Source organism: Brevundimonas sp. UBA6550 (assembly GCF_002434505.1).
GTDB lineage: Bacteria > Pseudomonadota > Alphaproteobacteria > Caulobacterales > Caulobacteraceae > Brevundimonas.
Genome location: NZ_DJKE01000006.1, coordinates 171,130 through 216,950 on the forward strand (window position 1 = coordinate 171,130; position 45,821 = coordinate 216,950).

At 68.9% G+C, this 45,821-nt stretch carries 51 protein-coding genes (1 of these 51 running past the window's edge); 22 read left to right on the top strand and 29 right to left on the bottom strand.

All coding sequences use genetic code 11. The annotated features are described in order from the left end of the window. Together B3Z70_RS06820 and htpX are read right to left on the bottom strand one after the other, a co-directional pair. Positions 1–1,229, bottom strand: partial view of a M20/M25/M40 family metallo-hydrolase gene (locus B3Z70_RS06820; protein WP_292045165.1) — the 5' portion only. The gene continues 376 nt to the left of window position 1, outside the view; 1,229 of the gene's 1,605 nt are visible here — the first part of the coding sequence; the start codon lies at positions 1,227–1,229; the stop codon falls past the left edge of the window. A 194-nt stretch (positions 1,230–1,423) separates the two neighbouring features. Continuing rightward, positions 1,424–2,383, bottom strand: a complete 960-nt coding sequence (gene htpX / locus B3Z70_RS06825; RefSeq protein ID WP_312124331.1) for a zinc metalloprotease HtpX — start codon at positions 2,381–2,383, stop codon at positions 1,424–1,426. 95 nt (positions 2,384–2,478) lie between these two features. Here htpX and B3Z70_RS06830 point away from each other — a divergent pair, with 95 nt between their 5' ends. Further along, positions 2,479–2,751 (top strand): DUF1674 domain-containing protein, encoded by a 273-nt coding sequence (locus B3Z70_RS06830; protein ID WP_409514370.1) that lies wholly within the window; start codon positions 2,479–2,481, stop codon positions 2,749–2,751. A 98-nt stretch (positions 2,752–2,849) separates the two neighbouring features. Further along, positions 2,850–4,010, top strand: a complete 1,161-nt coding sequence (locus B3Z70_RS06835; protein ID WP_292045166.1) for a hypothetical protein — start codon at positions 2,850–2,852, stop codon at positions 4,008–4,010. Positions 4,011–4,049: 39 nt separating this feature from the next. Here the strand turns inward: B3Z70_RS06835 and pyrF are convergent, their stop codons facing one another. Continuing rightward, positions 4,050–4,769, bottom strand: a complete 720-nt coding sequence (gene pyrF, locus B3Z70_RS06840) for an orotidine-5'-phosphate decarboxylase (protein WP_292045167.1) — start codon at positions 4,767–4,769, stop codon at positions 4,050–4,052. A gap of 86 nt (positions 4,770–4,855) precedes the next feature. Here pyrF and B3Z70_RS06845 point away from each other — a divergent pair, with 86 nt between their 5' ends. After that, positions 4,856–5,551, top strand: coding sequence for a MarC family protein (locus tag B3Z70_RS06845; RefSeq protein WP_292022681.1), 696 nt, complete (start codon positions 4,856–4,858; stop codon positions 5,549–5,551). 4 nt (positions 5,552–5,555) lie between these two features. Here the strand turns inward: B3Z70_RS06845 and B3Z70_RS06850 are convergent, their stop codons facing one another. Next, the gene (locus B3Z70_RS06850; protein WP_292022683.1) at positions 5,556–5,969 is read right to left on the bottom strand and encodes a metallopeptidase family protein; all 414 of its coding nucleotides are present in this window, start codon (positions 5,967–5,969) and stop codon (positions 5,556–5,558) included. Positions 5,970–6,097: 128 nt separating this feature from the next. On the opposite strand from B3Z70_RS06850, the gene B3Z70_RS06855 reads away from it, so the two are divergent. Then, on the top strand, positions 6,098–8,419 hold the full coding sequence (locus tag B3Z70_RS06855; protein ID WP_292045169.1) for a sensor histidine kinase: 2,322 nt from the start codon (positions 6,098–6,100) through the stop codon (positions 8,417–8,419). Here the strand turns inward: B3Z70_RS06855 and B3Z70_RS06860 are convergent. Then, entirely contained in the window at positions 8,416–10,059 is a 1,644-nt protein-coding gene (locus tag B3Z70_RS06860; protein ID WP_292045170.1) for a M28 family metallopeptidase, read from the bottom strand. The two genes, B3Z70_RS06855 and B3Z70_RS06860, sit on opposite strands and share 4 nt — an antisense overlap. 37 nt (positions 10,060–10,096) lie before the next feature. Then, positions 10,097–11,302: an NAD(P)/FAD-dependent oxidoreductase gene (locus B3Z70_RS06865; RefSeq protein WP_292045171.1), complete on the bottom strand. Its 1,206-nt coding sequence runs from the start codon at positions 11,300–11,302 to the stop codon at positions 10,097–10,099. A 64-nt stretch (positions 11,303–11,366) separates the two neighbouring features. Here B3Z70_RS06865 and greA point away from each other — a divergent pair, with 64 nt between their 5' ends. After that, positions 11,367–11,846, top strand: a complete 480-nt coding sequence (gene greA / locus B3Z70_RS06870) for a transcription elongation factor GreA (RefSeq protein WP_292021644.1) — start codon at positions 11,367–11,369, stop codon at positions 11,844–11,846. Positions 11,847–11,849: 3 nt separating this feature from the next. On the opposite strand, the gene B3Z70_RS06875 is transcribed toward greA, so the two are convergent. From B3Z70_RS06875 to B3Z70_RS06930, 12 genes are read right to left on the bottom strand one after another with little or no spacing between them, the layout of a single operon-like run. Beyond that, on the bottom strand, positions 11,850–12,263 hold the full coding sequence (locus B3Z70_RS06875) for a helix-turn-helix domain-containing protein (RefSeq protein ID WP_292045172.1): 414 nt from the start codon (positions 12,261–12,263) through the stop codon (positions 11,850–11,852). A 13-nt stretch (positions 12,264–12,276) separates the two neighbouring features. Further along, complete coding sequence (gene lnt, locus B3Z70_RS06880) at positions 12,277–13,866, bottom strand: apolipoprotein N-acyltransferase (protein WP_292045294.1); 1,590 nt, start codon at positions 13,864–13,866, stop codon at positions 12,277–12,279. A gap of 51 nt (positions 13,867–13,917) precedes the next feature. After that, positions 13,918–14,364 (bottom strand): rRNA maturation RNase YbeY, encoded by a 447-nt coding sequence (gene ybeY, locus B3Z70_RS06885; protein WP_292045173.1) that lies wholly within the window; start codon positions 14,362–14,364, stop codon positions 13,918–13,920. After that, entirely contained in the window at positions 14,361–15,347 is a 987-nt protein-coding gene (locus tag B3Z70_RS06890) for a PhoH family protein (RefSeq protein ID WP_292045176.1), read from the bottom strand. Before B3Z70_RS06890 ends, ybeY begins: the two co-directional genes overlap by 4 nt. Beyond that, positions 15,347–16,738: a tRNA (N6-isopentenyl adenosine(37)-C2)-methylthiotransferase MiaB gene (gene miaB, locus B3Z70_RS06895; RefSeq protein WP_292045179.1), complete on the bottom strand. Its 1,392-nt coding sequence runs from the start codon at positions 16,736–16,738 to the stop codon at positions 15,347–15,349. Before miaB ends, B3Z70_RS06890 begins: the two co-directional genes overlap by 1 nt. Before the next feature lie 44 nt (positions 16,739–16,782). Further along, positions 16,783–17,268: a Fur family transcriptional regulator gene (locus B3Z70_RS06900; RefSeq protein ID WP_159847368.1), complete on the bottom strand. Its 486-nt coding sequence runs from the start codon at positions 17,266–17,268 to the stop codon at positions 16,783–16,785. Positions 17,269–17,295: 27 nt separating this feature from the next. Further along, on the bottom strand, positions 17,296–17,736 hold the full coding sequence (gene rimI, locus B3Z70_RS06905; RefSeq protein ID WP_292045182.1) for a ribosomal protein S18-alanine N-acetyltransferase: 441 nt from the start codon (positions 17,734–17,736) through the stop codon (positions 17,296–17,298). Further along, positions 17,733–18,413, bottom strand: coding sequence for a tRNA (adenosine(37)-N6)-threonylcarbamoyltransferase complex dimerization subunit type 1 TsaB (gene tsaB / locus B3Z70_RS06910; protein ID WP_292045184.1), 681 nt, complete (start codon positions 18,411–18,413; stop codon positions 17,733–17,735). The genes rimI and tsaB overlap by 4 nt, the downstream gene beginning before the upstream one ends. A 9-nt stretch (positions 18,414–18,422) precedes the next feature. Then, on the bottom strand, positions 18,423–18,824 hold the full coding sequence (locus tag B3Z70_RS06915; protein ID WP_292045186.1) for a helix-turn-helix domain-containing protein: 402 nt from the start codon (positions 18,822–18,824) through the stop codon (positions 18,423–18,425). Positions 18,825–18,869: 45 nt separating this feature from the next. Continuing rightward, complete coding sequence (locus tag B3Z70_RS06920) at positions 18,870–19,469, bottom strand: helix-turn-helix domain-containing protein (RefSeq protein ID WP_292045187.1); 600 nt, start codon at positions 19,467–19,469, stop codon at positions 18,870–18,872. A gap of 56 nt (positions 19,470–19,525) precedes the next feature. Next, positions 19,526–20,086 carry a NifU family protein gene (locus B3Z70_RS06925; protein ID WP_292045188.1) on the bottom strand — a complete coding sequence of 187 codons (561 nt, stop codon included), beginning with the start codon at positions 20,084–20,086 and terminating at the stop codon, positions 19,526–19,528. Between the two features lie 50 nt (positions 20,087–20,136). Then, the gene (locus B3Z70_RS06930; RefSeq protein WP_292045189.1) at positions 20,137–21,699 is read right to left on the bottom strand and encodes a helicase HerA-like domain-containing protein; all 1,563 of its coding nucleotides are present in this window, start codon (positions 21,697–21,699) and stop codon (positions 20,137–20,139) included. A gap of 98 nt (positions 21,700–21,797) precedes the next feature. On the opposite strand from B3Z70_RS06930, the gene B3Z70_RS06935 reads away from it, so the two are divergent. Beyond that, a complete protein-coding gene (locus tag B3Z70_RS06935; RefSeq protein ID WP_292045191.1) occupies positions 21,798–22,931 on the top strand; it encodes an AI-2E family transporter in 1,134 nt (377 codons plus the stop codon). Here the strand turns inward: B3Z70_RS06935 and obgE are convergent, their stop codons facing one another. The 7 genes from obgE to B3Z70_RS06970 all read right to left on the bottom strand — a co-directional run bounded on the left by obgE (position 22,932) and on the right by B3Z70_RS06970 (position 28,745). After that, entirely contained in the window at positions 22,932–23,978 is a 1,047-nt protein-coding gene (gene obgE / locus B3Z70_RS06940) for a GTPase ObgE (protein WP_292045192.1), read from the bottom strand. Positions 23,979–24,029: 51 nt separating this feature from the next. After that, the gene (locus B3Z70_RS06945; RefSeq protein ID WP_292045193.1) at positions 24,030–24,338 is read right to left on the bottom strand and encodes a TonB family protein; all 309 of its coding nucleotides are present in this window, start codon (positions 24,336–24,338) and stop codon (positions 24,030–24,032) included. A 54-nt stretch (positions 24,339–24,392) separates the two neighbouring features. Beyond that, positions 24,393–25,853, bottom strand: coding sequence for an NAD-dependent succinate-semialdehyde dehydrogenase (locus B3Z70_RS06950; RefSeq protein ID WP_292045194.1), 1,461 nt, complete (start codon positions 25,851–25,853; stop codon positions 24,393–24,395). Between the two features lie 91 nt (positions 25,854–25,944). Beyond that, entirely contained in the window at positions 25,945–26,082 is a 138-nt protein-coding gene (locus B3Z70_RS06955; RefSeq protein ID WP_017505506.1) for an entericidin A/B family lipoprotein, read from the bottom strand. Between the two features lie 48 nt (positions 26,083–26,130). Then, entirely contained in the window at positions 26,131–27,840 is a 1,710-nt protein-coding gene (locus B3Z70_RS06960; RefSeq protein ID WP_292045296.1) for a sensor histidine kinase, read from the bottom strand. A 93-nt stretch (positions 27,841–27,933) separates the two neighbouring features. After that, complete coding sequence (locus B3Z70_RS06965; protein WP_292045196.1) at positions 27,934–28,545, bottom strand: sigma-70 family RNA polymerase sigma factor; 612 nt, start codon at positions 28,543–28,545, stop codon at positions 27,934–27,936. Then, positions 28,542–28,745 carry a NepR family anti-sigma factor gene (locus tag B3Z70_RS06970; RefSeq protein ID WP_292022784.1) on the bottom strand — a complete coding sequence of 68 codons (204 nt, stop codon included), beginning with the start codon at positions 28,743–28,745 and terminating at the stop codon, positions 28,542–28,544. The genes B3Z70_RS06965 and B3Z70_RS06970 overlap by 4 nt, the downstream gene beginning before the upstream one ends. Positions 28,746–28,944: 199 nt before the next feature. On the opposite strand from B3Z70_RS06970, the gene B3Z70_RS06975 reads away from it, so the two are divergent. The 3 genes from B3Z70_RS06975 (at position 28,945) to B3Z70_RS06985 (ending at position 31,530) form a co-directional block, all read left to right on the top strand. After that, the gene (locus tag B3Z70_RS06975) at positions 28,945–29,742 is read left to right on the top strand and encodes a response regulator (RefSeq protein ID WP_292045197.1); all 798 of its coding nucleotides are present in this window, start codon (positions 28,945–28,947) and stop codon (positions 29,740–29,742) included. A gap of 326 nt (positions 29,743–30,068) precedes the next feature. Beyond that, positions 30,069–31,100, top strand: coding sequence for an NADP-dependent oxidoreductase (locus B3Z70_RS06980; RefSeq protein ID WP_292045199.1), 1,032 nt, complete (start codon positions 30,069–30,071; stop codon positions 31,098–31,100). Between the two features lie 22 nt (positions 31,101–31,122). After that, the gene (locus B3Z70_RS06985; RefSeq protein ID WP_292045200.1) at positions 31,123–31,530 is read left to right on the top strand and encodes an acyl dehydratase; all 408 of its coding nucleotides are present in this window, start codon (positions 31,123–31,125) and stop codon (positions 31,528–31,530) included. A 62-nt stretch (positions 31,531–31,592) separates the two neighbouring features. On the opposite strand, the gene B3Z70_RS06990 is transcribed toward B3Z70_RS06985, so the two are convergent. Further along, positions 31,593–32,372, bottom strand: coding sequence for a SapC family protein (locus tag B3Z70_RS06990; RefSeq protein ID WP_248119389.1), 780 nt, complete (start codon positions 32,370–32,372; stop codon positions 31,593–31,595). Between the two features lie 120 nt (positions 32,373–32,492). On the opposite strand from B3Z70_RS06990, the gene B3Z70_RS06995 reads away from it, so the two are divergent. From B3Z70_RS06995 to B3Z70_RS07030, 8 genes are all read left to right on the top strand, one after another. Then, the gene (locus B3Z70_RS06995; RefSeq protein WP_292045201.1) at positions 32,493–32,984 is read left to right on the top strand and encodes a Fur family transcriptional regulator; all 492 of its coding nucleotides are present in this window, start codon (positions 32,493–32,495) and stop codon (positions 32,982–32,984) included. Between the two features lie 2 nt (positions 32,985–32,986). After that, positions 32,987–33,883, top strand: coding sequence for an alpha/beta fold hydrolase (locus B3Z70_RS07000; RefSeq protein WP_409514374.1), 897 nt, complete (start codon positions 32,987–32,989; stop codon positions 33,881–33,883). Between the two features lie 91 nt (positions 33,884–33,974). Next, complete coding sequence (locus B3Z70_RS07005; protein WP_292045203.1) at positions 33,975–34,349, top strand: VOC family protein; 375 nt, start codon at positions 33,975–33,977, stop codon at positions 34,347–34,349. A 168-nt stretch (positions 34,350–34,517) separates the two neighbouring features. Beyond that, on the top strand, positions 34,518–35,231 hold the full coding sequence (locus B3Z70_RS07010) for a nicotinate-nucleotide adenylyltransferase (protein WP_292045204.1): 714 nt from the start codon (positions 34,518–34,520) through the stop codon (positions 35,229–35,231). Positions 35,232–35,364: 133 nt separating this feature from the next. Continuing rightward, positions 35,365–35,790, top strand: coding sequence for a ribosome silencing factor (gene rsfS / locus B3Z70_RS07015; protein WP_292022552.1), 426 nt, complete (start codon positions 35,365–35,367; stop codon positions 35,788–35,790). A 4-nt stretch (positions 35,791–35,794) separates the two neighbouring features. After that, a complete protein-coding gene (gene rlmH, locus B3Z70_RS07020; RefSeq protein WP_292045205.1) occupies positions 35,795–36,259 on the top strand; it encodes a 23S rRNA (pseudouridine(1915)-N(3))-methyltransferase RlmH in 465 nt (154 codons plus the stop codon). 1 nt (position 36,260) lies between these two features. Continuing rightward, positions 36,261–37,340 (top strand): murein hydrolase activator EnvC family protein, encoded by a 1,080-nt coding sequence (locus B3Z70_RS07025; protein WP_292045206.1) that lies wholly within the window; start codon positions 36,261–36,263, stop codon positions 37,338–37,340. Between the two features lie 139 nt (positions 37,341–37,479). Next, positions 37,480–38,856 carry a S41 family peptidase gene (locus tag B3Z70_RS07030; protein WP_292045207.1) on the top strand — a complete coding sequence of 459 codons (1,377 nt, stop codon included), beginning with the start codon at positions 37,480–37,482 and terminating at the stop codon, positions 38,854–38,856. Positions 38,857–38,895: 39 nt separating this feature from the next. On the opposite strand, the gene B3Z70_RS07035 is transcribed toward B3Z70_RS07030, so the two are convergent. Together B3Z70_RS07035 and B3Z70_RS07040 are read right to left on the bottom strand one after the other, a co-directional pair. Then, complete coding sequence (locus B3Z70_RS07035; RefSeq protein ID WP_292045208.1) at positions 38,896–40,068, bottom strand: carboxynorspermidine decarboxylase; 1,173 nt, start codon at positions 40,066–40,068, stop codon at positions 38,896–38,898. A gap of 13 nt (positions 40,069–40,081) precedes the next feature. Beyond that, positions 40,082–41,287: a saccharopine dehydrogenase family protein gene (locus B3Z70_RS07040; protein ID WP_292022508.1), complete on the bottom strand. Its 1,206-nt coding sequence runs from the start codon at positions 41,285–41,287 to the stop codon at positions 40,082–40,084. A gap of 314 nt (positions 41,288–41,601) precedes the next feature. Between B3Z70_RS07040 and ffh the strand changes: the two genes are divergently transcribed. From ffh to rimM, 3 genes are all read left to right on the top strand, one after another. After that, positions 41,602–43,146 carry a signal recognition particle protein gene (gene ffh, locus B3Z70_RS07045; protein ID WP_292045209.1) on the top strand — a complete coding sequence of 515 codons (1,545 nt, stop codon included), beginning with the start codon at positions 41,602–41,604 and terminating at the stop codon, positions 43,144–43,146. Between the two features lie 24 nt (positions 43,147–43,170). Beyond that, positions 43,171–43,710, top strand: a complete 540-nt coding sequence (rpsP, locus tag B3Z70_RS07050; RefSeq protein ID WP_292022511.1) for a 30S ribosomal protein S16 — start codon at positions 43,171–43,173, stop codon at positions 43,708–43,710. A gap of 69 nt (positions 43,711–43,779) precedes the next feature. Continuing rightward, positions 43,780–44,307 carry a ribosome maturation factor RimM gene (gene rimM / locus B3Z70_RS07055; RefSeq protein ID WP_292045210.1) on the top strand — a complete coding sequence of 176 codons (528 nt, stop codon included), beginning with the start codon at positions 43,780–43,782 and terminating at the stop codon, positions 44,305–44,307. Here rimM and B3Z70_RS07060 read toward each other — a convergent pair. Further along, positions 44,304–44,477, bottom strand: coding sequence for a YegP family protein (locus B3Z70_RS07060; protein ID WP_087120843.1), 174 nt, complete (start codon positions 44,475–44,477; stop codon positions 44,304–44,306). The two genes, rimM and B3Z70_RS07060, sit on opposite strands and share 4 nt — an antisense overlap. Positions 44,478–44,639: 162 nt before the next feature. On the opposite strand from B3Z70_RS07060, the gene B3Z70_RS07065 reads away from it, so the two are divergent. Both B3Z70_RS07065 and B3Z70_RS07070 read left to right on the top strand, forming a co-directional pair. Continuing rightward, complete coding sequence (locus B3Z70_RS07065) at positions 44,640–45,341, top strand: glutathione S-transferase N-terminal domain-containing protein (RefSeq protein ID WP_292045211.1); 702 nt, start codon at positions 44,640–44,642, stop codon at positions 45,339–45,341. Between the two features lie 51 nt (positions 45,342–45,392). Next, positions 45,393–45,779 (top strand): DUF3597 family protein, encoded by a 387-nt coding sequence (locus tag B3Z70_RS07070; RefSeq protein WP_292045212.1) that lies wholly within the window; start codon positions 45,393–45,395, stop codon positions 45,777–45,779. The last annotated feature ends 42 nt before the right edge of the window (positions 45,780–45,821 follow it).

Sequence of the window (45,821 nt, forward strand, 5' to 3'; positions counted from 1 at the left end):
GAGCCGTTGTCCAGGTTGAAATAGGCGACCAGATCGCGATAGCCGGCGCGCGGCTCAACGGGCCAGCGGCTGCGCCAGGTGCGGTTGTTGGCCAGGCCCGCCAACGCCGGGTCGTTGGACGGCGCGCGGGTCGCCAGGTGTCGGTCGACATAGGCCAGCGACCCCAGGATGCCCTGCTCCTCGCCGTTCCACAGGGCGAAGCGGATGGTGCGTTTGGGCCGCACGTTCAGGCTTTTCAGAATGCGCGCCGCCTCCATGACGACCGCGCTGCCCGCCGCATTGTCCTGGGCGCCGTCCGAGGCGACCCAGCTGTCCAGATGGGCGCCGGCCATGACGTATTCCGTGCCGCGCGCCGTGCCGGGTATGTCGGCCAGGATGTTGTAGGCGTTGACGTCTTCGTCATGAAACCGAACCTCGCTGTTAAGCTCCAGCGTCGGCGGGGCGTCGGTCAAAGCGAGGCGCGCCAGCCGGCGATAGTCCTCGGCCGCCAGCTCCATCCCCGCCAGTTTCGGCGTGGCGCCGACCTGATAGGTGTAGCCCGTGCCGTGCAGCAGGCCGCCGTCGCGCTGGGAAATCCGCACCCAGGCCAGGGCGCCCTGTTCGACCAGGAAGGCGTCCAGTTTGAAGGCGAAATCGGCGGTCTCCAGCGACTTGCGGATGGCGGCGGGCGAATACTGCGGCTGGTTATAGGTGTTGCGCTCGGCCAATTCGGCGCTGGTCCAGCGGCGGAAGGCCGGCTCGGTCGGTTCCGACCCCGTGCCGGGCTGAGAGATCATGACGATCTTGCCCGACAGCTTGCCGCGCCATTTGTCGAAATCTTCGACCTTGGACAGGGGCGCCACGATCACGCCCGCGCTGATCGTTCCATTGGTGCCGGGCGTCCAGGCCACGGGAATGGCGCGCAGGTCCAGAGGGCGCGGCGCGGTCATGCGGGCGCTGGCGCGGACGATGGACCAGCCGCGTCCGAACTCGAACCCTTCGGCTCGCACGTCGGACAGGCCGTAGTCGCGGAACTGCTGCTGCGCCCAGCGTTCGGCCTCGCGCATCTGGGGCGAGTTGGTCATCCGCCCGCCGATCCGGTCGGTCAGATAGGCGGCGGTCTGCATCACCTGGCTGTGGTTCAGCCCCTGGTCGATGATGCCGTTGATGGCCACCCGGTCAACGGACTGGGCCATGACGGGCGTGGCCAGAAGAGCGGCGGCGGAGACAAAGGCGAGCAGACGCGACATTCAACAAACAGCCCCATGATTCAGATGGGCGGCATCTGACGCGATGACGTCGATTTACGCAAATCCGACGGGGTGTGACGAACCGCCCCGGTCGGAGGTGAATCTATTGGGATCAGCGCCAGGCGCCTGGGTTCCGGGTTCGTCCTTCGGACGCCCCGGAATGACGATCTTGGGTGTGCCCCGAGCGTGCGGCCTCAGCCCCACGGACCTCTTGACGGCGGGGGCGTGGTGGGCACGCCGGTCGTGCTGGCGGTGAAGCCGGCGGCGGGGCGGGGCTGGGTCGGTTCCGGCGGCTGCATTCCCATCTTGGCGCCCAGCTCCAACAGGGCGCGCACGCGGTTGCCGGTCGCCGGGTGGGTGGAGAACAGATTGTCCGCACCGCGGCCCGCCAGCGGATTGATGATGAACAGCTGGCCCGAGGCCGGATTGCGCTCGGCCGTCGTATTGTGGATGCGCTTGGCGTAGGCTTCGATCTTCTGCAGGGCGCTGGCCAAGGCCTGGGGGTCGCCGGCGATCTCGGCGCCGACGCGGTCGGCCTCGTATTCGCGGCCCCGGCTGATGGCCATCTGCACCAGGCCCGCCGCCATGGGCGCCAGCAGCATCAGGGCCAGCGTGCCGATGACGCCGCCGGGACGCTCGCGGTCGTTGCCGCCGAAGAACAGGGCGAAGTTGGCCAGGGCCGCGATGGCGCCGGCGATGGTCGCCGTCACCGTCATGATCAGAGTGTCGCGGTTCTTCACATGGGCCAGTTCGTGCGCCATCACGCCACGCACCTCCTCGCGGGTCAGCATGTCGAGCAGGCCGGTGGTGGCGCAGACGGCGGCGTTCTCGGGGTTGCGGCCGGTGGCGAAGGCGTTGGGCTGGTCGTTCGGAATGATGGCGACCTGGGGTTGGGGCAGGCCGGCGTCCTGGGCCATCTGGCGCACGTCGGCGACATAGTTCCTGACCACGGCGTTGGGGTGCTGCTCGTCGACCGGCTGGGCGCGATACATCTTCAGCACGATCTTGTCGGCGTTCCAGTAGCTGAACAGATTCATCCCGCCCGCGAACAGCAGGGCGACGGCCATGCCCGTCGCGCCGCCGATCAGATAACCCAGGCCCATGAAAAGGGCGGTCATCGCGGCGAGCAGGGCGAAGGTCTTCAGATGGTTCATCGCGGTTCCAGGCCCGATCCGGCCGCAGCGTCTGGCGTCACGGGTTCGATCGTCTATTTGAGGAAAGGCGCACCAAGCCTCAAGGGAGCCGCCCTGTGACCGAACATCCCACCCCCGCGCCTGTCGGCGACGACCAGACGCCGCCGACAGGCCCCGTCTTCAACGCCGAGGTGCCCCACGCCACGCCCGAGCGGCCATTGAGCGAGGCCGCCCGCCGCGCGTTGCAGGAGGCGGCGGATCGCCGCGCGCAGCAGGAGGCGGCCCAGGCGGCGGGCGGCCAGGCCGATCCCGAGCATGGCGGACCCAGGGGGCCGGAGCCGACCCGGTTCGGCGATTGGGAGAAGAAGGGCATCGCCGTGGACTTCTGACGCAGCGGCCGCGGCGCCCCAGCCTGTGTCGTTAACCTTCGCTTAAGAAACAGGCGCCGGTTTTGCCGATGTCGGGACAACTCAGAGGAGTCTGTCTCGTGACGATACAGTCGATGATCACCGCCGCGTCGGCGGCTCTGCTGCTCTCCGCAGCGCCCGCCCTGGCCGGAGGCCCTGGCGGTCACGGAGGCGGCCATGGCGGCGGTTATGGCGGCTGCGGCGGCGGATGTGGCGGCGGCGGCCATTACGGCGGCGGCAATTACAACGCCAACCACAACGTCAATGTGAACGTGAACGGCGGCGCCAACGCCTATTCCAACGCCTACGCCAACTCCGGGGCCTATGCCGGCGCGACCGCCTATTCGGCCATCAACGCCCGGTCCTATTCCAGCTCGTCCAGCTTCCAGCGCGGCTATGTCGGCGGCGGCACGACCTATGTGGGCGGCGGCGGCTATTCGGACGGCTATTACGGCGGCGGCTATGGCGGCGGCTATGTGACCTCGGCCCCGGTGCTGGTCGGTCGTCCGCCCGTCAGCGCCCCGGTCGGCTATCCGGTCTATGGCTTCGGCCGCGACTATATCGGCTGGCGTCCGTATCCGGGCCGTCCGGTCGACTGCAACTGCCGCCCGCCCGTTCGCCCGCCGGTCCGCTACGAACAACGCTATGAGCAGCGTTACGACCAGGGCTATGTCGAACAGCCTCCCGTCTATGTTCAGGGTCCGCCGGTTCAGGTCGCGCCGCAGCGCATCTATGTCGCCCCGTCCCAGGTGAACATTGCGCCGCCCCAGGTCGAGATGGGGCCGCCCACCTATATCGAACAGCCGCCCATCTATGTTCAGGCGCCGCCGGTCAACATCGGGCCCCAGCGCGTGCAGGTGGCCCCGGCCCAGGTCAATCTGGCCCCGGCCCAGGTCGATGTGGGGCCGCCCGTCTATGTCGATCAGGCCCCGATCTACGCCCAGGCCGCCCCGGTCAACATCGGGCCCCAGCGCGTGCAGGTCGCCCCGGCCCAGGTCAATGTCGCCCCCGCCCAGGTGGAGGTCGGCGGTCCGGTCTATGTCGACCAGTCGCCCGTCTATGTGCAGTCGGCGCCGGTCAACGTCGCCCCGGCCCAGGTCTATGTGGCGCCGCCGGAAGTGAACGCAGCCCCGCCGCCGCCTCCGCCCAGCTATTACGGCGACCTGCCGCCGCCCGAGGCCCCTGCGCCCCAGGCCCCGCCGCGTCATCGCTACGCCCAGGAGCCGGGCGAGCGCGGCTGATCGCCTAGCGGAACCAAAGCGTCGTCGCCCCGGTCTGTCTCAGATCGGGGCGATTTCGTTTGCGATGGCAAGCGCCGCCGCGCGCGGATCGGCGGCGGCGGTGATCGGCCGCCCGATCACCAGATGGCTCGCTCCCGCCTGCAGGGCCTTGGCCGGGGTCGCCGCGCGCGCCTGGTCGTCCAGCGCCGCGCCGACCGGCCGCACGCCCGGCGTCACGATCAGAAAGTCCGGCCGTCCCGCCGCAGCCGCCAGGTCGCGGACGCGCGTCGCCTCGTGCGGGCTGGAGACGACGCCGTCGATCCCCGCCTCCAGCGCCTGGCGCACGCGCAACGCCACCAGGTCCGCCGGCGACAGGCTGTGGTCGTCCGCCGCCAGATCCTCGGCCGTCAGACTGGTCAGGACGGTCACGCCCAGCACCTTCAGCCTCGATCCGTCCGCGCCGCGCCGCGCCGCGGCCATCACCTGGGGCCGCGCATGAACGGTCAGAAGATCGCAGCCGGCCCCGGCCAGATTGGCCGTCGCCTTCTCCACCGTCGCGCCGATGTCGTGCAGTTTCCAGTCCAGGAACACCTGGCGCCCCTGGGCCTTCAGGTCGCGCGCCAGGTCCATGCCGCCGGCCGCGAACAGCTGCAGCCCGATCTTGTAGAAGCCGACCGCATCGCCGATCCGCTCCACCAGGGCGGCGGCCTCGTCGGTGGTCGGCACGTCCAGGGCGCAGATGATCCGCGCGTCGGGGGCCGCAACTGAGGTCTGGGTCATCGACGGACTCGCGCTTAGCGGCTATGCCGGACGACCAAGGGGCGCGTCGGCAAGCGGCGTGGACGGATTGAAGGCGAGGGCAGGCGATGAACGCAGTCGATTTGGGTGTCAACCTGTTCGTGACCCTGTTCGCCCTGTTGGACCCCATCGGCAATCTGCCGATCTTCGCCGCCGCCACGGCGGGGGCCACGCTGCGTCAGCGGATTTCGGTCTCGGCCCTGATCTGCGCCTTCGCCACCGTCTTTCTGGCCTTCTTCCTGTTCACCGGCCTGGGCCTGCTGCAGTTCTTCGGCATCTCCCTCGCGGCCTTCCGCATCGCGGGGGGCATATTGCTGCTGTTCCTGGGGCTGGACATGGCGCGCGGCGACTTCCTGGCCATGTTCGCCGACAAGGACGCGCTGAGCGACGCCAAGGACGTGCGCGGCTATGCCCGTCGTCGGTTCCAGCGCCTGGTCGTGCCCTTCGCCATTCCGCTGATGATCGGGCCTGGCGCGATTTCGGCGGTGATCATCCAGGCGGGCGAGGCGGCCAAGCTGGGCTATGCCGGGACCATGGGCTCGTTGGTCGCCATCGCGGCCGCCTGCGCCGTCTCCTTCGTCTGTTTCGCCCTGACAGGGTCGCTCAGCCGCCTGTTGGGCGAAGTCGGCATGGCCATCGTGGTCAAGGTGCTGGGCCTGATCCTGTGCGCGCTTGCGATCCAGTTCATCCTGCTAGGTCTGGGCGAGGCCATCCCCGGCATGATCTCCGGCGCGGTGACGACGCCCTATCCGGCGACGAAATAGGTCTTCAATCCGCATCATCCTCGATGGCGTGGATGTCGTCGTCGGTCAGGCCCAGATGGTGGCCGATCTCGTGGATCAGGACGTGGGCGATCAGTTCGCCGATCTCCACGTCGCCGCGCTCGCACCATTCGTCCAGGATCGGACGGCGATAGAGGAAAACCCGCGACGGCTCGGCCGCCGGTCCCAGACTGTCGCGTCGGCCGATGTCCACGCCGTGATACAGGCCCGTCAGCTCGAACGGATCCTCGATCTCCATCTCGGCTAGGGTCGCCTCGTCGGCGAAGTCGTCGATGCGGATGACCACCTCGCCCGCCGCCTGCCGGAACGGGGCGGGCAGGGCGTCGAACGCCTGGCGCGCCAGACGGGCGAAATCGTCGAGCGAGGGGGCCAGGACGGCGGACATCGGAGCGTCGGTCATGGGGGCGATATCGCCGTCCGCGCCCGCCTTCGCAACGGGGCGCGATGACGCGATCACGCGACTGCCGCATTTTCGCGCGGTTGGCGTTATGGTTAGCGAATCGCGGCGCGCACTCTCCAAGGACACGAATGGCCGAGGCCGACATCGCCTATGTCGCCACTGCAGGCGCAGCTGGACTGGCCATGGCCGTCAGCGCCTGGGCCCTGCTGATGCGCGGGCGGCTGAACGCCGCCGCCGACGAGGCCGAGCGCGAGCGGGTCGAGGCCCTGGCCAGCCTGGGTCGCCACGACGCCATGCTGCGCGCCTTCGACGACGTCAGCCTGGCCCTTACGCCGGACGGCCAGGCGGCCGGAGCGCCCATCGGATCGGCCGAGCTGGTGGCGCGGCTGGCCGAGGACAGCGACGACGTGGGCGCCGCCGTCCTGGCCCGCTTGCGACAGACGCACGGCGCCCTGATCGACGCCCTTGTGCAATCGGGCCAGGCGTTCGAGGGGCTGGCGGCGCTGGATGCGGTGGAGCCTTGGCGGATCGAGGGGCGGGTCGCGGGCGGCGCGGCCTGGCTGCGCCTGTCGCCGGCCTCGCGCTTCACCCTGACCGGGGCGGATGCGACCGAAAGCGGCCTGGCCATGCTGGGCGACGCCTCGCCCACGCCGACCTGGGTGGTGGATGGCACGGGCAAGCTGGCCTGGGCCAACCGCGCCTGGCTGAACGCGATCAACGCCGAGACCCTGGACGCCGCTGTCGAGGCCGGCTTGTCGTTCGACCGCGGCGCCGACGCTCTGGTCGCCGAGGCCGCGCGGCTGGGCGTGCGTCAGGAAGGCTTTCGCTGGACGACCGGGGGCGGCGCCCGGCGCGCCTGGCGCATCATCGCCGAACCGGCGGGGGGCGGCGCCGTCACCGCCTTCGCCATCGACGTCACCGAGGCGGAAGAGACCCGCGACACCCTGCGCCGCCATGTCGAGGCCCATGACGAGACGCTGAACCACCTGGCGGACGCCGTGGCCATCTTCGGCCCGCAGAAGCGGCTGGCCTTCCACAACACCGCCTTCCAGACCCTGTTCGACATCGACCCGGCGTGGCTGGACGAACGCCCGACCCACGCCGAACTGCTGGACCGCCTGCGTCAGCGCCGCAGCCTGCCCGAGGTCGTCGATTACGCCGGGTGGAAGGCGCACGAGCTGGACTTCTACGGCGCGTCCGAGGCCTCGCCCGACGACAGCTGGTCCCTGCCGGACGGGCGCACCTTGCGGGTGGTTCGCCAGCCGCACCCGCTGGGCGGCATCCTGCTGATCTTCTCGGACATCACCGACGAACTGAAGCTGCGCAGCCGGTTCAACGCCCAGATCCAGGTTCAGCGCGCCACCCTGGACAAGCTGAACGATGCGGTCGCCGTGTTCGGCTCGGACGGCCGGCTGCGGTTGCATAACGAGGCGTTCGAGACCTTCTGGAGCCTGTCGGCCGAGCGGATCGCGACCCTGGCCGATTTCGACGCCCTGGCCGAACTGTGCAAGGCGGTCCTGCCCGACCCGGCCCTGTGGCTGGGCTTGAAGGCGCGCGTCGCCGACCCCGATCCCGAAAGCCGGGTGGCCATTTCGGGCGAGGGGCGCACCGTGGACGGCCGCGTCGCCGCCTGGCAGACCCGCCCCCTGCCGGACGGCGCGACCCTGGTCGCCTTTTCCGACGTCACCGCCCGTCGCGGGCTGGAACAGGCGCTAGTCCAGCGCGAACAGGCCCTGGCCGAAAGCCAGGCCCTGAAGCGCGAGTTCGTCGGCAGCGTCTCCTATGAACTGCGCACGCCGCTGACGACCATCGTCGGCTATTCCGAACTGCTGGAGACGATGGGCGACCTGCCCGACCGCAGCCGCCAGCACGCCGGCGCCATCCGCGTCGCCGCCAGCCAGCTGGCCCGCTCCATCGACGATGTGCTGGACATGGCCCAGATCGACGCCGGAGAGATGGAGCTGTCGCTGGGCGACCTGCGCGTCTGCGATCTGCTGGCCGAGGCGGGCGAAAAGGTCCGCGCTCGGATCGAGGGGCGCGGCGCCACCCTGACCATTAGCTGTCCGACCGATCTGAAGCCGATCCGCGCCGACCAGCATCGCATCGGCCAGGCGCTGGATCATCTGCTGGAGAACGCCGCGCGGGCGGTGTCGGACGGCGGGGCGGTGGTCCTGAAGGCCGAGGCCGGTCCGTCAGAAGTGCGCCTGACGGTCTCCGACACCGGGCGCGGCATCCCCTATCACCTGCAGGCCCACGTCTTCGACCGTTTCGTGCGGCGCGAGCGGGGCGGTCCGGGCGTCGGTCTGGCCCTGGTCAAGGCGCTGGTCGAACTGCACGGCGGCTGGGCCGAGGTCGAGAGCGAACCGGGCAAGGGCGCCGCCTTCATCCTGCACCTGCCGCTGGGCGCCGCGACCACCGCCGCCGCGCCCGAGCTTCAGCTGGAGCTTTAACGCCGCGACGCCTTCGACGCATCCCGCGCCGGGCCGAACTCGGCGCCCGCATTCCATTCCGGCCATTGGTCGCTGTCGGCCAGCTCGCGTCCGACGGCGTAGATCAGGGCCACATCGGCGGCGGCCGCGTCCATCTTCCAGGTGTCGTTCCATTCGTCCGTGGGCTGATGATATCGGTTCTGGACATAGTCGCGGCTGGCCGCGCTGGCGCCGGTGAAACCCGCCGCCGGGAACAGGGCCGGCACGCCCTTCAGGGCCAGGGGGAAGTGGTCGGAGCGATAGAAGGCGCCGGCTTGGGGCGCCGGATCGGCGATCAGGGTGCGGCCGGCCTGCGTCGCATGGCGGGCCAGCACGTCGTCCAACTGGTTCTTGCCCTTGCCGATGACGACGACGTCGGGGTCGATCTCGGTCCCCGGCAGCAGGCTGTCGACATTGATGTTGGCGACCGTGGTCTCCAGCGGCCAGACCGGATTGGCGGCGTAATAGGTCGAGCCGAGCAGCCCTGCCTCCTCGCCCGACCAGGCGGCGAAGACCACCGACCGTTTCGGGCGCGGTCCCTCGGCGAAGGCGTGGGCCAGCTCCAGCAGGGCGGCGACCCCGGTCGCATTGTCCACGGCGGCGTTATAGATCTTGTCGCCCTGGGCGTTCGGCGTGCCGACGCCATAGCCGTCCCAGTGGGCGCCATACATCACGGTCTCGTTCGGACGCTCCGAACCCGGAATGCGGGCGATGACGTTCCTGGTCTCCACCCGGTCGGCGAGCTGGCCGAAATCGACGCTGAGGGTCAGGCCGGGCAGGACGACGGGCGTGAAGTCGGCCCGGCGCGCGCTTGCCTTCAGGGCGGCGAAATCCAGGCCGGCGGCGCGGAATAGCTCCTCGGCCTTGGCGCGCTGAATCCAGCCCTGGAAGGGGGCGCGCTCGGCGTCGGGGTTGGCGCGCACGATGTCGAACTTGGGCGCCGCCGACGAGTTCTGCAGCGTGGACCAGCCATAGCCGGCGCCGGCCGTCTCATGCACCACCAGCACGCCCGCCGCGCCGCGACGGCCTGCCTCCTGGAACTTGTAGGTCCAGCGGCCGTAGAAGGTCATGGCGTTGCCGTCGAACTTGCCGGCGACCGGATCGCCCTCGGCGGCTTCGAAATCGGGATCGTTGACCAGGACGACGATGACCTTGCCGCGCACGTCCACGTCCTTGAAGTCGTCCCACTGGCGCTCGGGCGCCGTCGCGCCATAGCCGACGAAGACCACCGGCGCGTCGGTCACGGTGATGTGGTTCACCGGCCGGTCGCTGGACACCAGCACGTCCGGCCCGCGCTGCAGGTTCAGGGTGCGGCCCCCGACATGGGCGGTCACCACGGCCGGGCCGTCCTGGCGCGTGCGCGACAGATGGGCGACCTGGACGAAGGCGCCGTCCGGCCCGCCGCCCTGGGCGCCCGCCGCGCGGAACTGGTCCACCAGCCAGGCGACGGTCTTCTCCTCGCCGGGCGAGGCGGGGGCGCGGCCCTCGAACGCATCCGACGCCAGCACCCGCACCGCCTGGTTCATCCGTTCGGCGTCGATCGCCGGCGCCTGCTGGGCCTGGGCGGGCGCGCAGGCCATCGTCAGGGCCAGGGCGGAAACGGCGGGGAGGGCGTGGCGCATCGAGAACTCCTGATCGAACCGGCGGACCCTGCCCGTCTCAGCCCTGGCTGTCGAGCCAGTCGATCACCCCCCGGGCGGCCACAACGCCCGAGGCGAAGCTGGCCTGGAGCAGATAGCCCCCCGTCGGCGCCTCCCAGTCCAGCATCTCGCCGGCGACGAAGACGCCCGGGCGTTCGCGCAGCATCAGCCGTGCGTCCACGCCGTCCAGCCGGACCCCGCCGGCCGAGGATATGGCCCGCTCCAGCCCCTGGACGCCGCTCAGGATCAGGGGCAGGGCCTTGATCCGCTGGGCCAGGGCGCGGGGTTCGGCGGGCGGCGGGCCGGCTTCGTGCAGCAGGGCGACCGCCGCCGGCTCCAGCCCTGCCGTCTTGCGCAGATGGTTCGACAGACTGGCCTTGCCGCGCGGCCGATCCAGCCGGACGATCAGGCGCGCCATGTCCATGTCGGGTTTCAGGTCGATCCGCACATCGGCCTGACCCGCCGCCTCGACCGTGTCGCGCAGAGCCGCCGAAAGGGCGTAGACGGCCCCGCCCTCCAGCCCATAGCCGGCGATCATCGCCTCGCCCCTGACGGATCGGTCGCCGTGGCCGAGGGCGATTCCCTTCAGCGGCAGACCGGCGAACCGTTCGCGGAACAGCGGCGACCAGGCGACGTCGAAACCGACGTTGGCGGGTCGAAACGGCGTCGTCGGCGCATCCAGCCACGCGGTCCAGGCGCCGTCCGAACCCAGGCGCGGCCAGCTGGCGCCGCCCAGGGCCAGAAGCACGGCGTCGGGACGTTCCAGCCGCTCGCCCTCGGGCGTCTCGAACGCCAGGGCCCCGTCCCGCCATCCGATCCAGCGCGAGCGCGTTCGGACCTGAACCCCCAACGTCTCCAGCCGCGCCAGCCAGGCCCGCAGCAGGGGCGACGCCTTCATCGCCTTGGGGAAGACCCGCCCGCTGGAGCCCACGAAAGTCGGCTGGCCCAGCCCCTCGACCCATTGCGTCAGGTCGGCCGGCGAGAAGGCGTCGATCCAGCGGGCGACGGTCGGCCGGGCGGCGCCGTAGCGGGCCGCGAAGTCCTCCAGCGGCTCGGAATGGGTCAGGTTCAGGCCGCCGCGTCCGGCCATCAGGAACTTGCGCGCGACCGACGGCATCCGGTCGTGGACCACGACGCCCAGCCCCGCCTGGGCCAGCCGTTCGGCCGCCATCAGCCCGGCCGGACCGGCGCCGATCACATGAACCTGTCTGACGGATTCGCTCATCGCCCCGCTTTGCCCGGTCGGCTCGGCTCTGGCTATAGGCGCGCGCGTCGCTATGTTCCGTACCATGAGCGTCGCCTTCACCCGAGAAGAAGATCTTGAGGCCACCGCCGCCGACCTGGCGGACCGCCCGATCTCGCCCCACCCCAATCTGGTCACGCCGCAGGGTCTGGCCCTGATCGAGGCCGAACTGGCCTCGGCCCGCGCCGCCTATACGGCCGCCCAGGTGCAGGGCTCGATCGAGAGCGACCGCACCGCCATGGCCCGCGCGACCCGCGACCTGCGCTACTGGTCCGCGCGGCGCGCCTCGGCCCAGCTGGTCGAGCCGGGCGAGGACGAGGGCGCCGTGCGCTTCGGCGGCTCGGTCACCATCGAACGCGACGACGGCCGCACCCAGACGTGGCGCATCGTCGGCGAGGACGAGGCCGATCCAGCCGCCGGTTCGGTCAGCCATGTGTCGCCGTTGTCGCGCGCCGTCATGGGCCGCCGCGTCGGGGACGAGGTGCAGGTGGCGGGGCAGACGGCCGAGATTACGGCCGTCGGCTAGTCTTCAGGCCTCGTCGCCCACGCCTTCGTCCAGCATTTCGCGCATGATCTGCACGACCGCCTTCTGCTTTCGCAGCGGCAGGCGGGGCGCCAGTTTGGCGATTTCCAGACTCTGTTTGGTCATCGGGAAGTCATGGTCGAAGCCGGGCGCGGCGGCCTCGGCCATGCCAGGCTGCTGGAGCGGAACGCCGTCGAAGAAGAAGGCGATCTCCTCCTTCATGAACTGGGCGATTTCGAACAGCTTGGACGCCGAAACGCGGTTCGTGCCCTTTTCGTACTTCTGCACCTGCTGGAAGCTGACGCCGACCGCATTGGCCAGGGCGGTCTGGGTGAGGCCCAGGTTCAGCCGCTTCTCCTGGACGCGACGGCCGACATGGCGATCCACGGGGTGGATCGTCTCGTCCTTGTCTTGCGCCATGGTCTTCCCCGCCTCAGATCGCCGACTGCCCCGATCTCACCTTAGATCGCAGGATCAGCGGCCACAAGGATAGAGCGAGCATAGCCATTAGCGCTAGCGCCAGCGGCCAGTCGCCGAACCGGCCATAGGGGGTGACGCCGGTCGGGCGGGGCAGGGGGGCGTCGATCACCCCCATCACGCCGGGCTCCAGCCGCTGGCCGTCCACGATCCGGCCCCATGGATCGATCATGGCGGAAATCCCCGTCGGCGTGGCCCGCGTGATGGGCAGGCCGGTCTCGATGGCGCGATAGCTGGCCAGGTTCAGATGCTGGCGCGGGCCGGAGGTGGCGCCGAACCAGGCGTCGTTGGACGCATTGACGATCCAGTCTGGACGGCCCGCCGCGCCGGGCGTGAAGCCGGGATAGAGGCTTTCGTAGCAGATCAGCACCTGGGCCGGCGGCGCGCCAGGAAACGAGATCGGCGCCGGCCTCGGTCCTGCGGAAAAATCGCTGGGCATATGCACCAGGCTGCGCAGGCCGATGGAGGTCATCAGCGATCCCAGCGGCAGATATTCGCCGAACGGCACCAGTCGGTGCTTGTCATAGACGGCCGCGATCCTCAGGCCCGCCCCGCCCTCGTCGGCCAGGGCGAACAGGCTGTTGTAATAGCGGGCGCCTTCGGGCGCCGTCAGGTCCGGCTCGCCCCGCGCCAGCCCCATCAGCAGGGTCTGGCCGGGCCGCAGGGCGCCGGCGATGGCGGCGGCGTCAGCCGAGGCGAAGACGTCGTTGGCCGAGGCGGGCAGGGCGCCCTCGGGCCAGACCACCACATCGGGCGTCCGCGACGCCGCCTGGCCGGTCAGGGCGACATAGCGGTCGACGATGGAGCGATAGGCCTCGGGCGACCATTTGGTTTCCTGCTTCACATCGGCCTGGACCAGGCGCACCACCGTATCAGTGAACTGCAGATCCGATTGCGCCAGCCGCACCGCGCCGAACGCCCCCACCGCGATCATGGCCAGGGCGCCCAGGCCCGCCGAGACCAGACGGCTGCGCTTTTCGCCCGGACCGATCATCGGGGCGAAGGCCGCGGTCGCGGCGACGGTGATCAGGCTCAGGCCATAAACGCCGACGACCGAGGCGAACTGGGACATGCCGCCGCCCGCTCGCCACGTGGCCCCCGCCGGATTCCACGGAAAGCCGGTCAGCACATGGCCGCGCAGCCATTCGGCGGCGCAGAACAGGGCGGCGAACAACAGGACCCGCACCGACCCAATGGGTGCGAAACGCCGATAGAGGGCCGTCGCCGCGCCCCAGAACAGGCCCAGGCCCGCAGGCAGCAGGCTGGCCGCAAAGGGCGCCATCCACGCCTGTTCGGGATTGACGAAAAAGGCCTCGGCCACCCACCAGCAGCCGACGAAGAAATAGGCGAACCCGGCCAGCCACCCCATCCAGAAGGCGCCCCGCGCCGTGTCGGACCGCTCCGACAGGATCATCAGCAGCGGATAGCCCAACAGACCGATCAGAACCCCGAACGGCGGATGGGCGAAGGCCGTCCCGGCGCCCGCCAGCAGGGCCAGGACGATGCGGATCAGCCGCCAGGTCAGGGCGCGCTTCTTGTCGGGCATGGCGCGGATGGGGGCTGCGAAACGGTTCAGCAGGGCGTCGGGAAACATGGATCAGTCCTGCTCGGCGGCATAAGGATCGGCGACGCCGATTCCAGCCAGGATCTCGCGTTCCTCGGCCTCCATCTCCTCGGCCTCGGCGTCGTCCTCGTGGTCGCGGCCGAGCAGATGCAGCACCCCGTGGACGACCAGATGGCTCAGGTGGTCGGACAGGGTCTTTCCTTGCGCCTCGGCTTCCGCCGCGCAGACGCCGTAGGCCAGGACGATGTCGCCCAGATGCGGCGCGGCGTTCTCAAGCGCGGGGAAGGACAGGACGTTGGTCGGCTTGTCCTTGTCGCGGAACCGGGCGTTCAGGTCGCGCACCGCCTCATCGTCGGTCAGCAGGACGACGACATCGCCCTCCACCGTTCCTAGCGCCGCCTGTGCGGCGCGCGACACGACAGCTTCGGCCTCCGCCAGGGCGCCGGTCCAGGCGTCGGCCTCGACTTCGATCTCGATCATGCGGGGTCTTCGAGGTCCGGGGCAGGCCGCCCCTTCGCCGCATCGGCGTCATAGGCGCGCACGATCCGCTCGACCATGGCGTGGCGCACCACGTCCGAGGCCTCGAACTTCAGGACGCCCACGCCCTGCACCCCGTCCAGAATCCGCAAGGCATGGGCCAGGCCGGAATCGCGCGGGTTCAACAGGTCGATCTGGGACGGGTCGCCCGTGACCACCATTCGCGCGCCTTCGCCCAGCCGCGTCAGCACCATCTTCATCTGCAGGCGCGAGGTGTTCTGCGCCTCGTCCACGATGACGAAGGCGTGGCTGAGCGTGCGGCCGCGCATGAAGGCGATGGGGGCGGCTTCGATCTCGCCCTTGTCGCGGCGGCGCTGCACGTCTTCGGCGCCCAGAATGTCGTTCAGCGCCTCCCAGATCGGGGCCAGATAGGGGTCGACCTTCTCGTTCAGGTCGCCGGGCAGAAAGCCCAGCTTCTCGCCCGCCTCGACCGCCGGGCGGGTGATGACCAACCGGTCCACCTGTCCGCGCCGCAGCAGGGACGCGCCGTAAGCCGCCGCCAGAAACGTCTTGCCGGTGCCGGCCGGGCCGACGCCGAACGACAGTTCGCACCGCCCCAGCATGTCCAGATAAGCGGCCTGGGCCTTGGTCTTGGGCACGATGGCGCCGCGCTTGCCGCCCGGCAGGGAAACCCCGGCCGCCGCCATGCCCGGCGTTCCCCGCCCCCCGCGCGCCTGGCCCAGGGCCGCGCGCACGTCCGCCTCGGTGACTTCGGCGCCCAAGGCCGCGCGCTTGGCCAGATCCTCGATCACCCGGCGGGCGTCGGACCGGTCGCGCGTGCCGCCATTGACCGAGACCCCGCCGCCCGGCGCCTCGATCAGCACTTTGAAGGCGTCCTCGATCAAGGCGACATGGCGGCTGTTCGGTCCGATCACCGCACGCAGTTCGGCGTCGTTCAGCGGGACGAATTCGGACTCACGCGCCATCAAGCGGCCTTTTGCTGGGAAATGAGACGGCCCGACAGACTGTTCTGCTGGCCTTTGACGATCTCGACCGGAACGATCTGTCCGATCAGGTGATCCGCGTCATCGACGTGGACCGATTGCAGATATGGGGATCGACCGATCGCTTGGCGACGGTGGCCGTGACGCCCCGGCTTGTCGAACAGCACATTCAGCGTGCGCCCCGCCTGCGCTTCATTGAAGGCGGTCTGCTGTTCGGTCAGCAGGGCGATCAGACGGTGCAGCCGCTCCTTCGCGACTTCCGGCTCGACCTGCTTGCCCATGCCGGCCGCCGGCGTGCCGGGGCGGGGCGAATAGGCGAAGGCGAACGCCCCCGCATAGTTGACGCGCCGCACCAGATCCAAGGTATCCTCGAACTCCCGATCCGTCTCGCCGGGAAAGCCGACGATGAAGTCGCCGGCCATGGCGATGTCCGGCCGCGCGGCGCGGATCCGGTCGATCAGATCCAAATACTTCTGGCGCCCGTGCTTTCTGTTCATCAGCCGCAGGATGCGGTCCGACCCGGCCTGAACCGGCAGGTGCAGATAGGGCATCAGGGCGTCCAGATCGCCATGGGCGGCGATCAGGTCGTCGCTCATGTCGTTGGGATGGCTGGTCGTATAGCGGATGCGGTCCAGGCCGGGGATTTCGGCCAGGGCGTAGGCCAGTTCGGTCAGGGTGGCCTTCTTCCCGTCCGGCCGTTCGCCGTCATAGGCGTTGACGTTCTGGCCCAGCAGGGTGACCTCGCGCACGCCGCGATCCGCCAGTTGCCGCGCTTCTTCCAGCACTGAGGCCAAAGGCCGCGACCATTCCGCGCCCCGCGTATAGGGCACGACGCAGAAGGTGCAGAACTTGTCGCACCCCTCCTGCACCGTCAGGAAGGCGGTCGGTCCCTCGGTGAAGCGCGCAGCGGGCAGGGCGTCGAACTTGTCGTCGGGGGCGAAGTCGGCGCCGATCCGCTCGCCCCGCGCCCGCGCCGTGCGGGTCAGCAGTTCGGGCAGCTGATGATAGGCCTGGGGACCGACCACGATGTCGACCGCCGGCTGACGCTTCATGATCTCCTCGCCCTCGGCCTGGGCGACGCAGCCGGCGACGGCGATGGTCATGTCCCCGCCGGTCTCGCGGCGGATGTCGCGCATCTCGCGCAGCTTGCCCAGCTCGGAATAGATCTTTTCCGCCGCCTTCTCGCGGATGTGGCAGGTGTTCAGGATGACGAAGTCGGCGCGGGCGGGATCGTCGGTCGTCGCATAGCCCAGCGGGCGCAGCACATCGGCCATGCGCTCCGAATCATAGACGTTCATCTGGCAACCGTAGGTCTTGATGAACAGACGCTTCTCGGCCGCCGTCTCGACTTGGGGAAACTGGGTCTCGGTCATGCCGGGCTTATGGTCGCCCGCACCCGCCCCGACAAGACGGGGCCTCAGCCCGCGTCCACATCGGCGGGATCGACGCGGGCGGCGTGGCGCGTGAAGATCAGGCCTTCGCGCTTGGACGGTTCGGCCCCCTCGATGGCGACGCCGTAAAGCTCCAGCTTGTGGCCGATCAGCTGGAAGCCCAGACGCTCGGCGATCTCGGACTTCAGCCGTTCGATCTCGGCGTCGAAGAACTCGATCACCTCGCCCGATTTGGTGTCGATCAGGTGGTCGTGGTGGTCGTCGCCCGCCTCTTCATAGCGGCTGCGGCCGTCGCCGAAGTCATGCTTCTCGACCACGCCCGCCTCTTCGAACAGGCGCACGGTGCGATAGACGGTGGCGATGGAGATGTGCGGGTCGATGGCCGAGGCGCGGCGATACAGCTCCTCGACATCGGGGTGGTCTTCGGCGTTCGACAGCACCCGGGCGATCACCCGACGCTGTTCGGTCATACGCATGCCGCGGTCGGCGCAGAGTTTTTCGATCCGGTCCATGACCCTAGAATAGGGGTTCGTCGCGCGTCAGGGAAGCGTCGGCGTGACGGGATCGACAGACAGATCGCGATGCAGGACCAAGGCGTCGATCCGGCGTCCGTCGGGGCCGGCGTAATAGGCCTTTCGGCGGCCGATTTCGACGAAGCCGGCGCGGGCGTAGAGGACGCGCGCGGCCGCATTGTCCTCGGCGACTTCCAGGAACAGGGTCTCGGCGCCGGCGTCCTTGGCGGCGACGCAGGCCCGCTCCGCCAGGCGCCGGCCCAGACCCTGGCGACGCGCGCCGGGTCGGACAGCCAGGGTCAGGATTTCCGCCTCGTCCAGCACGACGCGGATCAGGATGAAGCCGTCCGCCTCGATCCTCAACAGCACGCCGGGCTGGGTCAGAAGGTCGGCGAAGGCTTGGGCGTCCCAGGGGGCGGAAAAGGCCTCGGCATGAAGCGCGGCCAGGGCGTCCGGCGTCGCGGTCATGCCGGGGGCTGGCGCGGTTGGCCCGGCAGGCGGCTGGGCGGGGTGGCGTCCGGTGCGCGCAGATAAAGCGGACGCGGCGGATGGGTCGTCGGATCGGCGTCCGCCGCCAGGCGGGCCAGGGCCTCGGGCGCCGGGGCGATCCGGTCGTCCGTCCGCGATATCTTCAGGTCGGGGAAGGCGCCGGCCAGAACCGCCGCGCCGTTGCCGACCAGGGCGACGGCCGGGCCGAGCGCCGCGATCCGTTCGGCCGCCTGTTCAATCGGCAGAGCCTCGGCCTCGCCAAGCGGGGCGCCATCGGCGAACAATCGCGCATAGACCTGCCCGCGCCGCGCATCGATCAGGGCGGCCGCCGGCCCGTCGGGCGACGCCCGCGATGCATCTAGGGCGTCCAGGGTCGAAATCCCCACGACCGGCCGATCCAGGGCGGCGCCCAACCCTTGGGCGAAGGCCAGACCGACGCGCAGGCCCGTGAAGGATCCGGGCCCGACGGTGACGCCGATCCGGTCCAGGCTCTCGAAGCCTCCGCCCGCTTCAGCCATCACGTCGCGGACCAGGCCGCCCAGCCTTTCCTGGTGCCCCTTGACCATCGGCTCGAAGCGCACGGCCAGGGGACGCTCGTCCTCGAACACCGCCGCCGTGCAGGCGCCGAGCGCCGTATCGATCACCAGAAGTCTCATGGCGGCCTTTTAGGCGGCCTTGGCCAGAACCTCTACTAGCTGCGTGACGGCCTGCCGCACAGCGCGGCTTTCCATGCGGGCAAAACTGAGGGCCAGGGTGCGGCCCTCCGCCGTGGCGCAGACGGCGCTGAGCAGGGCGGCGTCCGGGTCGGGCGACGGCTCGACCCGCGGGGGAAAGAAGGCCTGGATCGGCGCGCCCAGCGCCAGGGCCAGTCCATGCAGGCGCCACGCGGATATGCGGTTACGCCCGCTTTCGTATTTCTGCATCTGTTGAAAGCTGACGCCCACCTGATCGCCCAGCGCCGACTGCGACAGGCCCAAGGCCATGCGCCGCGCCGCGATCTGGGCGCCGACGAAGATATCGACCGGCTCGGCGGCTCTGGGAGACAGGTTTTGGCGAGGAGTGGCCATGACGATAGTGTTTCACGTCACAAATATGAAATCAACGATTTTGTTTCATTGTTGTTCGATGCGCGCCGTTACGGCCGACAGGCGGTCGATGGTTCGGCGAGACAGAACCTCCGCCTTGTCGGATCGGGCCGCGCCGCGCACGGTGACGGTGTCCGCGTCGCCGGTCTCATAGATGCGGATGCGGGTTTCGCCGCCGACCTCGATCACGCAGCCCTGGCCGCGCCGGGGCCAGACGCCGAGCGCATATTCCAGCACCACGCCCGAATCCGCCCAGGGGGACAGGTCGTCGTTCAGGACTTGCAGGCGGCGAATCTGAGAGGGAGCGCCGGCGAAGGCGCGGCCGCGGCTTTCCACGGCCTGCGCGGCGGGGGCGACGGCCGGCCGATCGTCGGTCGAAGGCGCGGTCGACGCCGACAGCGCCAGGGCCAGCGCCTCGGGCGTGGACTCCAGCGCGCCGGTCAGGCGGCGCTGCACATCGGGACGAAACAGGCCGGAGCGTCGGCCGGCCTCATACAGGCCCCACCCCTGGCTGGTCATGTCCAGTCGGGCGCCGGCCTCGGCCTGCGACAGGCCGCGCTCGCGCCGCAGGGCGGCCAGCGCCTCGCCCAGGCGCAGGGCTTCGGGATCGGGAATGAAACGCGACATGGCCGGCAGGATGGCGCACCCGCCCGCCCATGGCGAGGACGAAAAGGTTTCAGGCGTTACAGGGTCTGCTCGACCCGCGTCACTTCCGGCACATAGTGGCGCATCATCTGTTCGACTCCAGCCTTCAGCGTGGCGGACGAGGACGGGCAGCCGGCACAGGCGCCGCGCATCCGCAGGGCCAGCACGCCGGTCGCCTCGTCGAAGGAATCGAACAGGATGTCGCCGCCGTCCTGGGCCACGGCCGGGCGGATGCGGCTGTCCAGCAGGGCCTTGATCTCGGCGACGATCTCGCTGTCGTCCTCGGCATGAGCGTCGGCCTCGGCGCCGGCGCCGCGCGTCAGCGACTGGCCCGACACGAAATGATCCATGACGACGCCCAGGATCGGCGCCTTCATCTCCGACCACTCCGGACCCTGCGGCTGGCGGGTGACCGAAACATAGTCGGCGCCGAAGAAGACGCCGTCGACCCCTTCCACCTCGAACAGGGCCTCGGCCAGGGGCGAGGCCGTCGCCTCGTCGATGGTGCGGTATTCCAGCGCGGCGGCCGGCGACACGTCGCGGCCGGGCAGGAACTTCAGCACGTTCGGATTGGGCGTGGGTTCGGTCTGGATGAACATGGGCGGGAGATGCGCTCGCCCCCGCCCCGTTGCAAGACCTGGCGCCGGATCTAGCGCTTCTTGAGGCCGCCCAGGATGCCGCGCATCAGTTCGCGGGTCAGGGTCGATCCGGCGGTGCGCAGGACCGACTTGGTCATGGCTTCGATCGGTGTTTCGCGCGTAGAGCGGCGAGGCGCGGCCGCCGTCGTCCGCGAGGCCCGCGCCTCGGCCTGAGCCTGCGCCTTGGCTGCGGCCTGGGCGGCCTTCTCGTCGGCCTTGGCCTGAATCTGAGCGGCCTTTTCGGCCTCGGCCCGGGCTTTCGCCTGAACCGCCGCCTGATCGGCCGCGCTATGACGGTTGGCCAGAATCTCGGCGGCGGATTCGCGGTTAAGCACCTGATCGTACAGCCCGCGCACCGGGCTGGCGGCCATGATCGCCGCGCGCTCGGCGTCGGTCGCGGGCCCCAGGCGCGAGGCCGGCGGGCGAATCCTGGTGCGGGCCACGACCGTCGGCGCGCCCTTTTCGTCCAGAACCGACACCAGGGCCTCGCCCACGCCCAGGGCCTGTATCGCCTCGGCCGTGTCGAATGCCGGGTTGGTGCGGAAGCTCTGCGACGCGGCCTTCAGCCCCTTCTGTTCCGACGGCGTATAGGCGCGAAGGGCGTGCTGAATGCGGTTTCCCAGCTGGGCCAGGACGCTGTCGGGAATGTCGGCCGGGTTCTGGGTGACGAAATAGACGCCCACCCCCTTGGACCGGATCAGGCGAACGACCTGTTCGACCTTTTCCAGCAGGGCGCGCGGGGCGTCGTTGAACAGCAGGTGGGCCTCGTCGAAGAAGAAGACCAGGCGCGGCTTTTCCGGGTCGCCGACTTCGGGAAGCTGCTCGAACAGTTCCGACAGCAGCCACAGCAGGAAGGCCGCATACAGGCGCGGGCTGTTCATCAGCCGCGTCGAATCCAGCACATTGACCTGGCCCCGGCCGTCCAGCCCGACGCGGATCATGTCCTCCAGCTTCAGCGCCGGCTCGCCGAAGAAGGCGTCGCCGCCCTGTTGCTCGACCTGCAGCAGCGCGCGCTGGATGGCGGCGATGGAGGCGGGGGCGACATTGCCGACCTCGCGCCCGATCCGCTCGGCGTTCTCGCCCACATAGACCAGAAGGCTGCGCAGATCGTCCAGGTCCAGCAGCAGCAGGCCCTCCTTGTCCGCGACGTGGAAGACGACGGTCAGCACGCCTTCCTGCACCTCGTTCAGGTTCAGCATCCGCGCCATCAGCACCGGGCCGATCTCGGAGACGGTGGTGCGGATCGGATGACCCTTCTGGCCATACAGGTCCCAGAAAACGACCGGCGCGGCGCGCGGCGTCAGGGTCAGGCCCATCTCGGTCGCGCGCGCGACCAGCTTCTCGTTCGGCGTGCCGATCTGCGAAATGCCCGACAGGTCGCCCTTCACGTCGGCGCAGAAGACCGGCACGCCTGCGTCGGAGAAGCCCTGGGCCATGATCTGCAGCGTCACCGTCTTGCCGGTGCCGGTGGCCCCGGCGACCACGCCGTGGCGGTTGGCGCGGTTGAACAACAGGTTTTCCGGCTGGGCTGTGTCGGACTGGCCGAGGAACAGGCCGGGCAGGGCGTCGGGCATTGGGGTCTCCGATGGCGTCTCGGCCAAAGGTCTAGCGCGTTCCAAACGCCGCCGGAACAGCGATTGACGCCGCCGCCGCACGGTTCGACAAGGCTGGGATGAAAAGCCCCGTCGCCGTGCCCTCCTCGACCGTGTCCCGAAACGCCGTGGCCCTGATCGCCACCGTGGCGGCGGGGGCGGCGCTGTACTGGCTGCGGGACATACTGACGCCCCTGGCCATGGCCATCTTCCTGTTGATCATGATCGACGGGGTGAAGCGGTCGGTGGAGGCGCGCACGCCGCTCAGCCATCGGTGGGCCGGGATCGCGGCCCTGACGCTGGTGGTGCTGGCCTTCTTCGCCTCCATCGCCATCATCGTGAACGGGGCCGCCGGCTTCTTCGGCGAGGCGTCCGGCGTCTCGGCCAACATCGGCCCGCGCATCGATCAGATCATTCGCGACGTCTATGGGTTGGTGCGGCTGAACAATCCGCCCACGGCCCAGGATCTGATCAACGGCGTGGATCTGCGCGGCTGGCTGACCTCCATGGCGTTTCAGGTCCAGGGGATCGTGTCCGGCGCCTTCTTCGTGCTGATCTATCTGGGCTTTCTGCTGGCCTCCCAGGCGGGGTTCCGAAAGAAGATCGTGGCCATGTTCCCGCAAAAGGCCCAGCGCGACGAGGCCGTGGCGGTGTTCCAGCGCGTGCGCGGCGGGGTCGAGGGCTATATCTGGGTCCAGTCGGTGACCGGGGTGATGATCTGCGTGGTCGCCTGGATCCTGATGCGGGCGGTGGGGCTTCAGAACCCGGAGTTCTGGACCTTCGTCATCTTCATCGTCGGCTTCATTCCGGTGCTGGGCGGGGCGATCGCCGGTCTTGCGCCGCCGATCTTCGCCCTGGCGCAGTTCGAAAGCTATTGGCCCGCCGCCATCCTGCTGGTCGGGCTGCAGGTCATCCTGTTCGTGGTCGGCAACTTCATCCAGCCCCGGATGCAGGGCGACAACCAGAACATCGATCCGGTGGTGGTGCTGCTGGCCCTGGCCTTCTGCGGCAAGATGTGGGGCGTAGTCGGCATGTTCCTGTCCACGCCGCTGGCGGTCATGGCCATGGCCATCCTGGCCGAGTTCAGGGGATCGCGCTGGATGGCGGTCCTGCTGTCGGGCGACGGCGAACCCTATGCGGACGAGACGAAGAAACCGTCAGCGTCCAGGACGCCTCGGCGCAAGCCCGGAACCGAGCCGGCGCCGGACGCCTGATCAGGGCTGCCAGCCGCTGATCTGGTCCGCCTCGCTGTCGCCGGCCAGGGCGCCGCGTGTCTTCTTCACCTCGGCCCAGGCGGCGCGCAGCAGGGCGGGCACGCCTTCGCCGGACACGCCCGACACCAGCATGGGCCGGCGACCGGCGACGGCCTCCAGTTCGGCGGCCTTCTCCTCGCGCGCCTCGGGCGTCAGGGCGTCGATCTTGTTCAGGGCCAGGATCTCGGCCTTGTCGGCCAGGCCCTCGCCATAGGCTTCCAGTTCGCCCCGGATGATGCGGTAGGCCTCGACCACGTCGTCCTGCGTGCCGTCGATCAGATGGATCAGGCTGGCCGAGCGTTCGACGTGACCCAGAAAGCGCGTGCCGAGGCCGGCGCCCTCGCTGGCGCCCTCGATCAGGCCGGGGATGTCGGCGATGACGAACCGCTCGGACGGCGACAGGTCCACCATTCCCAGGTTCGGGGCCAGGGTCGTGAACGGATAGTCGGCGATCTTGGGCTTGGCCGCGCTGGCCGCCGACAGGAAGGTCGACTTGCCCGCATTGGGCAGGCCCGCCAGACCGATGTCGGCGATCAGCTTCAGCCGCAGCCAGATCCAGCGCTCCTGCCCCTCCTGGCCGGGGTTGGCGTAGGTCGGCGCCTGATTGGTCGGCCCCTTGAAGCGCACATTGCCCCAGCCGCCGTTGCCGCCCTTCAGCAGCAGTTCGACCTTGCCGGGCGCATCCATGTCCAGCAGGACCGTTTCCTTGTCCTCGTCCAGAACCTGGGTGCCGACGGGCACTTTCAGATTCACGTCCTCGCCCTTGCCGCCATGCATCTGGCGGCCCTGGCCGTGGTGGCCGGTCTGGGCCTTGAAATGCTGCTGATAGCGATAGTCGATCAGGGTGTTCAGCCCCTCGACCGCCTCGATCCAGACGTCGCCGCCCTTGCCGCCGTCCCCGCCGTCGGGGCCGCCGTTGGGGATGAACTTCTCGCGTCGGAACGACACGGAGCCCGCCCCGCCGTTGCCGGAGCGGATATAGATCTTGGCCTGGTCGAGGAACTTCATCGCGGGCTTATGCCGCAGAAGCGCGACGAATTACAGGCGTGACCTCAAGGATCATCGCGTCGAGAAGTTCAGCCTGACTTCGCGCGGTCCAGTCTGGCCCGGTTGAGCGCGCGCCGATCTGACGCCGCGGATGGCTTCGCGACCAAAGCCCATGCCCGCAGGCGTCTCGGAAACGACGACGCAGTTCGTGGCGGCGCCGTTCTCCATGAAGACGCATCGCAGCACGACCGAACCCGAAGCTCCGGCTTCAAGCGCCTTCGGCGGCGTTTCAACCCTCGGCGGCTCGGCCCAGACGACGGGAGGCGGCGATGGCGCCGGAGCTGTCTGGACAAGGACGGCGGCGAACAGTGCGGTCAACATGATCGCACCTTAGCCATCGTCGGTTGCAGCGCAAGCCGCCTTTGCGCACGTCCGTCAGCCTGGTTTCAACGCCAGTGTCACCGTCTTGATGTCCACATATTCGTCGATGCCGTGGATCGAGCCTTCGCGGCCATAGCCGGATTGCTTGACCCCGCCGAACGAGGCGACGGCGGTGGAGATCAGGCCGGTGTTGACCCCGCACATCCCCGCCTCGATCCGGCGCGAGAACCGCATGGCCCGGTCCAGATCGCGGGTGAACAGATAGGAGGCCAGGCCGTAGTCGCTGGCGTTGGCCTTCTCCAACGCCTCGTCCTCGGTATCGAAGGCGAAGACCGGGATCATCGGGCCGAAAGTCTCTTCTTCGCGGAACAGTTCGTCGTTTCCGCCCAGGGTCACGGTGGGCTGGAAGAAGCGGCCGCCCAGCTCATGGCGCGATCCGCCGGTCAGGACGCGCCCGCCGTCGGCCTTGACCGCCGCGACATGCTTCTCGACCTTGTCGATGGCCTTGTCCTCGATCAGCGGCCCGACCTTCACGCCGTCTTCGAAGGCGGCGCCGACCTTGATCTTCGCCACCTCGGCGGCCAGCTTTTCGGCATAGGTTTCGGCGACCGATCGCTCCGCATAGACGCGGTTGGGGCAGACGCAGGTCTGGCCCGAGTTCCTGAACTTGCCCTTGATGGTCTCGGCGACGGCCAGGTCCAGATCGGCGTCGGCGAAGACGATCAGCGGAGCGGCGCCGCCCAGCTCCATCGACACCCGCTTCAGCGTGGGTGCGCATTGTTCGGCCAGCTTGCGCCCCACGCCGGTCGAGCCGGTGAAGGACAGTTTGCGGATGTCGGGGCTGTCGGTCAGCACCTTGCCGATGGTCGCCGCGTCGCCGGTGACGATGGACAGCGCGCCCTTCGGCAGGCCGGCTTCGTAGGCCAGTTCGGCCAGGGCGATGGCAGTGAAGGGGGTCTGGCTGGCCGGCTTGACCACGGCGGTGCAGCCGGCGGCGAAGGCGGGGCCCAGCTTTCGCGTCAGCATGGCGGCGGGGAAGTTCCACGGCGTGATCAGGGCGCATGGCCCGACGGCTTCCCGATAGGTCAGGAGCAGATGGCCCAGCGGGCTGTCCTGGGTCTCTCCGATCAGCCGTTCGGCCTGGCCCGCGAACCATTTGATGAAGCCGTTGGCGTAGGTCACCTCGCCCTTGGCCTCCTCGAACGGCTTGCCGTTCTCCAGCGCCATCAGCGCGCCCAGACCCTCCGTATGCTCGTCGATCAGCGCGGCCCAGGCCCGCAGGACGGTCGCGCGTTTGTGGGGATCGGATCGCGACCAGTCGGCGAAGCTCTCGGTCGCCGCCGCGATGGCGCGCTCGGTTTCCTCAGCACCCAGGTCCGGCACATGACCGATGATCTCGCCGGTCGCCGGATCGTCAACGGCGATGCCGGATCCGTTGGCGAGAATGGGCTCGCCGGCGATAAGGGCGTGCTGTTTCAGCAAGGCGAGGCCGGCGTTGCGGGCGGTCTGGTTCACGGCGATCTCCTGAAGGCGGTCCTGAAACGAACAAGGCCCCGACGAAGCGGGGCCTTGCAAGTCCGTCGATGCAGCCGGGGCTGCGTCGAGCTTAGTTCTTGGCGTCTTGGGCGGCGCCGGTGACGGCTTGGCCGGCGGCTTGCGTATCGCGGCCCACGCCTTCGACGGTGTTGCAGGCGGCGGTGGTCAGGGCGGCGGCGGCGGCGACCAGAACGAAAATCTTGCGCATGAGGAGACTCCAGAGGTTAGCCGGGGCCAACGCCCCGGTCTTGCGAGATCAACGCGACCCCACGGCTCCGGTTCCTTTTCCGATGGACGACTTGTCGGACGGATCGACCGGAATCAACGCCTCGGGCGTGGCGAAGGTCATCCGGGCGATGGTTCCGCCGCCCGGCGCCGCCACGAATTCGGTCTCGCCGCGCAGCTGTTTGGCGAAGGCGCTCATCAGGGTGCGCCCCACCCCGACCTCGGCGCCGGCCGGCGCGCCAGGGCCGTTGTCCTCGACTTCCAGAACCGAGGTGTCGCCCTGGACGCGGAACCGGACCTTCAACTCGCCGCCGTTCAGCGCGAAGGCGTGCTTCTGGGCGTTGGTCACCGCCTCGACCAGCCACAGCGCCAGGGGCGCCAGCTTGTCCGAATCGACGTGCAGCGAATCGGCGTCCACCGAACTGATCACCACCGGGCCGCGCCCGGCCTCGCTGGCGATCAGCTGGCCGACCAGTTCGTTCAGGAACTCTCGCGCATCGGCGTGGCGGATGTCGGTGCTTTGATAAAGCGTGCGATAGATCAGGGCCAGGGCCGCGATCCGCTGGCGCGTGTCGCCCAGCGCCGCCTTGGCCGGGGCGTCGGTCAGGGCCCGCTGCTGCATCGACAGCAGGGACGAGATGATCTGCAGATTGTTCTTCACCCGGTGATGGATCTCGCGCATCAGCGCGTCCTTCTCGGCCAGGGCGTCGGTCAGTTCGCGGTCGCGCACGGTGATGGCCTCGGCCATCTCGTCCAGCGTCTTGGCCATGGTGCGGATTTCGGCGGGCGCGTTCATGGCCTGCAGCGGCCGCACGGAAAACCGTCCCCGAGCATAGATGGCCGCCACCCGCTCCAGATAGTCCAGCCAGCGGATGAAGATGCGTTCGGACAGCAGCATCACCGCCGCGAACGCCGTCAACCAGGCGCCCAGCGGCAGCAGAAGCGTGCCGATCGGATTGAGCCGCGCCCAGGACAACAGCCCCTGCGACGGGGCCGACAGCAGGGCGTAGAGATCGCCGCCGGCCAGGGCCGCGCCGGCGTAGTCGCGCCGTTCGCCGCGCGCGTCGCGCGCCTCGAACACGGCGGACCCCTCCGCCCGCGCCCGCGACACCCAGCCCGCCAGATCGTCCCCGCCCGACAGGCGGAAGACGCCGGCTTCGCTGGCGGTCAGAACGCGACCGGCGCCGTCGGTCAGGGCCGCCTGGGATCCCGAGGGCAGGGCGGGGTCGTCCAGATCGGGTTGCAGCGCCGACAGCGGGATCACCGCCACCATGGCCCCGTCGAAACGACCCATCGGCCGCTCGGCGCGCGTCGCCACGATCAGGGCGGCGTGATAGCCGGCGTCTTCTGGCGCGCGCATGACCACCAGGTCCTCGCCGTTGCGCAGACGTTGAAACCATGGGGCGTTCGTCGCGGGCGCGACGCCGGACCGCAGGCCGCCCTGACGATCGGAGGCGCAGGTCGCCTCGCCGGTCGGGCTGATGCGATAAAGTCCCTCATAGCCGTCCAGCCGACCGACCAGAGCCGTCAGTCGCGCCGCGCAATAGGGGCCGGCCGCGTCGGGGCTGAGCGCGCGCAGCAGAACCTGGGCGCTGTCCAGCTGGGCCTTGGCGTCCGAGGCGCTGCGCTCGGCCGCCAGCTGCAGATCGACCTGACGGTCCTCGGCCTGACGCTGGAAATCGGCCTGGGTCTGGATCAGGCTGAGGACGAAGATGGGCAGCAGCGCCATGGCCATGGCCATGCCCAGCCGAAAGCGAATGCCCTGGAACCGGTCCTTCGTCCATGTGCGGGCCAAACGCGGCCGTGGGGCGTCAGACGGCGCATTCACCGCCGATCAGCTCCGTGCGCCGGCCAGCCTGTCGGCCTCGCCCAGGATGGTGCGCATGGCCTCGCCGGCCGCCTGGCCGTCGCGGCTGTAGCCGCCCTTTTCCAGCGTGGCCTGCAAGGCGCGTCGCGCGCGGCTGACGCGGCTCTTGACCGTGCCGACCGCGCAGCCGCAGATTTCGGCCGCCTCTTCGTAGGCGAAGCCGCCGGCGCCGACCAGGATCAAGGCTTCGCGCTGTTCTTCCGGCAGGGTCTTCAGCGCCTGACGCAGTTCGTCCAGGGCGACGGGCGCCTCGGGATCGTCCACGGCGACCAGGGTGCGTTCGGCCGCTTCCTGGTCCAGCTGCGACTGGCGCCACGACCGGCGCTTCTCCGAATAGAACTGGTTGCGCAGGATCATGAAGGTCCAGGCCTTCATGTTGGTGCCCATCTGATAGCTGGCGCGCGCGTCCCAGGCCTTCATCATGGCGTCCTGCGCCAGGTCGTCGGCGGCGGTGGGGTCGCCGGTCAGGGTGCGGGCGAAGGCGCGCAGATGCGGGATCAGCAGCACCAGTTCGCGCTTGAAGCCCTCGTCGTCGGCCGACGCCGGCTTGGGGGCGGCCCCCAGGCGTGAGGTGCTCATGCGGGACCGTCCGCCGCCCTGGCGTCGGCGCGTTTCAGGATTTCCAGGAACTCGTCGGGCACCGGTTCGTTGACGACCTCGTCGAACATATGCCGCAGCTTCACGCCGATGGCCTGCTGGCGAAGACGCGCTTCTTCGAGGCCCGCCTCCCCTGTGTTGTCGGCGCCCTTGGCGCGCGAGGAGTCGGTAGAATCAATCATAGACAGAACAAGGCCCACCCAACGGTCGTCGCAGAGATGCCAGCCCTTAACGTCATCCCCGCCTGCGGGTTCCTGCGTCCGCGAGATTTTAAACCCAAGCTTGATGCAATCTCGGGAACCGCGACCGATATGATACGTTCAACATCGCTGTAGCGCTTTCCCTTGCCGGGACGGCGGAGATTTGTCGGGGACTGACTGAATGAGCCTTTTGGCTAGACTCGCGCCGCACCTTCCTTACGTGCGCCGCTACGCTCGCGCTCTGATCGGCGATCAATCCACGGGCGACAACTATGTGCGCGTCGCGCTTGAGGCCCTGGCGGCCGGCGAGCAGCAACTGTCCTCGGACATGACGCCGCGCGTGGCCCTGTATCACGTGTTCCACGCCATCTGGTCCTCGACCGGCGCCCAGCTTGAGACCGGCGGGCTGGAGACGACCGGCGGCGGCGACGCCTCGCAGCGCCTGCTGCGTATCGCGCCCCGTTCGCGCCAGGCCTTCCTTCTGACCGCGCTGGAAGGTTTCACCCCGTCCGAGGCCGCCCAGATACTGTCGGCCGACCCGCGCGACGTCGAACGCCTGATCGCCGACGCCCAGGCCGACATCGACGCCGAACTGGCGACCGACGTCCTGGTGATCGAGGACGAGGCCATCATCTCGGCCGACATCCAGAGCCTGGTTCAGGAGCTGGGTCACCGCGTCACCGGCACCGCCACCACCCACGACGAGGCCATCGACGCCGTCGCCCGCCACAAGCCGGGCCTGGTCCTGGCCGACATCCAGCTGGCCGACGGATCCTCCGGCATCGATGCGGTGAAGGACATCCTGAAGACGCTGGACGTGCCGGTGATCTTCATCACCGCCTTCCCGGAGCGTCTGCTGACCGGCGAACGCCCCGAGCCGACCTTCCTGATCACCAAGCCGTTCCAGCCCGAAACGGTCAAGGCGGCGATCAGCCAGGCGCTGTTCTTCCACCCCTCGCGCCAGAAACAGGCCGCCTAGGGTCAGAACCGCTCGATGACGAGAAGGCCCTGATCGCTGCGGCGATCAGGGCCTTTTTCGTTGCGTCGACACGTCTTCGATGCGGTGCGAAGGAAAGTGACGTCCGGCGGGAACCGCCTTCACGCGGCGCCGTTATCGGGATGCGGAGGCGGCGACGCCCCCCGACTTGACTGGCGACAGCCGGTCATGCCGCCTCCGCGCCTCATTCTCGATGATGCCACTTCAAAGCGGTCCGCAAGGACCGCTTTTTTCTTGCGCCTTGTCTCGACCCGCCGCCCCGTCCGGCCCAAGATGGTGGTCAAAGAAAACCTTCAGGAGAGACCCGGATGGCTTCGCCAGGCGAAAAGACGAACCGGCAGTGGGTGCTGCGCCAACGGCCCAAGGGGCTGATCCAGCCCGGCGACCTCGAGCTGGTCGAGACGCCCGTCCCCAACCTGGCCGAGAGCGAGGTTCTGGTCCGCACCGTCTATCTGTCGCTGGATCCGACCAACCGCACCTGGATGAACGATACGGAAGGCTATCTGCCGCCGGTGGGGATCGGCGAGGTCATGCGCGGCCTGACCCTGGGCGTGGTCGAGGCGTCGCGGTCCAGCCGGTTCAAGGCCGGCGACGTGGTCATGCCGACCTCGGGCGGTTGGGCCGACTACGCCGTCGTGCCCGAGGGCGGCTTGCGCCCGGTCCACCGCGCGCCGGGCCTGCCGCTGACGGCTAATATGTCGGTGCTGGGCATGACGGGCCTGACCGCCTATTTCGGCGTGACCGACGTGCTGAAGGCCAAGGCCGGCGAGACGATCGTCATTTCGGCGGCGGCCGGCGCGGTGGGCTCCATCGCCGGCCAGATCGCCAAACAGCGCGGGTGCCGTGTCATCGGCATCGCCGGCGGGCCGCAGAAATGCGCCTGGCTGACCGACGAACTCGGCTTCGACGCGGCCGTCGACTACAAGAACGAGGACGTGGGCGAGGCGCTGGACCGGCTGGCCCCCGACGGGATCGATCTGAACTTCGAGAACGTCGGCGGCGACATCATGATCGCCGTGTTCAACCGTCTGAAGGTGCATGGCCGCATGGCGGTGTGCGGCCTGGTGTCGTCCTACAATGCGACCAAGGCGCCGCCGTCGCCGAACTTCTCGCGGATCATCACCCATCGTCTGCACGTCCAGGGTTTCCTGGTCCTGGACTACGCCGCGCGCGCCAAGGAGATGGTCGCCGAGATGGGGCCGTGGCTGGCCGACGGCCGGGTGAAATGGAAGGTCCACGTCGACGACGGCCTGGAAGGGGCGGTCGTTTCGCTGAACCGCTTGTTCACCGGCGATCACGACGGCAAGCTGCTGGTCCGGGTATCCGAGGAACCCGCCTGATCCCGTCACGGAAGGCCCGCCGATGAGCGACCCGCTGCACGTCCATTTCGAAGACCTGGAAGTGGGGCAGGTCGTGCCCCTGGGCGCCTGCGCGGTCGATCAGGCCGCCCTGGATGTGTTCGTGGAGCGGTTTTCGCCGGGCTGGGACGTGGCCTACGGCGCGCCGGACGCCATGGTCTATGTGCTGTGGAGCCGGCTGGCCGCCGACAAGTCGGGCGGCTGGGCCCAGACCAAGGTCCTGGCCGTCGACGGCCTGCGCTATATGCGCAATCCCCCGGCGGGCGAGCTGCTGCGCGGGCGGATGACGGTGATGGGCAAGGATCCGGTCGGCGACGAGAAAGGCATCGTCATCGCCTCGCACGACCTGCTGGACGAGGCGGGGCGGCTGGCCTTCTCGTGCCTGACGCGCGCGGTCTTCTCGCGGCGCTGAAAACGAAAAACGCCCCGACGGCGCGAACCGTCGGGGCGTCTTTTTCGGTCTGAACGTCCGTCTTAGTTGACGGTCGTCGGCTGCGCCTGACGCAGGAAGGCCAGGGCGATCAGGCGGTCCCAGCCCAGCAGCGACACCAGATGGGCGTAGATTTGGCCAAGCGCGCCGTTGTCGCGCAACTCGGCCAGCTTCTCGGCCGGCAGGGCGCGCAGCTTGTCTTCCGACACCGCATAGTATTCGGCCAGCTTCTGCGGCTCGCCCGGCGTGCCGTCGGGGTTGCGCGGCGTGAACACGGCGTCGCGGGTGTCCAGCAGGTCCAGGTCCTTGATCAGCTGGACGAAGCTTTCGGTGCGCTGGCGCTCCTGCTCGAAGTTGTTGCAGAACTCCATCGCCATATTGGTGTAGTCGCTGGGCTGGCCCTCGACGAACAGCGGGTTCTCGCCGCCTTCGGCGACGATGGCCGCGCCGCGGTCGATGCACAGGATCAGGCGCTGGTTCTGCTTGTCGTCGGCGAAGACGAACGGATAGCGGCGCACATAGGCGGGCACATAGGCGTCGGCGCGGAACTCGCCGTCGTCGGCGACGAACAGGTTCTCGCCCTGGCGCAGGCCCATGACCACGACCGGCTGGCGGTTGTCGCCGGTGAAGATGATCGGATACGACAGGGCGGCGGCGGCGAACTCCGTGACCGTCAGCGGCACGATGTTCGTCTGGGCCACGAAGGCGTAGGGCTTGTCGGTCGGATTGACGCCCAGGGTCCCGTGAACGCTCTGATCCAGCGGCTCGGGATTCACATAGAAGAGGACGTTGCCTTCGAGCGGCGAGTTGTTCGTGTCGGTCATGAAGCGAGGACGCTCTGGATAATGAAGTTATGAGGCGCGCCTTCTAACCCAAGCCCGCCCCAGCGGCAAACCCGTGATGCGTCGGTTGCGGCGAAGGGGCTCAGCCATTAGCTGTGGGCCATGGGCACCGCCTGCGATCACGATCACGACCATTCCGGCCTGAAGGGCGGCGCGCTGGATCGCGCCCTGGCCCAGGCCGAGGCGCGCGCGGTCAAGGACGGCGAACGGATGACCGCCCAGCGCCGACGTGTTCTGGCCCTGCTGCTGGAGGCCGGAGAGCCGGTCAAGGCCTATGACCTGATCGCCCGCTTCGGCGAGGACGGCCAGGCCGCCAAGCCCCCCACCGTCTATCGCGCGCTGGAGTTCCTGGAGCGGCTGGGCATGGCCCACCGCATCGCCTCCATCAGCGCCTATGTCGCCTGCAGCAGCGACGAGGGCGACGCCATCCACGCCGCAGCCTTCCTGATCTGCGACTGCTGCGGCGCGACGCGCGAGGTCACCGGGCCGGACCAGGGCGCCATGGCCGCCGCCGCCTCGGCCGCCGGCTACGCCATCGCCCGCACCACCATCGAGGCGCACGGCCGCTGCGCCGCCTGTCGCGAGGCGGCGTGAGCATGGACGCGGCGCTGATGTCCCCGCCGCGCCGCCTGTCCGTGCCCATCGACAATCGCTGGGGCGCCGGCGAGATGGCGGTGATGGACTTCGGCGACCCGAACCGGCCGGTCGATCTGATCTTCAGCCACGCCAACGGTTTCAACGCCGCCACCTATCGCAGCCTCTTGTCGCCGCTCTCCACCTCCCTGCGCATCTGGGCGCCGGACCTGCGCGGCCACGGCCGCTCGACCCTGCCGACCTTCGCCCGACCCAAGACCAGCTGGCGCGACCACCGCGACGACCTGCTGGCGCTGCTGGAGGCCGTGGACGGGCCGCCGGTGGTGATGGCCGGCCATTCGATGGGCGGAACCGCGTCTTTGCTGGCGGCGGCCGAGCGGCCCGATCGCGTCTCCAGCCTGGTGCTGTTCGATCCGGTGATCTGGAAACGCGCGGCGGTCGTGGCCTTCAACCTGCCGTTCGCCCATCGGTTCGTGGGGCGCATCCCCATCGCCGCCGCCGCCCGTCGCCGTCGCAGCCGGTTCGACAGCCGCGAACAGGCCATGGCGGCCTATCGCGGGCGCGGCGCCTTCAAGGGCTGGCCCGACGCGGTGCTGGCCGACTATCTGTCCGAGGGGTTGATCGGAACGGAAGGCCAGGACGGCCTCGATCTGGCCGCCGCCCCGGCGTGGGAGGCCGCCAACTACGCCGCCCAGGCGCACGATCCCTGGCGCGCCCTGCGCCGCTACCCCGGCCCCGTCCATATTCTCAAGGCCGAGCATGGGGCGCTGACCCAGCTGCCCGTGGCGCCGCGCGGCCTTCCGAACGTCACGGTCGACGTGGTGCCCGGCGGCGGGCATCTGTTCCCTATGACCCATGCCGACGTCGCGCGCGACGCCCTGTTCGACGCCGCCGTCTGACGGTCGAAAGCGCCGCGGGCCACGCGCCCTGCTGACGGAAACTGGCAGTCGCCACGGCTAAGGTTCGGTCTTCGGAAACAAGGAGCCCGACATGACCCCCCTCGATCTCAATCTGACCGTCCTCTACGTCGAGGACCCCGTCCGCAGCGGCGCCTTCTATCGGGATCTGCTGGGCGTGGAGACCGTCGCCTCTTCCGAAGGCTTCACCGCCGTTCCCCTGGCCGGCGGGCGGATGCTGGGCCTGTGGCGAAAGACCGTCGTCAAGCCCGAGCCGCAGGGCGGCGTCGGCGGCTTCGAAATCGGCGTGATGGTCCCCGGCGACGACGGCGTCGCCGACAGATACGCCAGCCTGCAAGGCGCCGGGCACGATATCCTGCAGCCTATGACGACGATGGACTTCGGGCCGACCTTCGTCATCCGCGACCCGGACGGCCACCGTGTGCGCTTCTGCCAGCCCGACGCCTGACGTGGCGCGGGAGGAGGGGGCGAATGCGGCTCCCTCCTCGCCGGCGGTCCTGCTTCGGTCCCGCTTCGGCGCCGCTTCGGCGTCGGGGGGGCGAATGATTTCTGTAGGCTGAACAAAGTCCCGCGCTATAAGGGCGCCGCTGAGCATAACTCCCGCCCGAGACGCCGCTTGTCCTTCTTCCACGCCGGTCCCGCGCCCAAAGGCGCCGGCCCCCGCTCCGGGGCGTTGCGCGACGGCCTGATCCTGGCCCCCGGGATGAAGGTCGGGCTGTTCGGCGGCTCGTTCAATCCGGCGCACGACGGCCATGCCCATGTGGCGGAAACCGCCATGCGCCGCCTGGGCCTGGACCGGGTGGTCTGGCTGGTCTCGCCGCAGAACCCGCTGAAAGACGCCCGCCACAGCGCGCCTTTACCCGAGCGGATGGCCTCGGCCCGCGCCCACGCCCACGGTCCGTCCATGATCGTGTCGGATTTCGAGAGCCGGGCCGGAACCGCCTGGACGGTCGACACCCTGCGCCTTCTGGTCGCGCGGCATCCCGGCGTGCATTTCGTCTGGCTGATGGGATCGGACAATCTGGCCAGCTTCCACCGCTGGCGCGGCTGGACCGACATCATGCGGCTGATGCCGGTCGCGGTGATCGCTCGTCCGGGCTCGCTTCTGGACAGTCGCACGGCCCCGGCGGCCGCCCGTTTCGCCGGCTTCCGCATTCCCGACCGCGAGGCGGGCCTGTTGCCGACCCTGGCCGCCCCGGCCTGGACCTATCTGACCGCGCCGCTGAATCCGCTGTCCTCGACGGCCATTCGCAGCGCTGGATCCCGCCGCGCGGGCGCGTCCTCGGGGTCGCCCCCAGTATCGCCCCCAGTATCGCCCACGGGGGCGTGATTGCGGCGCCGGTTCACGTTTCGGCCCATCCGTGCTAGAGGACGTCTTTAGTCAACGCTCCCGGAGCCCTCCGCTGACCCCCTCGCCCGCGTACGATACGCAAGACGCCGCCGTTTCGAACACGGCGCACGAGATGGACCCTATCGAACCTCTCCATTCCGAAGACGGCTCTGAATCCAACCTGGCCTTCGGCGATTCCGCCCCGCGCCCGGTCGGCTCCACCCCGCTGGAAGAAGCCCTGCTGAGCCGCCTCGACGAGGACAAGGCCCAGGACCTCGTCCTGATCGACCTGAAGGGCAAAAGCGCCATGGCCGACACCATGATCGTGGCGTCGGGCCGGTCGCACCGTCACGTCGGCGCCATCGCCGACCACCTGCTGCGCACCCTGAAGGAACAGGGTCTGGGCAAGGCCAAGGTCGAGGGTCTGCCCCATTGCGACTGGGTGCTGATCGACGCCGGCGACGTGATCGTCCACCTGTTCCGCCCCGAGGTCCGCACCTTCTACAATATCGAGAAGATCTGGGCCGTCGATTCCGCGCACCGCACGGCGCGCGACTGACACCATGAAGCTGGGCATCGTCGCCATCGGCCGGCCGGGCCGGGGGCCTGAGGCGACGCTGGCCGACGACTACGCCCGGCGCGCCACCCTTGCGGGACGCGCGCTGGGCCTGGGCCCCCTCGAACTGATCGACCTGGAGCCCCGCAAGCCCGGCAAGGCGCCGGAGGCCGAGCTGATCCTGGCCGCCAGCGAAGGCGCGCACCTGATCGCCTGCGACGAACGCGGCAAGACCTATGGTTCGCGCGCCTTCGCCGACCACATCGCCAGGTTGAGGGATCAGGGCGAACGCCGCCTGGTCTTCGCCATCGGCGGGGCCGACGGGCTGGACGACAGCGTGCGGGCCGCCGCATCCTCGACCCTGGCTTTCGGCCCCCAGACCTGGCCCCACGCCCTGGCCCGCGCCATGCTGGCCGAACAGCTGTATCGGGCCGTGACCATCCTGGCCGGATCGCCCTATCATCGCGACTGAGATGCGTCGCGCCCTGCCCCTTTCCCTCGCCCTGCTGACGGGTTTCGTCTGCGCCGCGCCCGCCATGGGAAGACAGGCGCCCGAAAGCGAACTGTCGCGCATTCAGGCGGAATATCGCGACGAGGCGGTGCGGGCGCGGCGTCTGCGCGCCGACGCCGACGCCGCCAAGGCCGAGTTGGCGCAGCTGGAGCGCCGGCTGGCGACCCTGCGCGCCGACGCCCGCAACGACGACCGTCAGATCGACGATCAGCGCGCGCGTCTTAGGCAACTCAGCGAACGCGAGGCCGAACTGGTCTCCAGTCTGGCCCGTGAACGCGGCGCCCAGAGCCGCCTGCTCAGCGCGCTGCAGATGATGAGCCGCCGCCCGCCTCCGCCGCTTCTGGTCCCGGCCGACAAGGCCATCGACACCGTGCGCGCCTCCATCCTGCTCAAGGTCATGACCCCGGACCTGGAGCGCCGCGCACAGGCCCTGGCGGCGCGTCAGGCCGAGATCATGCGCATCCGGCGTCTGGCCGTCCTGTCGTCCGAACGCCTGCTGACGACCGAGAGCGCGCAAGGCGATCGTCGGGCCGAGATCGAGGGGCTGACATCGCGCAAGACCGCCCTGACCGCCGTGCTGAACGCCGAGGCGCGGGCCGCCGAACGCGCCGCCGACGTGCTGGAGCGCCGCATCCGCGAACTGGGCGGCGCCGTGCCGGAGGCCGAGGCCGTCGAGACGCCCACGGCGCGCCTGCCCGCCAACCGCGCCCGCCTCAGCCCCCCGGTCGGCGCCGCGCCGACCCAGACCTGGGGGCAGGGGACGTCCGGCTGGCGCTGGCGCGCGGATCGGGCGGCGGTCAAGGCGCCCGCCGACGCCAAGGTGGCCTACGCCGGCCCGCTGACCGGCTGGGGGCAGGTGGTGGTGCTGGATCTGGGTCCCGGCTGGCGCGCGGTGATCGCGGGGCTGGAAAGCGTCGACGTTCACGGCGATGCGCGTGTCGCGGATGGCCAGACCTTGGGCCGCAGCGGGCCGGACGGCGACGTCTATTTCGAGCTGCGCCGCGACGAACGGCCCATCGATCCGGGGCCGTGGTTGCGCTGAACCTGCAATAGTCCTTTGCATTATCCTCCGACGCTGATTTTATCGGCGGGACGCCGCGTCGCCACGATTTGGTCGTGTCTGCGGGGCCTTACCCTTCCAACGGGCGCCTTGAATGATCGGCCCGACCGAAAGAGACCGAATGCGTAAACTGCTCCTCGTCGGCTGCGCCGCACTGGTGCTCGGTGGCTCCGCCGCTGCTGTCTCTAGCCAGACCCCCCGCAACGAAACCTTCCGCATGCTGGAGCTGTTCGGCGACGTGGTCGGCATCGTGGAGCAGGCCTATGTCGTCCCGGTCGACAACAAGAAGCTGATCGAGGCGGCGCTGGCGGGCATGATGACCGCGCTGGACCCCCATTCCAACTATCTGCCGCCGTCCAACTACAGCGAACTGCGCGAGCGGACGGAGGGGCAGTATTCGGGCGTCGGCCTGACCATCAGCGCCGACGGCGGCATGGTGAAGGTCATCTCGCCGATGGACGACAGTCCCGCCGCCAAGGCCGGGGTCCAGGCGGGCGACGTCATCTCCTCCATCGAGGGCCAGAACGCGGCCGGCCTGACGGTCAGCCAGGTGTCCGAGAAGCTGCGCGGCGCCGTGGGCACCAGCGTCAAGGTGACCTTCCTGCGCGACGGCTCCGATCCGCTGGAAGTGACCCTGACCCGCGAGGTCATCAAGGTCCAGTCGGTCACGGGCCGGGTCGAGGGCGACTTCGGCTATCTGCGCGTCTCGACCTTCAACGAGAACACCGGCCGCGAGCTGAACGAGGCCATCGCCAAGATCAAGGCCGAGAAGCCGGGCGTGAAAGGCTATGTCCTGGACCTGCGCAACAATGGCGGCGGCCTGCTGAACGCCGCCATCGACGTGTCCGACGCCTTCCTGGAACGCGGCGAGATCGTCAGCCAGCGGGGCCGGAAGCCCGAGCAGATCCAGCGCTATTCGGCCAAGCCGGGCGACATCACCGGCGGTCTGCCGCTGGTCGTCCTGGTCAACTACGGTTCGGCCTCGGCGTCGGAAATCGTCGCCGGCGCCCTGAAGGATCACCAGCGCGCGACCATCGTCGGCCTGACCAGCTTCGGCAAGGGTTCGGTCCAGACCGTGATCCCGCTGCGCCAGGGTCAGGACGGCGCCCTGTCGATCACGACCGCGCGCTATTACACCCCCTCCGGCGCCTCGATCCAGAAGATCGGCATCGAGCCGGACCTCGAGGTTGCGCGTTCGGAGGCCGAGGCCCGCATCGTCTCGCGCTCCAGCTTCATCTATTCCGAGGCCGCCTACGCCACGGCCCTTGACGCCTCCATCGGCGCCGAGCGCAAGGGTCCGCACACGCCGCGCGAGGCCCCGGGCGAAGGCTTCGACAAGGACAAGGACTACCAGCTGGAGCGGGCGCTGGACGTGCTGCGCGCCGGCGGCGACCTGTCGAAACTGTCCAAGGCGCCCGAAGGAATCGTCGTCACCGAGCCCGGCTCGACGCCCAAACCGGACGCCGAACCGGCGGCGGATAAGCCCAAGGAAGAATAGGTCAGGGAAGGGCGGCGCGAGCCGCCCTTTTTCTTGCGCCTATGACAGCCGGTCGCGGAAGGCCGAATAGTCGAAGTCACGCACCGTTTTCAGCGCATCCGTCTCCGAGTTCCAAAGCACGATGGACGGCAGGGGCACGCCGTTGAAGGTGTTGGTCTTGACCATCGAATAGTGGGCCTGGTCCAGAAACGCGATCCGCGTCCCCGGCGTCGGCCGTTCGGCGAAGACGTAGTCGCCGATAATGTCGCCGGCCAAACATGACGGGCCGCCCAGCCGCACCGTCACCCCATGCTCGGGTTCGCCCAGCAGCGCGGGCCGATAGGGCGCCTCGATCACATCGGGCATATGGCAGGTAGCGGAGATGTCGGTGATGCCGATGGGCATGGCGTTGTCGAACACGTCCAGCACCTCGCCGATCAGGATGCCGGCGTCCAGCGCCACCGCCTCGCCGGGCTCCAGATAGACCTGGACGCCGTGCCGGGCCTGGATGTCCCGCACGAAGGCGATCAGATCGTCGGTCTGATAGTCGGCGCGGGTGATGTGGTGGCCCCCGCCCAGGTTCAGCCATTTGACACTGCCCAGCAGCGGGGAAAGCTTCGGCTCCACCGCCGCCCAGATGCGCGACAGCGGTTCGAAATCCTGTTCGCACAGGGCGTGGATGTGCAGGCCGTCGACGCCGATCAGATGTTCGGGCTTCAGTTGCGAAACGGGAAAGCCCAGGCGCGAACAAGGCTGGGCCGGATCGTATTTGGCGACCTCGCCTTCGGAATGTTCGGGGTTCAGCCGCAGGCCGATCTCGAACACCTGACCCTCGGCGCGCGCCCCCGCGATCAGGTCGGCGAAACGGGCGATCTGGGCCGGGTTGTTGAAGATGACGTGGTCGGACAGACGCAGGATCTCGGGCAGGTCCTGCGCCGTATAGGCGGGCGAATAGGTGGTCAGTTCGCCCTTGTAGAACTCGCGCGCCAGCCGCGCCTCCCACAGACCCGAGGCGCAGACCCCGTCCAGATATTCGCCGACCACATCGGCCAGCGACCACATCGAAAACGCCTTCAGCGCCAGAAGCACCCGCGCCTCCGCCCCGTCGCGCACGGTCTTCAGCACCGACAGATTGCGACGGATGGCCGCCTCGTCCACCACGAAGGCGGGCGAGGCGACGCGGTTCAGGTCGAAATGCGCAAAGGCGCCCGGATCGCCGGCCTGGGTCTGCATTCGTTTCGTCCGATCAGAAGTCCAGCGGGGCGTCCAGGTCCTGAACCTTCCACGGCAGGCCGTGCTGGTTCAGCATGTCCATGAAAGGATCGGGATCCAGCTGCTCCATGTTGAACACGCCGTCGCCCGTCCACTGACCGGTCACCATCAGGGCCGCGCCGATCATGGCCGGGACGCCGGTGGTGTAGCTGACCGCCTGGTTGCCGGTTTCGGCATAGGCCTCTTCGTGGTCGCAGATATTGTTGACGTAGACCGTCTTCTTGACCCCGTCCTTCAGGCCGGTGGCGATGACGCCGATGTTGGTCTTGCCCTTGGTGATCGGACCCAGCGAGGCCGGCTCGGGCAGCAGGGCCTTCAGGAACTCGATCGGGATGATCTCGCGGCCCTGGAACGACATCGGCTCGATCGAGGTCATGCCGATGTTTTCCAGCACTTCGAGGTGCTTCAGATAGCTGTCGCCGAACGTCATCCAGAAGCGGATGCGCTTGATCTCGGGATAGAATTTCGCCAGCGATTCCAGCTCCTCATGATACATGAGGTACATGTTCTTCTGACCCACGCCCTCGAAGTCGAAGACCTGTTTGTGGCTCAGCGCCGGGCCTTCGACCCACTGGCCGTTCTCCCAGTGACGCGAGTTGGCGGTCACTTCGCGCAGATTGATCTCGGGGTTGAAGTTGGTGGCGAAGGGCAGGCCGGTGTCGCCGCCGTTGCAGTCCAGGATGTCCAGCGTCTCGATGGAATCCAGCAGATGCTTCTTGACGTAGGTGGTGAATACCGAGGTCACGCCGGGATCGAAGCCCGAACCCAGCAACGCCATCAGGCCGGCGTCCTTGAAGCGGTCCTGATAGGCCCACTGCCATTTGTATTCGAACTTGGCCTCGTCGCGCGGCTCGTAGTTGGCGGTGTCGAGATAGTTCACGCCGGCGGCCAGACAGGCGTCCATGATCGACAGGTCCTGATAGGGCAGGGCCAGGTTCACGACCAGTTCGGGCTGCACCTTCTGGATCAGGGCCGTGGTCGCAGCCACGTCGTCGGCGTCGATGGCCGCCGTGTCGATGGTCACGCCAAAGCGCGACTTCACGGATTCGGCGATGGCGTCGCACTTGGACTTGGTGCGGCTGGCCAGGGTGATATGCGAGAAGATGTCCGTATTCATCGCCATCTTGTGGACGGCCACCGAACTGACGCCGCCTGCGCCGATAACCAGCACCTTGCTCATGTGTGCTTCTCCCGAAGTCAAAAACCCTGGCGACAACGCCGCCCCTATAAAGGGCGCGGCTCTTAGCACGATGATGACAATCCGCTAAATGCCTTGGCGAAGGTCAGGCTTATAGCGCGATTGACTCGCTGCGGTTGCCTTGCCGCCGGTTTTCCTTCATAAGCCGCCGCTTCCGACGCAAGTGAACCTCGCGTCTCCACCGGGACGACCCTCATTTCGATGAGACGAGCCCGGCGAGAACCCTCCGCCGACGTGATCGTCGCCGGGGGCCGTTGTCGTATGGAGCCGTTTCACCCGTCGCCATGAGGTAGTGAATGTTCGAGGCTCTGAACGAGCGGCTGACAGGCGTCTTCGACCGGATCACCGGGCGCGGCGCCCTGTCCGAAAAGGACGTCGCCGAGGCGATGCGCGAAGTGCGCGTGGCCCTGCTGGAGGCCGACGTCGCCCTGCCGGTCGTCAAGGAATTCATCGCCTTCGCCACCGAACGCGCCACCGGCGAAGAGGTCATCCGTTCGGTCAAGCCGGCCGATCAGGTGGTCAAGATCGTCTATGACGGCCTGATCGAGATGCTGGGCGGCGAAGAGCCGGTCCCGCTGAACACCAACGCCAACCCGCCCGCCGTCGTGCTGATGGCCGGTCTGCAGGGCTCGGGCAAGACGACGACTTCCGCCAAGCTGGCGCTGCGTCTGACCAGGTTCGATCGCAAGAAGGTCATGCTGGCCTCGCTCGATACGCGCCGTCCGGCCGCGATGGAGCAGCTGGCCACCCTGGGCAAGCAGATCGAGGTCGCCACCCTGCCGATCGTGGCGGGCGAGAGCGCGGTCCAGATCACGCGCCGGGCGCTGCAATCGGCCAAGCTTCAGGGCTTCGATGTCCTGATCCTGGACACCGCCGGCCGCATCACCCTGGACGAGGGGCTGATGAACGAGGTGGCCGAGGTCGCCGACATCGCCAAGCCCGTCGAGACCCTGCTGGTCGCCGACAGCCTGACGGGCCAGGACGCCGTTCGCACCGCCAAGGCCTTCCATGAGCGCCTGCCTCTGACGGGTCTCGTTCTGACCCGCGCCGACGGCGACGGGCGCGGCGGCGCCATGCTGTCGATGCGGGCCGTCACCGGCCTGCCGATCAAATATCTGGGCGCCGGCGAAAAGGTCGATGCGCTGGACGTGTTCGACGCCCGTCGCGTCGCCGGCCGCATCCTGGGCCAGGGCGATATCGTCGCCCTGGTCGAAAAGGCCAGCCAGGACCTGGACCAGGCCAAGGCCGAGAAGATGGCCCGCAAACTGGCCAAGGGCCAGTTCGACCTGGACGACCTGGCCGGCCAGCTTCAGCAGATGAAGCGGATGGGCGGGCTTCAGGGCATCATGGGCATGCTGCCCGGCGTGGCCAAGATGAAGAACCAGATGGCCGACAGCGGCATCGACGACCGCATGATCCTGCGTCAGGAAGCCATCATCTCCTCGATGACCAAGGCCGAGCGCAAGAAGCCCGACCTCCTGAACGCCAGCCGCAAGAAGCGCATCGCCGCCGGCGCCGGGGTCGACGTGCAGGACGTGAACCGGGTTCTGAAACAGCACCGCCAGATGGCCGATGTGGTCAAGTCGATGGCGCGCGGCGGACCCAAGAAGATGCAGCAGATGGCCGCCATGCTGGGCGGCCTCGGCGGCGGCGGCGGCGGACTGCCCGGCATGGGCGGCGGCGGCCCCGACATGGCCCGCCTCAAGGCGCTGGGCGGCGGCAAGATGGCCGAACCCTCCGCCGACGATCTGAAAGCCATCCAGGACCGGCTCGCCGGTCTGGGCGGCGGACAACTTCCGGGAGGCCTGCCGGGTCTTCCGGGCTTCCCTCCCAAGAAATAACGACTACCTGGAAAGAGACTTGAAATGCTGAAGATTCGTCTGGCCCGCGGCGGCGCCAAGAAGCGCCCCTACTACCACATCGTCGTCGCCGACTCGCACTCGCCCCGCGACGGCAAGTTCATCGAGAAGGTCGGCAGCTATAACCCGATGCTGCCCAAGGACGGCGCCCAGCCGCGCGTCGCCCTGAAGGTCGAGCGTATCGCCGAATGGCTCGGCAAGGGCGCCCAGCCGACCGACCGCGTCGCTCGCTTCCTGTCGCAGGACGAAACCCTGGGCCAGAAGGTCAAGTGGACCCAGTCCAACAACCCGAACAAGGCCCAGCCCGGCAAGAAGGCGCAAGAGCGCGCCGCCGAACGCGCCCAGCGCGAAGCCGACCGCCTGGAAGCCGAAGCCGCCGCCAAGGTCGAGGCCGCTGAAGCCGCAGCCCGCGCCAAGGAAGAGGCCGCCGCCGCCGCCGAAGCCGCCAAGAACGCTCCGGCTGCCGAGGAAGCCCCGGCTGAAGAGGCTCCGGCCGCCGAAGACGCTCCGGCTGCCGAAGCCGCCGAGGAAAAGGCCGAAGGCTAAGCCTTTCGGTTTGACGATGGTCGAGGCGGCGTCTTTCGACGCCGCCTTTTTCATGCGCTAAGGACGACCATGACCACGGACAGCAGATTGATCCTCGTCGGCCAGATCGGCGGCGGCTTCGGGGTGCGGGGAGAAGTGCGCGTGACCGCCTTCACCGCCGATCCCCTGGCCCTGACCGCCTATGGCCCGCTGCTGCGCGCGGACGGGACCGTGGCCCTGACCCTGACCTCGACCCGGCCCGACAAGAACGGCGTCGTCGGCCGCGCCAAGGAAATCGCCACCAAGGAACAGGCCGACGCCCTGCGCGGCCTGAAGCTGCACGTCCCCCGCGACCGGTTCCCCGAGCCGGACGAGGACGAATTCTACCTCGCCGACCTGCTGGGCGTTCAGGTCCGCGACACGGCGGGCGCCGTCATGGGCACGGTGAAATCGGTCCAGAACTTCGGCGCCGACGACATGCTGGAAATCGCGCCTGCCGCCGGCGGCCCGACTTGGTATCTGCCCTTCACCAAGGACGCGACGCCCGAACTGCACCTGGCCGACGGCTGGCTGATGGCGGCGCCGCCGACCGAGGTGGGCGAGCGGGAGCCCGACTAGGCGTCCTCGACCGGGGCGTCGCCGACGTGCTTCTTGATCGATTCGATGGCCCGCTTGGCGCCGGACTTGTCGGAATAGCCCTCGGTCGAGAAGATGATCTCGGAATTGTATTTGAAGCGGACGCGGTATTCGCCGGCCTTGTCCTGATAGACTTCAAACTTGTGCGCCATCGGGTCTCTCCCTGGATCTGACCGACTGTCGGCCACGGCCAAGCTGGCGCCGTCTCGTGTGCGGTTCCAGACACAAGCGCGCGATCAAAACGGCGCCCACCGCGGTTGCCAAATCACGACGCCCTACCGACATGAGAGGCTCAACCGCCAGAGGTTCGCCCCATGTCCGACCTGTCCGCCTTCCCGATCACCCAGCGCTGGCCGGCCCAGCATCCCGACCGCATCCAGCTCTATTCCCTGCCCACGCCCAACGGGGTGAAGGTGTCGATCATGCTGGAGGAGGTCGGTCTGGCCTATGAGCCGCACCTGATCGACATCACCAAGAACGAGACCTGGGGACCGGAATTCCTGTCGCTGAACCCCAACGGCAAGATCCCCGCCATCCTCGATCCGAACGGTCCGGGCGGCCGGCCGCTGGCCCTGTTCGAATCCGGGGCCATCCTGATCTATCTGGCGGAAAAGACCGGCCAGCTGCTCTCGGCCGATCCGGCGACCCGCTACCAGACGATCCAGTGGCTGATGTTCCAGATGGGCGCCATCGGCCCGATGTTCGGCCAGTTGGGCTTCTTCCACCGCTTCGCCGGCAAGGACTACGAGGACAAGCGCCCGCGCGACCGCTACGTCGTCGAAAGCCGCCGCCTGTTAGGCGTGCTGGAGACGCGGCTTGAGGGCCGGGAATGGCTTGTCGGCGACTATTCCATCGCCGATGTCGCCACCCTGGGCTGGGTCCGCAATCTGATCGGCTTCTACGAGGCCGGCGAGATCGTCGGCTTCAAGGATTTCCCGCGTGTCGCCGCCTGGCTGGAGCGGGGTCTGGCCCGCCCGGCCGTGCAGCGCGGGCTGGAGATTCCGGCGCGTCACTGAACCGTCGCCGCTGGCGGGCATTATCTGACGGCATCAACTGGAGCGAGACTTATGGGTATCTTCTCTTCGATCTGGAACAAGATCACGGGCCACAAGCCCAAGACGGCGCCGCAGCAGACCCCGGCGCCCACCGCCCAGCCCGCGCCCGGCGCCGCCCCGGCCGCGACCCCTGCGCTTCCGCCCGTGGATGTCGAGGCGGTGCTCAGCGACCTGGCGGCGTCCAAGGGCGGCGGCGGCAACTGGCGCACCTCGATCGTGGACCTGCTGAAGCTGCTGGACCTGGATTCCAGCCTGGCGGCCCGCAAGGAACTGGCCGAGGAGCTGAACGTCCACGCAGGCGAGCACGGCTCGGCCGAGCAGAACATCGCCCTGTCCAAGGCGGTCTGGCAGAAGCTGGCCGAAAACGGCGGCCAGGTGCCGGCCTCGCTGCGCGACTAAACCGGCCTCAAGTAGCGCGAGGCGCGGTAGGCCAAAGAGCCG

Coding starts and splice junctions, on each gene's coding strand:
- htpX (WP_312124331.1), bottom strand. CDS start 2,383: ATGAACCATCTGAAGACCTTCGCCCTGCTCGCCGCGATGACCGCCCTT.
- pyrF (WP_292045167.1), bottom strand. CDS start 4,769: ATGACCCAGACCTCAGTTGCGGCCCCCGACGCGCGGATCATCTGCGCC.
- B3Z70_RS06845 (WP_292022681.1), top strand. CDS start 4,856: ATGAACGCAGTCGATTTGGGTGTCAACCTGTTCGTGACCCTGTTCGCC.
- B3Z70_RS06850 (WP_292022683.1), bottom strand. CDS start 5,969: ATGACCGACGCTCCGATGTCCGCCGTCCTGGCCCCCTCGCTCGACGAT.
- B3Z70_RS06855 (WP_292045169.1), top strand. CDS start 6,098: ATGGCCGAGGCCGACATCGCCTATGTCGCCACTGCAGGCGCAGCTGGA.
- B3Z70_RS06860 (WP_292045170.1), bottom strand. CDS start 10,059: ATGCGCCACGCCCTCCCCGCCGTTTCCGCCCTGGCCCTGACGATGGCC.
- B3Z70_RS06865 (WP_292045171.1), bottom strand. CDS start 11,302: ATGAGCGAATCCGTCAGACAGGTTCATGTGATCGGCGCCGGTCCGGCC.
- greA (WP_292021644.1), top strand. CDS start 11,367: ATGAGCGTCGCCTTCACCCGAGAAGAAGATCTTGAGGCCACCGCCGCC.
- B3Z70_RS06875 (WP_292045172.1), bottom strand. CDS start 12,263: ATGGCGCAAGACAAGGACGAGACGATCCACCCCGTGGATCGCCATGTC.
- lnt (WP_292045294.1), bottom strand. CDS start 13,866: ATGCCCGACAAGAAGCGCGCCCTGACCTGGCGGCTGATCCGCATCGTC.
- ybeY (WP_292045173.1), bottom strand. CDS start 14,364: ATGATCGAGATCGAAGTCGAGGCCGACGCCTGGACCGGCGCCCTGGCG.
- B3Z70_RS06890 (WP_292045176.1), bottom strand. CDS start 15,347: ATGGCGCGTGAGTCCGAATTCGTCCCGCTGAACGACGCCGAACTGCGT.
- miaB (WP_292045179.1), bottom strand. CDS start 16,738: ATGACCGAGACCCAGTTTCCCCAAGTCGAGACGGCGGCCGAGAAGCGT.
- B3Z70_RS06900 (WP_159847368.1), bottom strand. CDS start 17,268: ATGGACCGGATCGAAAAACTCTGCGCCGACCGCGGCATGCGTATGACC.
- rimI (WP_292045182.1), bottom strand. CDS start 17,736: ATGACCGCGACGCCGGACGCCCTGGCCGCGCTTCATGCCGAGGCCTTT.
- tsaB (WP_292045184.1), bottom strand. CDS start 18,413: ATGAGACTTCTGGTGATCGATACGGCGCTCGGCGCCTGCACGGCGGCG.
- B3Z70_RS06915 (WP_292045186.1), bottom strand. CDS start 18,824: ATGGCCACTCCTCGCCAAAACCTGTCTCCCAGAGCCGCCGAGCCGGTC.
- B3Z70_RS06920 (WP_292045187.1), bottom strand. CDS start 19,469: ATGTCGCGTTTCATTCCCGATCCCGAAGCCCTGCGCCTGGGCGAGGCG.
- B3Z70_RS06925 (WP_292045188.1), bottom strand. CDS start 20,086: ATGTTCATCCAGACCGAACCCACGCCCAATCCGAACGTGCTGAAGTTC.
- B3Z70_RS06930 (WP_292045189.1), bottom strand. CDS start 21,699: ATGCCCGACGCCCTGCCCGGCCTGTTCCTCGGCCAGTCCGACACAGCC.
- B3Z70_RS06935 (WP_292045191.1), top strand. CDS start 21,798: ATGAAAAGCCCCGTCGCCGTGCCCTCCTCGACCGTGTCCCGAAACGCC.
- obgE (WP_292045192.1), bottom strand. CDS start 23,978: ATGAAGTTCCTCGACCAGGCCAAGATCTATATCCGCTCCGGCAACGGC.
- B3Z70_RS06945 (WP_292045193.1), bottom strand. CDS start 24,338: ATGTTGACCGCACTGTTCGCCGCCGTCCTTGTCCAGACAGCTCCGGCG.
- B3Z70_RS06955 (WP_017505506.1), bottom strand. CDS start 26,082: ATGCGCAAGATTTTCGTTCTGGTCGCCGCCGCCGCCGCCCTGACCACC.
- B3Z70_RS06960 (WP_292045296.1), bottom strand. CDS start 27,840: ATGGCCATGGCCATGGCGCTGCTGCCCATCTTCGTCCTCAGCCTGATC.
- B3Z70_RS06965 (WP_292045196.1), bottom strand. CDS start 28,545: ATGAGCACCTCACGCCTGGGGGCCGCCCCCAAGCCGGCGTCGGCCGAC.
- B3Z70_RS06970 (WP_292022784.1), bottom strand. CDS start 28,745: ATGATTGATTCTACCGACTCCTCGCGCGCCAAGGGCGCCGACAACACA.
- B3Z70_RS06975 (WP_292045197.1), top strand. CDS start 28,945: ATGAGCCTTTTGGCTAGACTCGCGCCGCACCTTCCTTACGTGCGCCGC.
- B3Z70_RS06980 (WP_292045199.1), top strand. CDS start 30,069: ATGGCTTCGCCAGGCGAAAAGACGAACCGGCAGTGGGTGCTGCGCCAA.
- B3Z70_RS06985 (WP_292045200.1), top strand. CDS start 31,123: ATGAGCGACCCGCTGCACGTCCATTTCGAAGACCTGGAAGTGGGGCAG.
- B3Z70_RS06990 (WP_248119389.1), bottom strand. CDS start 32,372: ATGACCGACACGAACAACTCGCCGCTCGAAGGCAACGTCCTCTTCTAT.
- B3Z70_RS06995 (WP_292045201.1), top strand. CDS start 32,493: ATGGGCACCGCCTGCGATCACGATCACGACCATTCCGGCCTGAAGGGC.
- B3Z70_RS07000 (WP_409514374.1), top strand. CDS start 32,987: ATGGACGCGGCGCTGATGTCCCCGCCGCGCCGCCTGTCCGTGCCCATC.
- B3Z70_RS07005 (WP_292045203.1), top strand. CDS start 33,975: ATGACCCCCCTCGATCTCAATCTGACCGTCCTCTACGTCGAGGACCCC.
- rsfS (WP_292022552.1), top strand. CDS start 35,365: ATGGACCCTATCGAACCTCTCCATTCCGAAGACGGCTCTGAATCCAAC.
- rlmH (WP_292045205.1), top strand. CDS start 35,795: ATGAAGCTGGGCATCGTCGCCATCGGCCGGCCGGGCCGGGGGCCTGAG.
- B3Z70_RS07025 (WP_292045206.1), top strand. CDS start 36,261: ATGCGTCGCGCCCTGCCCCTTTCCCTCGCCCTGCTGACGGGTTTCGTC.
- B3Z70_RS07030 (WP_292045207.1), top strand. CDS start 37,480: ATGCGTAAACTGCTCCTCGTCGGCTGCGCCGCACTGGTGCTCGGTGGC.
- B3Z70_RS07035 (WP_292045208.1), bottom strand. CDS start 40,068: ATGCAGACCCAGGCCGGCGATCCGGGCGCCTTTGCGCATTTCGACCTG.
- B3Z70_RS07040 (WP_292022508.1), bottom strand. CDS start 41,287: ATGAGCAAGGTGCTGGTTATCGGCGCAGGCGGCGTCAGTTCGGTGGCC.
- ffh (WP_292045209.1), top strand. CDS start 41,602: ATGTTCGAGGCTCTGAACGAGCGGCTGACAGGCGTCTTCGACCGGATC.
- rpsP (WP_292022511.1), top strand. CDS start 43,171: ATGCTGAAGATTCGTCTGGCCCGCGGCGGCGCCAAGAAGCGCCCCTAC.
- rimM (WP_292045210.1), top strand. CDS start 43,780: ATGACCACGGACAGCAGATTGATCCTCGTCGGCCAGATCGGCGGCGGC.
- B3Z70_RS07060 (WP_087120843.1), bottom strand. CDS start 44,477: ATGGCGCACAAGTTTGAAGTCTATCAGGACAAGGCCGGCGAATACCGC.
- B3Z70_RS07065 (WP_292045211.1), top strand. CDS start 44,640: ATGTCCGACCTGTCCGCCTTCCCGATCACCCAGCGCTGGCCGGCCCAG.
- B3Z70_RS07070 (WP_292045212.1), top strand. CDS start 45,393: ATGGGTATCTTCTCTTCGATCTGGAACAAGATCACGGGCCACAAGCCC.